Raw genomic sequence first — 57,671 nt, forward strand, 5'->3', positions numbered from 1 at the left:
CGTGATCAAAGTGGCCATGACCAGCGTGTACGTCGACGACGTGGCGAAGGCGCACGCCTTCTACACCGATGTCCTCGGCTTCGAGACCCGGGCCCACATGGACCTGGGCGGCGGCACGCTGTTCGTCACGGTGGGCGCGCGCGAGGGCGCCCAGCGGGACCTGGAGCTCCTGCTGGAGCCGGGCCGGGGCCCCATCGCCGAGCCGTACCGCCGGTCGGTCCGCGAGGCGGGCCTGCCCGCCATCGTGCTGTCGGTGGACGACCTCCGCGCGGAGTACGAGCGTCTCCGCGGGGAGGGCGTCCACTTCGTCCAGGACCCGCGCGAGCAGGGCCCGTTCCTCACCGCCCTGCTGGACGACACGGTCGGCAACCTGATCCAGCTGGCCCAGCCGACGACGGGCTGAGCCTCAGCGCACCGGGTGGCCGGCTCCCCGCAGGGTCTCCTTGACCTGGCCGATGCGCAGGTCGCCGAAGTGGAAGACGGAGGCGGCGAGGACCGCGTCCGCGCCCGCCGCGACCGCGGGCGGGAAGTCGGCGAGTCCGCCCGCGCCGCCCGAGGCGATGACCGGGACGGTGACGTGCTTGCGCACGGCGGTGATCATCTCCAGGTCGTAGCCGTCCTTGGTGCCGTCGGCGTCCATGGAGTTGAGCAGGATCTCGCCCGCGCCCAGCTCCGCGGCCCGGTGCGCCCACTCGACGGCGTCGATGCCGGTGCCGCGACGGCCGCCGTGCGTGGTGACCTCGAAGGAACCGGATTCGGTGCGCCGGGCGTCGACCGAGAGGACGAGGACCTGGCGGCCGAACCGCTCGGCGATCTCGCGGATGAGCTCCGGACGGGCGATGGCGGCGGTGTTCACGCCCACCTTGTCGGCACCGGCCCGCAGCAGCCTGTCCACGTCGTCGGCGGTGCGCACGCCGCCGCCGACCGTCAGCGGGATGAACACCTGCTCGGCGGTGCGGCGCACCACGTCGTAGGTGGTCTCGCGGTTGCCCGACGAGGCGGTGATGTCGAGGAACGTCAGCTCGTCGGCGCCCTCGGCGTCGTACACCTTGGCCATCTCGACGGGGTCGCCCGCGTCGCGCAGGTTCTGGAAGTTGACGCCCTTGACGACCCGGCCGTTGTCCACGTCCAGGCAGGGGATGACTCGGACCGCCAGGGTCATGACTTCACGGCTCCTCTGAATGCTTCCAGTTCCACTGAGACCAGCACGCGCGAGTCGACGAAGCCCTCGACCACCAGCAGGGTGGTGACCGGGCGCACCGAGTCGAACAGCTCCTTGTGGGCCCGGCCGGCCGCGTCGACGTCCCGCGCGTGGGCGAGGTGGATGCGGGTGCGGATCACGGACTCCACGCCGAGCCCGAACTCGCCGATCGCCTCCAGCGCGGTGCCGAAGGCCGCCCTGGCCTGCTCGTAGGGGTCGCCCTCCCCGTGCAGCACGGTGCCCCGGAAGGCGGTGGTCCCCGCCACCAGGACGCGGTCGCCCGCCGCCACGGCGCGTGCGCAGCCGAGGGTCTCCTCCCAGGGGTTTCCGCTCTGCACGCGCCGTACGGCTTCGGACGTCATCGCACTGTGTCCTTTGTCACGATGTGGCCTCCAGGGCCTCTTCCAGGGTGAACGCCTTCGCGTACAGGGCCTTGCCGACGATGGCGCCCTCGACGCCGAGCGGCACGAGCTCCGCGAGGGCGCGCAGGTCGTCCAGCGAGGACACGCCGCCGGAGGCGACCACCGGGCGGTCGGTGGCGGCGCAGACGTTCCTCAGCAGCTCCAGGTTGGGGCCCTCGAGGGTGCCGTCCTTGGCGATGTCGGTGACGACGTAGCGGGCGCAGCCCTCCTTGTTGAGGCGGTCCAGCGTCTCGTAGAGGTCGCCGCCGTCGCGGGTCCAGCCGCGGCCGCGCAGGGTGGTGCCGCGCACGTCGAGACCGACGGCGATCTTGTCGCCGTGCTCGGCGATGACACGGGCGACCCACGCGGGGGTCTCCAGGGCGGCGGTGCCGAGGTTGACGCGGGTGCAGCCGGTGGCGAGGGCGGCGGCGAGGGTGTCGTCGTCCCGGATGCCGCCGGACAGCTCCACCTTGATGTCCATCGCCCCGGCGACCTCGGCGATCAGCTCGCGGTTGTCGCCGGTGCCGAAGGCGGCGTCCAGGTCGACCAGGTGCAGCCACTCGGCGCCGGAGCGCTGCCAGGCGAGGGCGGCATCGAGGGGGGAGCCGTACGACGTCTCCGTCCCGGACTCGCCGTGCACCAGGCGGACGGCGAGTCCGTCACGGACGTCGACGGCGGGGAGCAGTTCGAGCTTGGCCATCTACAGGGTTCCGATCCAGTTGGTGAGGAGCTGGGCACCGGCGTCGCCGGACTTCTCGGGGTGGAACTGGGTCGCCCACAGGGCGCCGTTCTCCACGGCCGCCACGAACGGCTTGCCGTGGGTGGACCAGGTGACGAGCGGGGCGCGCATCGCCGGGTTCGTGGTCTCCAGGCTCCAGTCGTGGACGGCGTAGGAGTGCACGAAGTAGAAGCGGGTGTCCGCGTCCAGTCCGGCGAACAGCTCGGAGCCGTCCGGGGCGTCCACGGTGTTCCAGCCCATGTGGGGCACGACGTCGGCCTGCAGCGGCTCGACCGAGCCGGGCCACTCGTCGAGGCCCTCGGTCTCCACGCCGTGCTCGATGCCGCGCGCGAACAGGATCTGCATGCCGACGCAGATGCCCATCACCGGGCGGCCGCCGGAGAGCCTGCGGTCGACGATCCAGTCGCCGCGCGCCTGCTTCAGGCCCCGCATGCAGGCGGCGAAGGCGCCGACGCCGGGCACCAGCAGCCCGTCGGCGTTCATCGCCCGGTCGAAGTCACGGGTGATCTCGACGTCGGCCCCCGCGCGGGCGAGGGCACGCTCGGCGGAGCGGATGTTGCCGAATCCGTAGTCGAAGACCACGACCTTCTTGGTAGTGCTCACGCGCTCACACCTCCAGCCTCAGGACGCCGGCGACGAGGCACATCGCGGCGCCGATCGAGAGCACCACGATGAGGCTCGTGGGCATCTTCTGCTTGACGAAGGAGACGATGCCGCCGACGAAGAACAGGCCGACGACGATCAGGACGGTGGACAGACCGTTCACGGGTTACAGCGCGCCCTTCGTGGAGGGCAGGATCCCGGCCGCGCGGGGGTCGCGTTCGCAGGCGTAGCGCAGGGCGCGGGCGAGGGCCTTGAACTGGCACTCCACGATGTGGTGCGCGTTGCGCCCGTAGGGCACGTGCACGTGCAGCGCGATCTGCGCCTGGGCGACGAAGGACTCCAGGATGTGCCGGGTCATCGTGGTGTCGTACTCGCCGATCATCGGCGCCATCTTCTCGGGCTCGGTGTGCACGAGGTAGGGGCGGCCGGACAGGTCGACGGTGACCTGGGCGAGGGACTCGTCCAGCGGGACCGTGCAGTTGCCGAAGCGGTAGATGCCCACCTTGTCGCCGAGCGCCTGCCTGAAGGCGGCGCCGAGCGCGAGGGCGGTGTCCTCGATGGTGTGGTGGGAGTCGATGTGCAGGTCGCCCTCGGTCCTCACGGTCAGGTCGAACAGACCGTGCCGGCCGAGCTGGTCGAGCATGTGGTCGTAGAAGCCGACCCCGGTGGCGATCTCGGTCTTCCCGGTGCCGTCGAGGTCGATCTCGACGAGGACGGACGTTTCCTTGGTCGCGCGTTCCACGCGTCCTACGCGGCTCATGAACTCTGCTCCTTCTTCAACTCACGTACCGCGTCGAGGAACGCGTCGTTCTCTTCGGGGGTTCCGGCGGTGACCCGCAGCCGGCCGGGCACGCCGTTGTCCCGGACCAGGACGCCCCGGTCCAGGATCCGCCGCCAGGTGGTGTGGGAGTCCTCGAATCTTCCGAACTGGACGAAGTTGGCGTCGGACTCGGTGACCTCGTAGCCGATGGCGCGCAGCTCGGCGACCAGCCGGTCCCGTTCGGCCTTGAGCTGTTCCACGTAGCCGAGCAGCGTGTCGGTGTGCTCCAGGGCGGCCAGCGCGGTCGCCTGGGTGACGGCCGAGAGGTGGTACGGCAGCCGGACGAGCTGGACGGCGTCGACGACCGCCGGGTGCGCGGCGAGGTAGCCGAGGCGCAGGCCCGCCGCGCCGAACGCCTTCGACATGGTGCGGGAGACGACGAGGTTCGGGCGTCCGTCGAGCAGCCGGAGCAGCGAGTCGCCGTGGCTGAACTCGATGTACGCCTCGTCCACGACCACCATGGACGGCTTGGCCGCCTGGGCGGCCGCGTAGAGGGAGAGGACCGTCTCCGGGGGGACGGCGTTGCCGGTGGGGTTGTTGGGGGTGGTGATGAAGACGACGTCCGGGCGGTGCTCGGCGACGGCCCGCTCGGCGGTGGGGAGGTCGATGGTGAAGTCCTCGTGGCGCGGGCCGGAGATCCAGCCGGTGCCGGTGCCGCGCGCGATCAGGCCGTGCATCGAGTACGACGGCTCGAAGCCGATCGCGGTGCGGCCCGGTCCGCCGAAGGTCTGCAGCAGCTGCTGGATGACCTCGTTGGAGCCGTTGGCGGCCCAGACGTTCCCGACGCCGACCGGGTGGCCGGACGTCTTCGTCAGGTACTCGGCGAGCCGGGTCCGCAGCTCCACCGCGTCCCGGTCCGGGTAGCGGTTGAGGGTGCGGGCCGCCTCGCGCACCCGCTCGGTGATCCGCTCGACCAGCGGCTCGGGCAGCGGGTAGGGGTTCTCGTTGGTGTTCAGCCGTACGGGGACGTCCAGCTGGGGCGCGCCGTAGGGGGACTTGCCGCGCAGCTCGTCCCGTACGGGGAGATCGTCGATGCCGGTCACTTGCTCTCGGGTACCTTCCAGCCGAACCTGGCCTTGATCGCCGCGCCGTGCGCGGGCAGGTCCTCCGCCTCCGCCAGCGTGACCACGTGGTGCGCGACCTCGGCCAGCGCGTCCCGCGTGTAGTCGACGATGTGGATGCCGCGCAGGAAGGACTGGACGGACAGGCCCGAGGAGTGGCAGGCGCAGCCGCCGGTGGGCAGGACGTGGTTGGAGCCGGCCGCGTAGTCGCCGAGCGAGACCGGGGACCAGGGGCCGACGAAGACCGCGCCCGCGTTGCGCACCCGCCCGGCGACCGCGGCGGCGTCGGCGGTCTGGATCTCCAGGTGCTCGGCGCCGTAGGCGTCGACGACGCGCAGGCCTTCGTCCAGGCCGTCGACCAGGACGATGGCGGACTGGCGGCCGGACAGCGCCGGGACGATCCGGTCGTCGATGTGCTTGGTGGCCTCGACCTGCGGCCGGAGCTCCTTCTCCACCGCGTCCGCGAGGTCCGCCGAGTCGGTGACCAGGACGGCGGCGGCCAGCGGGTCGTGCTCGGCCTGGCTGATCAGGTCCGAGGCGACGTGCACGGGGTCGGCGGTGGAGTCCGCGAGGATCGCGATCTCGGTCGGGCCGGCCTCGGCGTCGATGCCGATCCTGCCGGTGAAGTAGCGCTTGGCGGCGGCGACCCAGATGTTGCCGGGGCCGGTGACCATGTTCGCGGGCGGGCAGGACTCGGTGCCGTGGGCGAACATCGCGACGGCGGTGGCCCCGCCGGCCGCGTACACCTCGTCGACGCCGAGCAGCGCGCAGGCGGCGAGGATCGTCGGGTGCGGCAGCCCGCCGAAGTCGGCCTGGGCCGGGGAGGCGAGCGCGATGGACGGGACGCCGGCCTCCTGCGCGGGCACCGCGTTCATGATCACGGAGGACGGGTAGACGGACCGGCCGCCCGGCGCGTACAGGCCCACGCGGTCGACCGGCACCCACTTCTCGGTGACCGTGCCGCCGGGCACGACCTGGGTGGTGTGGGTGCTGCGGCGCTGCTCGCGGTGGACGAGCCGGGCGCGCCGGATGGACTCCTCCAGGGCCGCGCGCACGGCCGGGTCGAGTTCCTCCAGCGCGCGCGTGAGGGCGGCGGCCGGGACCCGCACCCGGTCGAGCCTGACGCCGTCGAACCGCTCGGCGAAGTCGATCAGCGCCGCGTCGCCGCGATGATGCACGTCCTCGCAGATGGGCCGCACCTTCTCGAGGGCGGCCGCGACGTCGAAGTCGGCTCGGGGCAGCAGGTCGCGCAGGGCGGGGCCCTCGGGGAGGGCGTCGCCGCGCAGATCGATTCGGGCCAGGAAGGAATGTTGCAGCACGTGCTCAATTGTCTCAGACCCGCGCGGTGGGCCGTTCTCCCGTTCCAGTGGCTGATATGGACCACGGGCGGTGACGGTCCGCGCACATTCCGCAGATCCTTTTCACTTTCCGTGTTCGACGCGTCACCGGAGCGGGCATGAACGGCTGTACGAAGGGACGAACCGGCGAGTAGCTGGGGAGGAGGGGAACGCCGTGACCGACGGGGTGGGACCGGACGCCGGAGAGCCGCCGGAGGACCTGACCGCGGCGGAGGCCGGCATGTGGCAGGCCTTCCGCAACGGCAGTGAGTACGACCTGAGCAGCGGGGACACGGTCGTCGACGATCCGCACGGGGGACATCCGTGGGGGCCCGAGCGGACGGTCCGGGCCCTCGTCGTGTGCTGGCTCCTGCTGGACGGTCCGCCCGCCCTGGCCGGCCGGGTCCCCTCGCTGAAGCTGGTCGGGGTGCGGATCAGCGGCGCGCTGGACCTCGCCGGGGGCACGGTGGAGCCGTACGTGGAGATGCGGGGCTGCCGCTTCGAGCGGGACGTGCTGCTGCCGGAGGCCCGCTTCACGACCGTGCGGATGGTGGACTGCTCGATACCGCGCCTGGAGGCCGCCCGGCTGCAGACCGAGGGCGATCTGCACCTGCCGCGCTGCCGGTTCCTGGGCGGCATACGGCTCACCGACGCGCGGATCGGCACGGACCTGCTGCTCAACCAAGCGATCGTGCACCGGGACCGCAGCGGCCGCTCGATCGCGGCCGACGGGCTGACGGTCGGCCAGGATCTCCAGGCGGAGATGCTGGAGTCGCACGGCGAACTGAGCCTGCGCAGCGCGACGATCGGCGTCTCGCTGAGCCTGCGCGGCGCCCGGCTGGCCAACCCGTACACCCGGCTCGCGCTGAACGCGCCCCAGCTGACCGTGGAGCGTTCGCTGTACCTGACCCCGGCCGGGGTGGGCGCCCAGGCGCGGAGCGGGATGACCCCGGCGCGCGGGACGCGGATCCAGCGGTTCGAGTGCCAGGGCGGGGTGCGGCTGGACGACGGGCGGTTCGGGGACGCGGTGGACTTCGAGGGGGCCTGGTTCACCCTCACGGATGAGCAGGAGCTGTCGCTGCGCCGGCTGCAGACGCCGGAGCTGCGCTTCCTCGGGGAGCGGCCGGCGCGCGGCAGGGTGGTGCTGTCGGGGGCGCGGGTGGTCAACCTGATGGACCGGGCCGACAGCTGGCCGGGCCCGGGCCGGCTGCACATGGGCGGCTTCGCCTACGAGAACCTGGTGCCGCGCGGGCCGTTCCCGCTGGAGCTGCGGCTGCGCTGGGTGGACGCGGCGAGCGCCGAGTACAACCCGGAACCCTACGAGCGGCTGGCGGCCGTGCTGCGGGCGGGCGGGGAGGACGAGGACGCCCGCGAGGTGCTGCTCGCCAAGCAGCGCCGCCGCCGCGAGAGCCTGCCGCCGGCGGCCAAGCTGTGGGGCTACGCGCAGGACTGGACCGTCGCCTACGGATACCGTCCGGGCCGGGCCGCGGTGTGGATGGCGGTGCTGTGGGCGTGCGGTTCGCTGGCCTTCGCACGCGTGGAGCACCCGCCCCTCGACAGCGGTGAGCAACCGCCGTTCGATCCGGCCCTGTTCGCCCTGGACCTGCTGCTGCCGGTGATCGACCTGGGCCAGGTGGGCTTCTGGCAGCTGCGCGGCGGCTGGCAGTGGCTGGCGGCCGCGTTCATCCTGCTGGGCTGGGTCCTGGCGACGACGGTGGCGGCGGGCGCGACCCGGACGCTGCGCCGTACCTGAGGGGATCGGCCCGCGGCGTTGTCCACCCGGCTCCCAGGCCCCTGGGCCGCTCCCGCTCTTCCCCGGGTGCGCCCCAGGGGCGGCTGCTGCCCGAGGACGCGCACACGGTGGACCTCTCCGCTTTTTACCCCGCCTTGACCGGAGGCCGTACAACCTTTCATGACTTCCGTGTCGACTCTGGCGCCGTCGTGACCTGCGGACTTTCAATGGTGGATACCATGGCTCTGCTGCATGCATTCACCCGCGCCACCCGGCTGCACGGCAGGACGACGGGCGCCCTGCCCCTCGTCCCCGCCGTGCTGCCCGCCGACGACGACGTGCTCCTCGACGCGCCCGACGACATGCTGGGCCCGGCGCTGGTCGGGGCCGCGGGCGGTGATCACGCGCCGGCCGTCGCGCTGCTCGCCGCCACCCGGAGCACGGGGGCCTGGGAGCTCCGTGACCGGTATGTGCGGCGGCTGGCCGCCTTCGCGCGCTCGCGCCCCGAGTGGCTGGACACCTGGCGCGCCCTCGCCCCGCGCGACCCGGACGGGCTGCTGGTGGACGCCCAGCGGGCCGTCGACCGCGCCTGGGACTCACCGGCCCGGGCCGAGCTGCTGCGCGAGGTGAGCCCGCTGATCACGGCCGCCGCCCGGGCGGACGGCCGCGATCCGGTGCCCTGGCGGCTCGCCCTGGATCACGCCCGCGGCGCCCGCGCCGGTCACCGGTACTTCGAGGAGCTGTGGGAGGCGGCGGTCCGCCGCGCCCCGCACCACCACGGCTGCCATGTGGCGGCCCTGCGCTACCTGGCGTCCTCCTGGCACGGCTCGCACCGCGAGTGCTTCGACTTCGCGGACCTGGCCGCCCAGGACGCGCCGGAGGACTCGCTCACGCAGGCCCTGCCGCTGCGCGCCGCGTTCGGCTATCTGACCGACGGCTGCGGCCCCGGGGTGGAGCCCGAGCGGCTCCAGGCGGCGGCCGACCGCGCCGTCGCGCTGTCCGCACGGCTGCCGGCGGGGCACGTGCGGCCGGCCGAGCTGCGCAATCTGCTGACCTGGGTCCTCATCCGGCTCCACCGCTGGCAGGACGCCCTGGAGCAGCTGCGGCTGACCGGCCCGTACGCCACGTCCTTCCCCTGGGACCGGGACGCGGACGACCCGCTCGGCCGGTTCCTGCAGGTGCGTCAGGCCGTGCGCGAGGCGGTCGCGGCGGGCCCCCCGGCGGCCGCGGCGACCGCCCCGGCCCCGGCCCCGGAGGGTCCGAGGGGTGGGCGGAGCGGGCGGCTGTTCCCCGGAGACCATTAGGCTTTTGCGTCGTGACCACCGTCCGGCTCCCGCTCTTCCCCCTGAACACGGTGTTGTTCCCGGGGCTCGTACTCCCGCTCAGCGTCTTCGAGGAGCGCTATCGCGCCATGATGCGCGAGCTGCTCAAGACCCCCGAGGACGAGCCGCGCCGGTTCGCCGTCGTGGCGATCCGCGACGGGCACGAGGTGGCGCCGAGCGCTCCCGGCATGCCCGATCCGACGGCCGTGCCCGCACAGGGCGCCGCGGCCGGCTTCGGCACCGATCCGCTGCGCGCCTTCCACAAGGTGGCCTGCGTGGCCGACGCGGCGACGATCCGGGAGCGGGACGACGGCACCTTCGAGGTACTGGCGACCGGCACGACCCGGGCGCGGCTGCTGTCGGTCGACTCCTCGGGGCCGTATCTGACGGCCGGGCTGGAGCCGGTGGCCGAGGAACCCGGCGAGGAGGCGGGGGCGCTGGCGCAAGGGGTGCTGCGGGCGTTCCGCCAGTACCAGAAGCGGCTGGCGGGAGCGCGGGAGCGGTCGCTGACGACCGGCGCGGACCTCCCGGACGAACCGGGTGTCGTCTCCTATCTGGTCGCCGCCGCGATGATGCTGGACACGCCCACGAAGCAGCGCCTGCTCCAGGCCCCCGACACGGCCTCGCGGCTACGCGACGAACTGCGGCTCCTGCGCTCGGAGACGGCCATCATCCGCAGTCTGCCGTCCCTGCCCGCGGGCGATCTGACGAGGGGGCCGACCAGCCGGAACTGACGCGGGAGCGCTGGGGTGAGCGGGCCGGCGGCACGTGGACCGCGGGCCACCCCTGCTTCCGCGGTCACAAGGGTCCGGTCAGGGTCTGCGGACAGGGGACCTTCGAGCCCCCGGGCGACCTGCTGACCGGGGCCGGCCCTCCCGGTGACACGCTCGGCCGCCTCCGCCGGCCGCCCGTTCCGGAGGAGGCGGCCGCCTCCCGTCGCGGCCCGTCTGGGAGGATGTGGCGGGTGGCGAAGAAGTCGAGGAAACAGCAGCCGGGGGGAACACCGGCGACGGTGGCGCTGACGGCGGCCGGAGTGCCGTTCACCGTCCACTCCTACGACCACGATCCCTCCCACCCGTCGTACGGCGAGGAGGCGGCCGAGGCGATGGGCGTCTCGCCGGACCGGGTCTTCAAGACGCTGGTGGCGGACGTCGACGGCGCCCTGACGGTGGCGGTGGTCCCGGTGGCGGGCCAGCTGGACCTGAAGGCCCTCGCGGCGGCGGCCGGCGGCAAGCGGGCCGCGATGGCGGACCCGGCGCTGGCGGAGCGCACCACGGGGTACGTCCGCGGCGGCATCTCACCGCTCGGCCAGCGCAAGAGGCTGCCGACGGTCGTGGACGAGTCGGCCACGCTGCACGAGACGATCTGCGTCTCGGCCGGCCGCCGCGGCCTGGAGGTCGAACTCTCCCCCGGCGACCTGACCGAGCTGACCTCGGCGACCCTGGCCCCGATCGGACGGGCGTAGCCCCGCGGCACGGCCCTCGCGACGGAAGTGCGTGCCGGACCCCGCCTCCGCGGCGTGATCCGGACGACGGGCCCCGGTTCCGGGCCGGGGCCCGGGCCCTACGCCTTCGTCGCGTCGGGCGCGTACGGCCCCGGGGCGGGGTCCGGGTCCCGGGGGCCGAACAGGCCCGTCAGGCCCAGGTGCGCCACCAGTACCGCGAACGGCCAGACCAGCAGGGCGCCCTTCGCGCTCAGCTTCAGCGGCGCGTCGAAGGTGACGCCCTTGCCGACGCTCCTGGCCTGGGCTATCACGTCCTGAGCGGGCCCGAGCCACACGCCGATCCGCCAGGCCAGCAACGAACCGAGCAGCCCTCCGAAGGCCAGCGCCACCACCAGCGGCACGCCCCCGCGGCGGCGGAGCAGGAACGCCACGAGCGCGCAGAGCGCGCCGAAGCCCGTGGCGAGGAGCGAGAACGTCCCGTCCACCCCGACGGCCTGCTCGCCCTCGGAGTCCTTGAAGTAGACGACCCAGTCGTCGCCGACCACGTCACCCACCAGGGGCACGCGCGGCGCCAGCCACCACCACAGCACCCCGAGCAGCACCCCGGCGAGCGCCGTCGCCAGCGCCGTCACGGCGGCCTCGCGCAGTTCCGTCCTCATCCCGGGGCCGTCCTGGCCGTACCACCCGCCGGGGTGGCCGGTGCTCCCGGAGTCCTGGAACGGGACGGCCGCGGGCCCGTCGGACGGCGGCTGCCACGCGTCCCGCGCGGAATGTTCGTGCGGAGGCGGTGGTGGTGTCAGAGGTGCGCTCACCCCGCCATCGTGCCAGGCCCGGCCGTGCGGCGCGTCACCGGACGGCCGCCCTGCGGTACGCCCAGGTGGCCACGGCCAGCGAGATCACGCCGGCGCCCCCGCACACGGCGAGGTCGGCGAGGACCCGGGCCCAGTCGGGGTGCGGTCCGAAGGTCCGGGCGAAGGCCTCGACGCCGTACGTCGACGGCAGCAGGTCGCGGACGAGGCGCACCGCCTCCGGCATCCGCTCCGGCGGGAGCACGCCCAGCAGCAGTGCCGCCGACATGCCGAGCTGTCCGAGCAGCGTGGCCATCTCCGGCCGGGGGGCGAGCAGGCCGAGGGTCGCTCCGAGTCCGGCGAGCGCGGCACCCGCGAGCGGGATCACCGCGAGGAGGATCCACAGGTGCGCCAGCGGCAGCCCGAACAGCGCGCAGCCGAAGACGGCGGTCACGACGGTCCCCGGCACGGTGAACGAGGCGTAGGCGCCCGCCGCGCCCAGCACCACCGCGGCCGGCGGCACGGGCAGCGTCGCGTAGTGGTCGAGTCCGCCGCTGGCGCGCAGCTGCCCGAAGTACTGGGCGAGGAGGTTCAGCGCGACGAAGGCGACGACCAGGACCGAGGAGCCGGCGACCACGGCCTGCGCCTCACCGCCGCCGGCCACGACGCCCCGCATCAGGACCATGATCCCGACCGACTGGAAGGTCGCCACGAACAGCAGCGGGATCCGCGCCACCCGGGCCCGGGACAGCTGTGCCCGGTAGACGGCCGCCAGCGACGGCCACAGCCGTGCCCGGGGGCCGAGATCTGCCGGTTCCGGCGCGGCCTGCGCCGGGGCCAGGGCGCCGCCCGGCAGGACATCGGCGGGTACGACACTCACGTCGTGCTGCTCCCCTTCGTCAGGATCCACTCCGGCGCTCGCTCCGTTCCGTACGGAGGCGGCGGCCTGCGTGCTCATGGCCCGGGTGCTCACGCCTTCACCAGCCCCTGCCGCACGGCGCCGCCCAGCGCCAGGTAGACGTCCTCCAGACTGGGCGTGGCCAGGGTGAAGTCGTCCAGCGCGGCGAAGGCGGCCCCGCCGGTGACGGTGGCGACGACCGTCCGGGCCTCCTCGGGCGCCAGCCGCAGGATCCAGCGCCGGCCCGACTCGACGACCCGGTCGCGCAGCGCGGCGACCTCGGGCACGTGCAGGGGGGCGGCCTCGCGCCACACCAGGTCGACCCGGACCTCGCCGGCGACCTGTTCCTTGAGGCCGGCCGGGCTGTCGCAGGCGATGACCCGGCCCCGGTCGAGCACGGCGACCCGGTCGAGGACGGTCTCGGCCTCGATGACGTTGTGGGTGACCAGCAGAACGGTCGAGCCGCGCTCGGCGCGGCGCCGGTCGACGGCGGACCACACCGCGCGCCGCGCCACGGGGTCCATGCCGGTGGTGGGTTCGTCGAGCACGAGCAGGGGCCGCTCCCCGACCAGCGCGGCGGCCACGCAGGCCAGCCGGCGCTGACCGCCGGAGAGCTTCTTCAGCGGGCGCCCGGCGATCGGGGCGAGCCCCAGTTCGTCCAGGACGTCGTCCCGCTCGGCCCGCGCCCGCCGGACGTCGAGCCCGCGCAGCCGGCCGGTGGTCTCGGCGGCCAGGGACACGGTCAGCTCGTCGAGGGCGCTGGACTCCTGACCGAGGTAGGCGAGGATGCGCGAGGCCCGCTCCGGGTGGCGCACGATGTCGTGGCCGAGGATCTCCACACTGCCGCGGTCGGGCCGCATCAGCCCGGTCAGCTGGCGCACCAGGGTGGACTTCCCGGCCCCGTTCGGCCCGAGCAGCCCGAAGATCTCGCCGCGCCGGATGTCGAGCCGTACGTCGTCGGTGGCCCGGACCTCGGGGGTGGCCGGTGTCCCGCGCCGGCCGCGCGCCGCCGGATAGGTCTTGGTCAGCCCGCGCACCGCGCACACGACGGCACCACCGTGCCGGTATCCCTGTGCCGCGCGCGTACTCACAAGGAACGAGCCTACGGGGTCCCGCCCCCCGCCCCGCTCCCGGGTCGCCCTCCCGCCCGCAAACCCACCCCTGCAAGCAGCAACTCCCCCAACCACCCCCCACCGCGCCCCCTTCGGCCCGCCGACGGCCCGCCCCCGCCCGTTCCCCGCCCGTTCCCCGCCCGCGGCGGCACGCGCCCGGCATCCGCCACCGCGGCGCCGGCCACCCTCCCGGCCGGGACCTCCCGGCGCGGGTACCCGCCACGCCGCACACCGGCAGGCGGGGTACGCGGTCCAGGCCGGCCGCCGGCCGGGTGCCCACCCCGGGCCCGCGGCCGGGTGCCCACCCCGGGCCCGCGGCCGGCTGCGCCGCCCGGGCCGGCGGCCGGGTGTTCCGGCGGTCGCGGACGGCCGGGGTCCCGGCGCAGCGGCCGGAGCGGGGCGCCGGGACCCCGGTCGGCGGTGGGTCCCGCGCCGGCCGCTCACTCCCCGACGGGAGCCCGCTCCGTGCCGGTGCGCAGGTCCAGCTCCCGCCAGAAGCCCGCCCGGATGGCGTAGCGGTCGCGTTCGTCGATCTGGTCGTCCTTGTGGGCCAGGAGGCCGAAGCGGGCCGCGTAGCGCAGCAGCTCGCCGTCGATGCGGTGCGGGATGCGGGGGTACATGGCGGACAGTTTCTGGATGTGGCTCTGGTCGCCGAGCCGCTCCACCCAGCGCCGGGCGAAGACCTGTCCCACCTCGAAGGAGTCGCCGCCCACGGTGGTGATGTCCTCCTCCCGGTCGGCCCACCGCTGTTCGGCCGTGGTCAGCTGGGCGAGCGTCGGCATGGAGGCGGCGTCCGGCGGCTCGGCGACGGGCCGGTCGACCCAGCCCTTGTCGGAGGACCAGCGCAGGGTGGCGGAGGCGGGCGGCTGGGCCGGCTGCGGGCCGGGGCCGCGCAGTGCGGCCAGGTCCTTCGGGGTGGGTACGCCCTTGGCCGCCGCCGTCCGCTCGGCGGTGCCGTTGTGCGCGTCGGCGGCCGGTCGCCGGGGCTCCCGCGCGGCCCGTTCGGCCGCCTCGGCGAGCGCGGAGTCCGGCAGCGGGGCGGAGAGGATCGCCGCGATCTCCGGCCGTGGCGCGGGCTGCGGCGCGCACACCCCGGTGTGCTCCTTGGCCCGTACCGCCTGGGTGATCCACGCCCGGTCCAGCACCCGGCGTTCGTCGGCCTCGGCGACCAGGTCCTCGGACTGGTTGTAGTCCCCGTCGGCGGCCTGCACGGCCCACAGGTGGACGGCGACCCCGTGCTCCTTCGCGGCCATCATGCCGGGCAGCAGATCGCCGTCCCCGGTGACCAGGACGACGTCGGAACAGGCGCGGTTGCGGGCCAGCTCGGTCAGCTCGGCGTGCATCGCGGCGTCGACGCCCTTCTGCGCCCAGCGGCCGTCGCTGCGGGTCAGCGCGCCGAGCCGGACGGTGACCCGGGACATCACGCGCAGCCTGCGGTGCTCGGGCTGCGGGACGCGGTCGGGAGCGCCGTCGAACCAGTAGATCCGCAGCAGCGGCTGCCGCGTGTCGGACTCGGCGCGGTCGCGCAGTCCCTGGATCAGGGCCGCGTGGTCGACGGTGATACGGGACCGCGAGGGCTCCCCGGCGAGGAGACTGGCGGCGGCCCCCAGCAGATACCCGGCGTCCACCAGGACGATGCAGCGGTCCACGCGATCCACCCTCTTTCCGGGAGGTTTGCTTCGGGCTTGCTTCGAGTCTGCCCGACCACACCGGGGTTAACGGCCCGAACTCGATCTTCGGCGTGGCGTTTCCCCGCTTCCTCCTCCGACCGCCCCGGTCACACAGGGTAATTGCCCGACATGCATGCGTTGTCGGGTTGTGTGAATCTGGTCCCGGCCCTGGCCCCTAGTCCCCCACAGGAGGCATCACCATGGCCAAGAACAAGAACCGTGACCGTAAGCAGCCGCAGGCCGAGCGCGCCCCGCGGACGACGCAGTCGTCCACGATGGAGACGCCGGACGAGCAGCGCACCACGCAGGTCATGCCCGGCGAGGTGGGCCGCGGCAAGGGCCGGCACAAGCGCTTCGGCCACAACTGACATCCGTGTGACGGGCCGTTCGGCCCCGGCACATGAAGGCACATGGAGAGGGGCGCGCCCACGCGGTGCGCCCCTCACGCGCGTCGGCCGGGCGTCGCTAGCCGGCCAGGCAGGACGGCCCGAGGAGGACCTTGAGATCGCCGAACAGGGCCGGGTCCGGCTTGACCCGGTGGCGGTCCAGGCGCAGCACCGTCGTCCTGGTCGGGCCCTGGAGCCTGATGCGGACCTCGCTGTCGCCCTTGTGGTGGGTGAGGATCTCGCCGAGGCGGCTGACCATCGGCGGGGTCACGCGCGTGGCCGGGATGGTGAGGACGACGGGCGCGTTGGTGCCCGCGTTGGACAGGTCGGGGATCATCAGCTCCATCGCGACCAGCCGCGGCACGTCCTCGCGCTTGTCGAGCCGGCCCTTGACGAACACCACGGCGTCCTCGACGAGTTGCGTCGACACCAGCTGGTAGGTCGCCGGGAAGAACATGCACTCGATGGAACCCGCCAGGTCCTCCACGGTGGCGATGGCCCAGGCGTTGCCCTGCTTGGTCATCTTGCGCTGCAGGCCCGAGATGATGCCGCCGATGGTGACCACCGCGCCGTCGCCGAAGTCGCCGCCGGTGAGCTGGGAGATGCCCGCGTCGGCCTTGTCGGACAGCACGTGCTCCAGGCCGAACAGCGGGTGGTCGGAGACGTACAGACCGAGCATCTCCCGCTCCTGGGCGAGCAGGTAGGTCTTGTCCCACTCGTCGTCGGTGAAGGTGACGTCGAGACCGAAGCCGGGCTCGCTGGTCTCCGCCTCGCCCATGCCGCCGAAGAGGTCGAACTGTCCCTCGGCCTCCTTGCGCTTGACCGCGACCACGTTGTCGATCATCGGCTCGTACTGGGCGGTGAGGCCCTTGCGGGTGTGCCCCATGGAGTCGAAGGCACCGGCCTTGATCAGCGACTCCGTGGTGCGCTTGTTGCAGACGACCGCGTCGACCTTGTCGAGGTAGTCCGGGAAGGAGGCGTACTTCCCCTTGGCCTTGCGGCACTTGATGATCGACTCCACGACGTTGGTGCCGACGTTGCGCACCGCGGAGAGGCCGAAGAGGATCACGTCGTCGCCCTGCGCGGCGAAGTTCGACTCGGATTCGTTGACGTTCGGCGGGAGCACCTTGATGCCCATGCGGCGGCACTCGTTGAGGTAGACCGCCGACTTGTCCTTGTCGTCCTTCACCGAGGTGAGCAGCGCGGCCATGTACTCGGCGGGGTGGTTCGCCTTGAGGTAGGCGGTCCAGTACGACACCAGTCCGTACGCGGCGGAGTGCGCCTTGTTGAAGGCGTAGCCGGCGAACGGCACCAGCACGTCCCACAGGGCCTGGATGGCCTCGTCGCTGTAGCCGTTCCCGCGGGCGCCGGCCTGGAAGATGGTGAAGTTCTTCGCCAGTTCCTCGGGCTTCTTCTTGCCCATCACGCGGCGGAGGATGTCGGCCTCGCCGAGCGAGTACCCGGCGATGATCTGGGCGGCCTTCTGCACCTGCTCCTGGTAGACGATCAGGCCGTGGGTGACGTCCAGGACCTCCCTGAGCGGCTCCTCCAGCTCGGGGTGGATGGGCGTGATCTCCTGCTGGCCGTTCTTGCGCAGGGCGTAGTTGGTGTGCGAGTTCATGCCCATCGGGCCCGGCCGGTACAGGGCCGACACGGCGGAGATGTCCTCGAAGTTGTCCGGCTTCATCAGCCGGAGCAGGGAGCGCATCGGGCCGCCGTCGAACTGGAACACGCCGAGGGTGTCGCCGCGCTGGAGCAGGTCGAAGGTCGTGGGGTCGTCCAGGGGCAGCGTCAGCAGGTCGATGTCGGTGCCCTTGTTGGCCTTCACCATCTTGACGGCGTCGTCCATGATGGTCAGGTTGCGCAGGCCCAGGAAGTCCATCTTCAGCAGGCCGAGCGACTCGCAGCTCGGGTAGTCCCACTGCGTGATGGTCACGCCGTCGGTGTGCCTGACCCAGACCGGGACGTGGTCCGTGATGGTCTCGCTGGACATGATCACGCCGGCGGCGTGCACGCCCATCTGCCGGACCAGGCCCTCGACGCCCTTGGCGGTGTCGATGACCTTCTTCACGTCCGGTTCGTTCTCGTACATCCCGCGGATCTCGCCCGCCTCGGAGTACCGGGGGTGGTTCGGGTCCGTGATGCCGGAGAGCGGGATGCCCTTGCCCAGGACGTCGGCCGGCATCGCCTTGGTGAGCCGGTCGCCCATCGCGTACGGGTAGCCCAGCACGCGCGCGGAGTCCTTGATCGCGTTCTTGGCCTTGATGGTGCCGTAGGTGCCGATCATGGCGACCTTGTCGGCGCCGTACTTCTCCGTCACGTACCGGATCACCTCCACGCGCCGGCGCTCGTCGAAGTCGATGTCGACATCGGGCATCGAGATGCGCTCGGGGTTGAGGAACCGCTCGAAGATCAGGCCGTGCGGGATCGGGTCGAGGTCGGTGATGCCGAGGGCGTAGGCGACGATCGAGCCGGCCGCGGAGCCTCGGCCGGGGCCGACCGCGATGCCCTGCTTCTTCGCCCACATGATGAAGTCGGCGACCACGAGGAAGTACCCGGGGAAGCCCATCGAGATGATGGTGTCCATCTCGTACTCGACCTGCTTCATGCGGTCGTCCGGGATGCCGTCCGGGAAGCGGCGGTGCATGCCCCGCAGGGTCTCCTCGCGGAACCAGCTGACCTCGGTGTAGCCCTCCGGGATGTCGAACTTCGGCATCAGGTCGCGCTTGACGAACATGCCCGTGGTGTCGACCATCTCGGCGATCAGCCGGGTGTTGGCGCAGCCCTGCTGCCAGGCGTCCGAGGAGTCGATGGCGTACATCTCGTCGGTGGACTTGAGGTAGTAGCCGGTGCCGTCGAACTTGAAGCGGTCGGGGTCGGAGAGGTTCTTGCCGGTCTGGATGCACAGCAGCGCGTCGTGGGCACCCGCCTCGTGCGCGTACGTGTAGTGCGAGTCGTTGGTGACCAGGGGCGGGATGCCGAGCTTGCGGCCGATCTCCAGCAGGCCGTCGCGGACCCGGTGCTCGATCTCGATGCCGTGGTCCATCAGTTCCAGGAAGTAGCGGTCCTTGCCGAAGATGTCCTGGTAGTCGGCGGCGGCCCTGAGCGCCTCGTCGAACTGGCCGAGGCGCAGCCGGGTCTGGAGCTCGCCGGAGGGGCAGCCGGTGGAGGCGACGATCCCCTCGGACCACTTGGCGATGGTCTCCTTGTCCATCCGGGGCCACTTCTGCAGCCAGCCCTCGGCGTACGCGTCGGAGGAGAGACGGAAGAGGTTGTGCAGTCCGGTGCTGTTCACCGCCCACATCGTCTTGTGGGTGTAACCACCGGAGCCGGAGACGTCGTCCCGCTTCTGGTGCGGCTGGCCCCACTGGATCTTGCGCTTGTTGCGCCGGGACTCGGGGGCGACGTACGCCTCGATCCCGATGATCGGGGTGACCCCGGCCTTCTGCGCGGAGTGGAAGAAGTCGTACGCCCCGTGCAGGTTGCCGTGGTCGGACATGGCGATGTGCGTCATGCCCATCTCGTTGCAGGCGTCGAACATGTCCTTCAGCCGCGCGGCACCGTCCAGCAGCGAGTACTGGGTGTGGACGTGCAGGTGCGTGAACGGCGGCTTTGACACGGTGCGGTCTCCAGGAGCGGATGCTAGGGCGCGAAGCGCCTCGTTCGGAAGTGGTGGCCGGGCGGCGGGCGGGCGCTCGGCGACGGACGGCGGGCGGTCCGCGGACGGCCGGCGGACAGTCCGGGGACCGCCTCGAATTCTATGCCCCGGCACTGACGCTCCAGGGGCATCCCCGCGTACCTTCGGACGGGCGTCACGGGCACTCCCGCGTCCCGCCGCACGTTACCCGGTGGACGGGTCACCCGTCCCGGAACACCCCGCACCAGGAGGCACCCAGCGATGTCGGTCCCGCAGCTCAACGACGAGCACCGCGGCGAGGAGATCCTCGCCGTCCTCGACACCGCCTTCGGCGAACTCCTGGCCGCCGACCCGGCCGCGTTCCGCGTGAAGTTCCGCAAGATGGCGGCGTCGGCCTTCGCGTTCTACCGGGGGACGGCCTGCCTCTTCTACCACGACCTGGACGCGGAGAAGCGGGGCGGACCGTACCTGGACGACCGGACGTCCCGGGTGTGGATCCACGGCGACCTGCACGCGGAGAACTTCGGCACGTACATGGACTCCAACGGCCGCCTGGTCTTCAACGTCAACGACTTCGACGAGGCCTACGTCGGCCCCTTCACCTGGGACCTCAAGCGCTTCGCGGCGTCCGTGGCGCTGATCGGCTACGCGAAGGCGCTCAGCGACGGGCAGATCACCGAGCTGGTGACCGTCTTCGCCGCCGCCTACCGGGAGCGCGTCCACGCGCTGGCCACCGGCGCGAAGAGCGAGGAGGTGCCTCCGTTCACGCTGGACACCGCCCAGGGGCCCCTGCTGGACGCGCTGCGCGACGCCCGCTCGCTGACCCGCTTCGGGCTGCTGGAGTCGATGACCGGGATCCGTGACTTCGAGCGCCGTTTCGCCTCCGGCGGCGGCGCGGTCGAGCTGGACGCCGCCACCCGCTACAAGGTGCTCGCCGCCTTCGACGGTTATCTGGAGACGCTGCCGGACGCCTCGCTGGCCCGTCCGGACTCCTACCGCGTGAAGGACGTCGTGGGCCGCCGCGGCATCGGCATCGGCTCGGCCGGGCTGCCGTCGTACAACATCCTCCTGGAGGGCCACAGCGACGCCCTGGAGAACGATGTCGTGATCTACATCAAGCAGGCCCAGACCCCGGCCGTGTCCCGGCACATCCCCGACCGGTCGATCCGGGAGTACTTCCGGCACGAGGGCCACCGCACGGTGATCTCCCAGCGTGCCCTCCAGGCGCACGCCGACCCGTGGCTGGGCTGGACCGAGCTGGACGGCGCGGGCCAGCTGGTCGCCGAGGTCTCGCCGTACGCCGTGGACCTGGACTGGAGGGACATCGACGAGCCGGAGGAGATCGCCCAGGTCGTCGCCGACCTCGGCCGGGCCACGGCCACCATGCACGCGGCGGCGGACGACACCTCCGGCGAGTCCCTGGTGCCGTTCTCCACCGAGCGCGCCATCGACGCCGCGATCGCGGCCGACGAGGACCTGCTGGTCCCGCTCCTGGTCGACTTCGCGCACGCGTACGGCGCCCGGGCGCGCGCCGACCACCAGATCTTCCTGGACCTGTTCCGCAACGGGAGGATTCCGGGACTGTAGGCCCACGCCCGCCCACAGCAAGACTTTAATCATCCTTTACCGGAGCACGTGACAGACTCTTCCCCGCCATGGACATATCCGGAACCCAGTTCAGAGCCGTCCGCGCGGCGCTGTTCACGGCAGTCGTCGTGACGCTCAGCGCCGCGTCGCACGTGCTGCTGTCCGGGGCTCCGCTGCCGGTGAACACGGTGGCCGCGATCGCCGCCGCCGTGTTCCTCCTGGCGTACGCCCTGGCGGGCCGGGAGCGTTCCTTCGGGCGGATCGCCGCCCTGCTGATCCCGCTGGAGCTGGCCGCCGACACCGTCTTCACCACCGGTCAGCACGTCTGCTACGGCCGGATGGGCGGCCCGGTCGCCGGCCCGCTGCGCTCGTTCGGCTTCGACGTGCTGTGCGGCGACGGCGCCAGTGTGGGCGCACCGCTCGCCCGGGTCACCGGGCCCGCCGCGGAGGGCGGCGACCGGCTGGCGGGGTTGCTCGCCCAGGCCGACCCGGCCACCGCCTGGCTGCTGCTGGGCGCGCACGTCGGGGTCGGCCTGTTCGCCGCCGCGTGGCTGCGCCGCGGGGAGCGGGCGCTGGCCCAGCTGCTGGGCGCGGTGACGGCGACCACCTTCCGGCCGCTGCTGCTCGCGGTCGCCGCGGTGACCGTACGCCGGGTCCCGGAGGCGCACCGCCCGTTCCGCCCGGCGCGCCGCGCCGCCACGGCCCGGACCCTGCTCCTCGTGCACTCCCTGGGACGGCGTGGACCGCCGTGCTCGACCGCCGTCGCCTGAGGCAGCCCCGGCCCGGGCGCCGGCGACCCCCTGAGCGCGGACAGTCCCCATACGTATCCCGCACACGATGTGTGCGTCCCCCGTGGAGAAGATCATCATGAGCAAGCGGAACAGCCAGGCGGCGAAGCAGGCGGCCCGTGAGCGGCTGCGCGTCGAGCGCGAGCGCCAGGCCAAGCGCGACAAGGTGAAGCGGCAGCTGATCGTCGCCGGTTCCCTCGTCGGTGTGCTGGCGATAGCCGGCGGCATCGGCTACGCCGTCGTGCAGGGCAACAAGCCCGACCACTGGGAGGCCGCGGCGGACGACAAGCTCGTCAAGCCGGCCAACACCAGCGGTGAGAACGGCACGACCGTCGTCATCGGCGCGGCCGACGCCAAGAAGACCCTGGAGCTGTACGAGGACCCCCGTTGCCCGGTGTGCGCCTCGTTCGAGCAGACCGTCGGCAAGACGATCGAGAAGGACGTCGAGGACGGCAAGTACAAGCTCCGTTTCATCGGCGCCTCGTTCCTCGACCGCAACCTGACCGGTGAGGGTTCCAAGAACGCGCTGAGCGCGCTGGGCGCCGCGCTGAACGTGAGCCCCGAGGCGTTCACCGCCTACAAGTCCGCGCTCTACTCGGCCGAGTACCACCCCGAGGAGACGGACGACAAGTTCAAGGACGACGCGTACCTGATCGAGATCGCGAACAGCGTCGACGCCCTGAAGGGCAACAAGGAGTTCCAGGCGGACGTGAAGGACGGCACCTACGACAAGTGGGCGCTGGAGATGTCCGAGGTCTTCGACGACAGCGACGCGAGCGGCACCCCGACCCTGATGATGGACGGCAAGAAGGTCACCGGGTCCGACGGCGAGAGCACCCCCATGACGGTGGACGAGTTCAGCGCGGCGATCGACAAGGCGCTCAAGGCCTGAAGCCGGGCCGGCGACCGCACGCCGAAGAGCGGGCGAACTTTCGCGAGTTCGCCCGCTTTCGCGTGTACCTGTCAGTAACGTGATCGGCTGTGACCAGCCGACACAGATCATTCGAGAGCGCCCGCTCCGCCGCCGCGGAGACCGACTCCCTCTCCCCGCGCCGCCGTACGGTCGTCAAGGCGGCCGCCGCCACCGCGGTGCTGGCCGGACCGCTCGCCGCGCCCCTGCCCGCCCGGGCGGCGGCACCGGCCCCCGCCTTCCTGCACGGCGTGGCCTCCGGTGACCCCCTGCCGGACGGCATCCTGCTGTGGACCCGGGTGACCCCGGTGCCGGAGGCGATACCCGGGTCGGGGCTCGGCCCGGACACCGAGGTGAGCTGGACCGTCGCACGCGACAGGGCGTTCACCGACGTCGTCGCCAGGGGGGCCGTCGTCGCCACCGCCGCCTCCGACCACACCGTCAAGGCGGACGTCCGGGGCCTGGCCCCGGCCACCGACTACTGGTTCCGCTTCTCCGCGGGCGGCATCGGCTCCCCCGTCGCCCGCACCCGCACCGCCCCGGCCGCCGACGCCGCCGTGACCGGACTGCGCTTCGGCGTGGTCTCCTGCTCCAACTGGGAGGCCGGCCACTTCTCGGCGTACCGGCACCTCGCGGCCCGGAACGACCTGGACGCCTGGCTGCACCTGGGCGACTACCTCTACGAGTACGGCACCGGCGAGTACGGCACCCGCGGCGGGACCGTCCGCCCCCACACGCCCGCCCACGAGATCGTCACCCTCGCCGACTACCGCGTCCGGCACGGCTCGTACAAGACCGACCCCGACCTCCAGGCCCTGCACCACAGGGCTCCGGTCGTCGCGATCTGGGACGACCACGAGATCGCCAACGACGCATGGTCGGGCGGCGCCGAGAACCACACGGAGGGCGCGGAGGGCACCTGGGCGGCGCGCCGGGCCGCCGCCAAGCAGGCCTACTTCGAGTGGATGCCGGTACGTCCCGCGCTGGCCGGCACCACCTACCGCCGGCTGCGCTTCGGCAAGCTCGCCGACCTCTCCCTGCTGGACCTGCGTTCCTTCCGCTCCCAGCAGGTCTCCGCCGGTGACGGCGACGTGGACGACCCGGGGCGCACGCTCACCGGACGGGCCCAGCTGGACTGGCTCAAGGCGGGCCTGACGGCGTCGGACACCGCCTGGCGGCTGGTCGGCACCTCGGTGATGATCTCGCCGTTCTCGGTCGGTTCCCTCCCCGCGAGCATCCTGAAGCCGCTCGCCGGGCTGCTGGGCCTGCCGCAGGAGGGCCTGGCCGCCAACACCGACCAGTGGGACGGCTACACCGCCGACCGCCGCGAACTCCTCGCCCACCTGCGCGCGAACGCCGTCCGCAACACGGTCTTCCTCACCGGCGACATCCACATGGCGTGGGCCAACGACGTACCGGTGGACGCGGGCACCTACCCGCTGTCGGCCTCCGCGGCCACGGAGTTCGTCGTCACCTCGGTGACCTCCGACAACCTCGACGACATCGTGAAGGTCCCCGAGGGCACCGTCTCCGCACTCGCCGCACCGCTGATCCGGGCCGCCAACCGGCACGTCCACTGGGTCGACACCGACCGCCACGGCTACGGCGTGCTGGACATCACCGCCGAGCGGGCGCAGATGGACTACTACGTGCTCTCCAGCCGTACGGAGGCGGACGCCACGTCGGCGTGGGCCCGCTCGTACCGCACGCGCAGTGGCACGCAGAAGGTCGAGCGCGCCCACGAGCCCGTGTAGCCCGGGAGCGTTTTCCGGCTGCCTCCGGCCGCCTCCGGCCGTCGAGCGGGCCGTTGGGGCCGATTCCCTCGCCACGGCGCGTGGTGTGCGCCGTGAGCCGGATCCGGGCACACCACCCGCCCGAGGGGAGCGCCGCCCACGAGTGCCCCCCGGGTCGCGGCACCCGCACGCGCGAGGCGGGCACCGGCCCGGCCACGCCCTCGCGGACCTCGCGGACCGCGCGTGGCGTGCACCGGTCCACCGCGGACCAGGTGACGCGCGTGCGGGAGGACCGGGCCGCCTACCGCGCCGGCCGGTCCCCTTCCAGCGAGTCGAGGAAGCCCAGCGCCACCCGCCAGGTGGCCTCGGCGGCCTCCTCGTCGTAGTCCGGGAGGCCGGGGTCGGTGTAGAGGTGGCCCGCTCCGGCGTACCGGTACACCTCGACGTCGGCTCCGGCCCGGCCCATCCGCAGGTACCAGGCGGTGAGCCAGTCGTCGGTCTCGAACGGGTCCGGCTCCGCGACGTGCAGCTGCACCGGCAGCTCGTCCACCGCGGCGTTCTCCGCGATGTCGGAGGTGCCGTGCAGGAGCAGCAGTCCGCGCGCCCTCTCGTCGCCGAGGGCCAGCGTCTGCGCGACGGAGGCGCCGAAGGAGAACCCGGCGTACACCAGGCCCCGCTCCGAGTACGGCGCGGCGGCCAGCACCGCCCGCTTCAGCAGTTCGTCCTTGCCGGTCTCCTCCTGGTACGCCATGCCCTCCTCGACCGTGTCGAACGTACGGCCGCCGAAGAGGTCGGGCGTCCACACCTCGTGTCCGGCCGCGCGCAGCCGGTCGGCGGCCCGCCGCACCGCGGGTCCCGGACCGTAGGTCGAGTGAAAGAGCACGATGTTCATGACGCCATGGTGCCAGCACGGTGTGAGGGCCCCGGATCCCGGCACTACCCGCGATCACGCGGAAGTCACATGTTCATGCCCGCACCGGGCCGGTTAGGTTCGGGGACATGGATGACGTGCTCCGCCCACTGATCGTGGTCGGCGGTTCGGTCGTGCTCACGCTGCTGATCGGCTGGGCCACCGACCTGCTGCTGCGCAAGGCCGACGAACGCCACCACGAGACTCCGCTGTGGGGCCTGCTGCGCCGCGCCCGCGTCCCCTACCAGCTGGTGCTCTGTACGGCCCTGCTGAGAGGGTCCTACGACGAGGCCCGGCTGCTGCCGAGTCGCGAGGTCGGTGTCGGCAGGACCCTGTCACTGGTGCTGATCGGGTCGGCGGCCTGGCTGGTGATCCGTATCGCGGCCGCGGTCGTCGAGACCTCTTACACGCGGTACGCCAACGCCCGCCACCACCGCGATCCCGCCCGGGTCCGCCGGGTGCGCACCCAGGTGACGCTGATCCGGCGGGTGGTCTCGGCGATCGTCGGTGTGGTGGCGGTGGCCGCCATGCTGCTGACCTTCCCCGCGATGCGCGCGGCCGGCGCCTCGCTGCTGGCCTCGGCCGGCATCCTCGGCATCGTCGCCGGTGTGGCCGCCCAGTCCACGCTGGCCAACATGTTCGCCGGCCTGCAGATCGCCTTCGGCGACATGGTGCGCATCGGGGACACGGTGGTCGTGGACGGCGAATGGGGCACGGTCGAGGAGATCACGCTGACCTTCCTGACCGTGTGCACCTGGGACGAGCGGCGGATCACCATGCCGGTGTCGTACTTCACGTCCAGGCCGTTCGAGAACTGGTCGCGCGGTACGCCGCAGATGACCGGCATCGTCTACTGGCACCTCGACCACTCGGCCCCGCTGGAGGCGATGCGCGACAAGCTCCGCGACATCCTGCGGGAGTGCCCGGCCTGGGACGGCCGCGCCTACAACCTGAACGTGACGGACAGCACACCCAGCACCATGCAGGTGCGCGCCCTGGTGACGGCCAAGGACGCGGACGACATATGGACGGTGCGGGTCGAGGTCCGCGAGCGGATGATCCGCTGGCTGACCGACAAGCACCCCTACGCACTGCCCCGGGTCAACACGGCGGAAGCGGCGCCGCGGCCGGCTCTCGACGGCCACCGCGCCCCCGGCGGCATACCGGCGGCCCGTCGTGCGCACAGCCACCCCAGGGAGCGCTGACCGGTTCTCAGTGACCGCGCTCGGCGCCGCCGTTGATCTGGACGATCTGCGAGGTGATGTGGGCGGCGCCCGGGGAGGCGAGCCAGTGCAGGGTCGCCGCGACGTCCCCGGGCGTCCCGGCCCGCCCGTTCAGGGTCTCCTCGACCAGCCAGGCCCGCAGGTCCTCGTCGATGCCTTCGCCGAAGAACGCGGTGTCCTCGATGTAGCCGGGCGCGACCACGTTCACGGTGATGCCGTGCGGTCCGAGCCGGCGGGCGAGGTCGTGCGCGTACGGGTGCAGCCCCGCCTTGGCCGCCGCGTACGCCACCTGCCCGTACCCTCGGTAGGCGGCGATGGAGCTGAGGAACAGCACCCGCCCGCCGGGTTCGGCGAGCCGGTCCCGCAGGGCCTCCGTGAGCAGCGCGGCGCTCAGCAGGTTGAGCCGGAAGTTGACCGTCCAGGAGTGGGCGACCGCGTCGAGCGGGTCGTCGCCGCCGGCCGGGGGCTCGAGGAGCCCGTTGCCGCCGGCAGAGTGGATCAGCACGTCCACGGCGCCGAACTCCCGGCCCACGAGTCCGGCCACGCCGCGTACGGCCTCCGGGTCGGCCAGATCCGCGGCGTGGGTCAGGGCGCCCGGCACCTGCGCGCGCTCCAGCACGTCCCCGCGCCGCCCCAGCAGCAGCACCCGGTCACCATCGGCGGCGAAAACCCGCGCGGCGGCCAGGCCGATCCCGGTACCGCCCCCACTGATCACGACATTCCGAGCCATGCTCAGACTTTACGGACACAGGACCGCCGATGCCGCGCTCCGCGCCGTCGGCCCGCGTGCCGCGGCGTCGTCCGGCATCCGGCATCCGGCATCCGGCATCCGGCTGCTACAGCGGGCGCCGCATGGCCCGGTGCGGTATTCCCGCGTCCGGGAACTCCGGGCCGTAGGCCTCGTACCCCAGCCGCTCGTAGAAACCGAGGGCGTGGGTCTGCGCGTGCAGATCGACGGCGGTGAGGCCGCGGGTGCGGGCCGCCTCCTCGATGGCCCGCACCAGCGCCGCCCCGACCCCGAGTCCCCGGGCCGCGCGCGTCACCGCGAGCCGTCCCAGGGACCCGACCGCCGGATCGCCGCCGTTCTTCGCCGCGGCGGCCTCGCCGTGCAGCAGCCGTCCGGTGCCGAGCGGCACGCCGTCCTCCCGGACCGCCAGCACGTGCACGGCGCCGGCGTCGTGGGCGTCGTACTCGATGTCCTCGGGGACGCCCTGCTCGGCGACGAAGACGTCCTGGCGGACCGCGAAGCACGCCTCGCGGTCGGCGGGCTCCTCCGCCACGCGGACGGCGTAGGCGGTGGCACTCATGCGTAGGTCTCCTCGCGGACCTGATCCAGTGCCTGCCGCAGGTCCTCGGGGTAGTCGCAGCCGAACTCCACCCACTGCCCGTCGCCGGGGTGCTCGAAGCCGAGCCGCACCGCGTGCAGCCACTGACGGGTCAGCCGGAGCCGCTTCGCGAGCGTCGGGTCGGCGCCGTAGGTGAGGTCGCCGACGCACGGGTGGCGGTGGGCGGCCATGTGGACCCGGATCTGGTGGGTGCGGCCCGTCTCCAGCTTGACGTCGAGGAGGGAGGCGGCGCGGAAGGCCTCGATGAGGTCGTAGTGCGTCACGGACGGCTTGCCGTCGGCGGTGACCGCCCACTTGTAGTCGTGCTGCGGGTGCCGGCCGATGGGGGCGTCGATGGTGCCGCTGGTCGGGTCGGGGTGGCCCTGGACGAGCGTGTGGTAGCGCTTGTCGACCGTGCGCTCCTTGAACTGGCGCTTCAGCGACGTGTACGCGTACTCCGACTTGGCGACGACCATCAGGCCGGAGGTGCCGACGTCGAGGCGGTGCACGATGCCCTGGCGCTCGGCGGCACCGGAGGTCGAGACGCGGTACCCGGCGGCGGCGAGACCGCCGATCACGGTCGGGCCGGACCAGCCCGGGGAGGGGTGGGCGGCGACGCCGACGGGCTTGACGATCACGACCACGTCGTCGTCGTCGTGCACGATCTCCATGCCCTCGACCGGCTCGGCGACCACCTGCACCGGCGCGGGCGCCTGCGGCATCTCCACCTCGAGCCAGGCACCGCCGCTCACCCGCTCCGACTTGCCGACCACCGATCCGTCGACCATGACCTTCCCCGCGGCGGCGAGCTCGGCCGCCTTGGTACGGGAGAAGCCGAACATGCGGGAGATGGCGGCGTCGACGCGCTCGCCCTCCAGGCCGTCGGGCACGGGCAGGGTGCGGATATCGGGAAGCGTACTCACCCGTCGAGTATGCCGGACGTGCCGGGCAGTCCCGTACGGGAGTCCGCCGGCCCTCAGTCCTTGTGGACCGTGCCGTCCGGGTCGAGGCCGCGGAACGACAGCAGGACGATCAGGATGCCGCCGCACACGATCGCCGAGTCCGCGAGGTTGAACACGGCGAAGTGCTTGGGCGCGATGAAGTCGACGACCGCGCCCTCGAAGACCCCCGGCGAACGGAAGATCCGGTCGGTGAGGTTCCCGAGGGCGCCGCCGAGCAGCATGCCCAGCGCGATCGCCCAGGGCAGGCTGTACAGCTTGCGCGCGAGGCGGATGATCACCACGATCACGGTCGCGGCGATCACCGTGAAGATCACGGTGAAGGCCTCGCCGAAGCCGAAGGCCGCGCCCGCGTTGCGGATCGCCTCGAACCTCAGCCAGTCCCCGACGATCTCGATGGGCTCGTGGTGCTCCAGCTTCGCGACCACGATCATCTTGCTGATCAGATCGAGGGCGTAGGCGAAGGCGGCGACGGTGAACAGCACGGCGACCCGCCGCTTGCCGGGGTGCCGCTCGGTCTCCGCCGCCGTGCCCCCGGTGCCGGCCGCCCCCTGCCCGTCCCGGTCCGCGTCCGGGGTGTCCGGCGTACCGATGATGCGCTCCGCCTCTGCCACGTGAGTCCCTCAACCTAGGTACCTGACTGAGGACGAGGGTACGTCACGGCCTGTGCGGCCGCCGATCAGTACCGGCGCTCCTGTTTCTGCTTACACTCCACGCACAGGGTGGCCCGGGGGAAGGCCTGCATGCGGGCCTTGCCGATGGGGTCGCCGCAGTTCTCGCACAGGCCGTAGGTCCCGGCGTCGAGGCGCTGGAGGGCGCGTTCGAACTGGGTGAGCATCTCGCGCGCGTTGGCGGCGAGCGCGAGTTCGTGCTCGCGGGTGATGTTCTTGGTCCCGGTGTCCGCCTGGTCGTCGCCCGCGCCGTCACCGGAGTCCCGCATCAGACCGGCCAGCGTCCGCTCGGAGGAGGTGAGCTCCTCGTTCAGCCGCAGCACCTCGGACGTCAGTTCGGCCCGTGCCTCCTCGGCCTCTTGCGGGGTCCAGGGTTCCTCCCCCGGACGCACCGCGAGGTCGCCCGGCTCCGCCGCACCGATCCGGGCCTTGGGCACGGCGGTCCCCGCCGCCGTGGCCGCCGTGCCAGGGGTCTTCTTCGCACCCACCGTCGTCGCTCCCGTCTGCGCCGCGGCCTCGGCCGCGCCCGCGTCATCGGCCGCGCTGTGCCCGGCCACATCCTGTGCGGACCCACTGGTCCTGAGGGCGCCCCGCCGCTTCCCGCCGGCGCCACTGCCCGGGCCTTCCGGCCCGGCTTCCCCCGCCCCCGCCGCGCTGGGGGCGCTCCCGCCGGCCGCCTTGTCCGCCGCGGCCTTCCTTCCGGCCACGGGCGCCTTGGCCGACGCCGTCCTTTCCGCCCTCGCCCTCTCCGCCACCGCCTTCGTCGCGGCCGTCTTCTTCCCGACGTTCTCCGCGGTCGTCTTCTTCCCCGCCCGCTTCCCGGCAGACGCCTCCCCGACGGACGCGTCCCCCGGCGCCGCCTTCTTGCCGGACACCTTCTTGCCGGACGGCTTACCCGGCGCCTTTCTCGTCCCGGCCCCCTTCCCGGGCCCCTTCCCGGACGCCTTCCCGGCGGACGGCCCCATCGCGGGTGCCTTCGCGCCGGGTGCCTCGATCGCGGGCGACTCCGCGGCAGCCGCCTTCCTCACGGGCGCCGTGGAAGCGGACGCCCCGGAGGCGGCGGCCTCCTCGCCGGTCGGCACCGCCCCCGGAGCGTCCCTCCCGGCCGTCGCTTCACCGGCCGCCGTCTTCCCCGCCGCGCTCTTGCCCGCCGCGGTCTTCCCCGCCGCCGGCTTCGTGCCCCGCGTCGACGCCGCGGCCGTCGTCCTGGCCGTCGCAGCGGCCCCGGCCGCCTCCGTCCACCGCGTGGACTTCTTCTCATCCGCACCCTCGGCGCCACCGCCGGAAGCGGATGCGGGCCTGCCGGACGGCGCCGACTGCTGTACGGCGGTCTTCTTCGCCACCATGGCCGCGGCCCCTTCACATATTGTGATCTTGCGCGCGCATCGTGCTGGGACGATAAATCGACTTCAGTCCCGCGGCAACGGGGCACACCGCCCGATTCCCCCGCCCCGCGTACGCCGCGCGGCGGACCTGCATGCGTTGTGCCCAGCTCCCCGCCGGGTATGCCACCGGGACAGTCGCCCCGAAAACCGCAGCCGTGCCCCTCACCATTCAGGTCATGACACGGCCCACCCGCCCGGAAGCGGCACCCCTCCTCCGCGCCCCGGAAATCAGGTCGGCCGCCGTCCCCGCCGCGCCGTACACTGGGCGGAGCGAAAAGCGGAGATGGGGACGAGTAGCGGCGTACGCAGCCCAGAGCGACCCGGGGACGGTGTGAGCCCGGGGGCGAGCGCGACGTGAAGATCACCCCGGAGCCGCCGGAAGAAAGCCGCAGCGGGACACCGCCGGCGAGTAGAACCGGCATCGCGACCCCAATGAGGGGGTTCACCGGCGCATACGAAGCACCGGGGGGCCAAGGAGGGTGGTACCGCGGGAGCGCGCCGACGACGGCGTAGAGATCGACACAGCTCTCGTCCCTCCGGACGGAAGGCAGCAAGTCCGCCGGAGGAAGCCCGCTGATGACAACGCCCACGTACCGCCAGGTGCCCGCCCAGGTCGACCTGCCCGCCCTCGAGCACGCGGTGCTCGACTTCTGGCGCGAGCAGAAGATCTTCGCCAAGAGCCTGGAGCAGTCCGAGGGACGCCCCGAGTGGGTGTTCTACGAGGGTCCGCCCACCGCCAACGGCATGCCGGGTGCCCATCACATCGAGGCGCGGGTCTTCAAGGACGTCTTTCCCCGCTTCCGCACCATGCGCGGCTACCACGTGGCCCGCAAGGCCGGCTGGGACTGCCACGGCCTTCCCGTGGAACTGGCTGTGGAGAAGGAGCTCGGCTTCTCCGGCAAGCAGGACATCGAGGCGTACGGCATCGCCGAGTTCAACGCCAGGTGCCGCGAGTCGGTGACCCGCCACACCGACGCCTTCGCCGAGCTGACGACCCGCATGGGCTACTGGGTCGACCTCGACGACGCCTACCGGACGATGGACCCGGAGTACGTCGAGTCCGTCTGGTGGTCGCTGAAGGAGATCTTCGCCAAGGGCCTGCTGGTGCAGGACCACCGCGTCGCCCCCTGGTGCCCGCGCTGCGGCACCGGCCTGTCCGACCACGAGCTGGCGCAGGGCTACGAGACGGTCGTCGACCCGTCCGTCTACGTCCGCTTCCCGCTCACCTCCGGCCCGCTGGCCGGCGAGGCCGCGCTCCTGGTGTGGACGACCACGCCCTGGACGCTGGTCTCCAACACGGCGGTCGCCGCCCACCCGGAGGTCACCTACGTCGTCGCGACGAACGGTGAGGAGAAGGTGGTCGTCGCCGAGCCGCTGGTCGGCAAGGCCCTCGGCGAGGGCTGGGAGACCACCGGCGCGTCCTTCACCGGCGCCGAGATGGAGCGCTGGACGTACCGGCGCCCCTTCGAGCTGGTGGAGTTCTCCGAGCCGGCGCACTACGTGGTCAACGCCGAGTACGTCACCACCGAGGACGGCACGGGTCTGGTCCACCAGTCCCCCGCGTTCGGTGAGGACGACCTCAGGGTCTGCCGCTCCTACGGGCTGCCGGTCGTCAACCCGGTCCGCCCCGACGGCACCTTCGCCGAGGACGTCCCCCTGGTCGGCGGCGTCTTCTTCAAGAAGGCCGACGAGAAGCTCACGGCCGACCTCGACGAGCGCGGCCTGCTCTTCCGGCACCTCCCGTACGAGCACAGCTACCCGCACTGCTGGCGCTGCCACACCGCGCTGCTCTACTACGCGCAGCCGTCGTGGTACATCCGCACCACGGCCGTCAAGGACCGGCTCCTCCAGGAGAACGAGAACACCAACTGGTTCCCGGACACGGTCAAGAACGGCCGGTACGGCGACTGGCTGAACAACAACATCGACTGGGCGCTGTCCCGCAACCGCTACTGGGGCACCCCGCTGCCCATCTGGCGCTGCGAGGACGACCACCTCACGGTCGTCGGCTCCCGCGCGGAGCTGACCGAGCTGACCGGCACCGACCAGTCGGGCCTCGACCCGCACCGCCCGTACATCGACGAGGTCGCCTTCGCCTGCCGCCACGACGGCTGCGGGAAGACGGCCACGCGGGTGCCGGAGGTCATCGACGCCTGGTACGACTCGGGTTCGATGCCGTTCGCGCAGTGGGGCTACCCGTACAAGAACAAGGAGGTGTTCGAGGCCCGCTACCCGGCACAGTTCATCAGCGAGGCCATCGACCAGACCCGCGGCTGGTTCTACACGCTGATGGCCATCGGCACGCTCGTCTTCGACAAGTCGTCCTACGAGAACGTCGTCTGCCTCGGCCACATCCTCGCCGAGGACGGCCGCAAGATGTCCAAGCACCTGGGCAACATCCTCCAGCCGATCCCGCTGATGGACCAGCACGGCGCGGACGCCGTCCGCTGGTTCATGGCGGCCGGCGGTTCCCCCTGGGCAGCCCGCCGGGTGGGCCACGGCACCATCCAGGAGGTCGTCCGCAAGACGCTGCTGACGTACTGGAACACGGTCGCCTTCCAGGCCCTGTACGCCCGTACGTCGAACTGGGCGCCGTCCGGGGCCGACCCGGCCCCGGCCGACCGGCCGGTCCTCGACCGCTGGCTCCTGTCCGAGCTGCACGCGCTCACCGACCAGGTGACCCGGGCGCTGGAGGGCTACGACACCCAGCGCGCCGGCAAGCTGCTCTCCGCCTTCGTCGACGACCTGTCCAACTGGTACGTCCGCCGCTCCCGCCGCCGGTTCTGGCAGGGCGACAAGGCCGCGCTGCGCACCCTGCACGAGGTCGTGGAGACCGTGACCAAGCTCATGGCCCCGCTGACCCCGTTCATCACCGAGCGGGTCTGGCAGGACCTGGTCGTTCCGGTCACCCCGGGCGCCCCGGAGTCGGTGCACCTGTCCTCCTGGCCCGAGGCGGACCCGGCCGCGATCGACCCGGAGCTGTCGAAGCAGATGGTGCTGGTGCGCCGGCTCGTGGAACTGGGCCGGGCCACGCGCGCGGAGTCGGGCGTGAAGACCCGCCAGCCGCTGAGGCGGGCGCTGATCGCGGCCGGCGGCTTCGACGGCCTCGCCCCGGAGCTGCACGCGCAGATCACCGAGGAGCTGAACGTCGAGTCCCTGGCGTCGCTGTCCGAGGTGGGCGGCTCGCTGGTGGACACCACGGCGAAGGCCAACTTCCGCGCGCTGGGCAAGCGGTTCGGCAAGCGCGTCCAGGACGTGGCCAAGGCGATCGCGCACACGGACGCCGCCGCCCTGTCCCTGGCCCTGCGCGAGGGCACGGCCTCGGTGGAGGTCGACGGTGAGACGATCACCCTCGCCCCGGACGAGGTGATCATCACGGAGACCCCGCGCGAGGGCTGGTCGGTGGCCTCCGACGCCGGTGCCACGGTCGCGCTGGACCTGGAGATCACCGAGGAGCTGCGCCGCGCGGGCCTGGCCCGGGACGCGATCCGCCTCATCCAGGAGGCACGCAAGAACAGCGGCCTCGACGTGGCCGACCGGATCGCCCTGCGCTGGACGGCCACGGAGCCCGCGACCGTCGCGGCCCTGACCGACCACTCCGCCCTGATCGCCGACGAGGTGCTCGCCACGGCCTTCCTGAACGAGCACGGTGCCGAGGGCGAGGCGGACGCCGGCTACGGCGACGCGTTCACGGACGAGGGCCTGTCCCTGACGTTCCGCCTGCGCAAGGTGTGACGGGCGGGCCCCCCGCACACGAGGGCCCGGGGCCGCCGGGATGTCCCCGGCGGCCCCGGGCCCTCGGCGTTGCGTACGGCACGCAGTTGCCCCCACCCTCGAACACCCACCGCACGGGCGACGGACCCGCACGGCACAAGGGCGGGGCCCCCGGATCTCCTGGAGATCCGGGGGCCCCGCCCTGAACACTGCCGACTGCTACGCCGTACTCATGGCCACAGGGCCGTCAGTTGTCGTCCTCGTCGATGAGGAAGCCGCGCATCGGCGAGGGGGCCTGGCCCATCGGGGAGGGCCCCTGCGGGCGCACCGGCGCCATCGGCTGGGTCATCGCCGGCTGCATCTGCTGCTGGCCGCCGTAGGACGGGCCGGACTGGCCGCCGGGGCCGCCCATCGGCTGGTTGCCGCCGTAGGACGGCGCACCGGCACCGGCCGGAGCCATGGAGGGCGCCGGGGACGGCGGCAGCGACGGAGCGGCGCTCGCCGCCTGGCGCGGCGGGGCGAGCGAGTCGTCCGCCTGGGTCTCCAGCTGACGCAGCTGGGACTCGAGGTAGGACTTCAGCCGCGTGCGGTACTCGCGCTCGAAGCCGCGCAGGTCCTCGACCTTGCGCTCCAGCGTGGCGCGGGCGGACTCCAGGGAGCCCATCGCGACACGGTGCTTCTCCTGCGCGTCCCGCTCCAGGGCGTCCGCCTTGGCACGGGCGTCCCGCTCCAGACCCTCGGCGCGCGAACGCGCCTCGCCCACGATCTTGTTGGCCTCGGAACGGGCCTCGGCGATCGCCTGGTCGGCGGTCTGCTGGGCCAGCGACAGCACCCGGGCGGCGCTGTCGCCACCGGGGCCTCCCTGACCGGGCATACCGGGGCCGCCCATGGGACCGCCCATCGGGCCGCCGTGGCCCATCTGCCCCTGCATCGGGCCACCCTGGCCCATCGGCCCGGGACCCTGCCCCATGGGGCCGGGCCCCTGCGGGCCGCCCTGTCCGCCGGGGCCGGCGGGCAGCTGAGGAGCACCGCTCGGCAGCTGGGGCGGACCACCCATGGGGCCACCCATCTGCTGCTGCGGCGGGCCCGATATGCCGGCGGGCACCGGAGCGCCGGGACCTCGCATGCCCTGCTGCGGCATCCCCTGCTGGGGCATCCCCTGCTGGGGCATCCCCTGTTGAGGCATGCCCTGCTGGGACATCCCCTGCTGGGACATGCCCTGCGGCGGCCCCTGCTGCTGTTGCTGCTGGTCCTGCTGCTCGGGGGGCTTGCGCATGTTCTGCTGGTTCTGGGCAGCAGCGCGCGTGGCCGCGGCCAGCTTGGCGCGCAGGTCCTCGTTCTCGCGGAGCAGGCGCGTCAGTTCGGCTTCGACCTCATCCAGGAAGGCATCGACCTCGTCCTCGTCATAGCCTTCTCGGAGGCGGACGGTCGTGAACTGCTTGTTCCGCACGTCCTCGGGGGTCAACGGCATCTCTTCACCTCAACGTAGTCATCGGCAGTCGGCAAGCCCGTATCGTCCACAGTCACCTCGCGAGATTGCCCACGATCGAGATCAGGATGTAGACGATGATCATCAGGACGAAGAAGGACAGGTCGAGCGCCACGCCCCCGAGACGCAGCGGCGGGATGAACCGCCGCAGAAGCTTCAGCGGTGGATCGGTGACAGTGTAGGTGGCCTCCAGGACGACCACCATCGCCTTGCCGGGTTGCCACGAGCGGGCGAACTGGAACACGTAGTCCATGACCAGCCGGAAGATGAGCACGATGAGGAACACCATCAGCGCGATGTAGATCACCTGCGCGAACACGCTCATGGTCTGTCTTTCCCTCTCCCCTGTGCACTGCTCGATCCGGTCCTGCGTCTCAGCTCTGGTTGAAGAACCCGCCCTCTGCGATGCGGGCCTTGTCCTCCGCCGTGACATCGACGTTAGCAGGCGACAACAGGAATACCTTCTGTGTCACCCGCTCGATGCTGCCGTGAAGACCAAACACCAAACCGGCCGCAAAGTCGACAAGTCGCTTCGCATCTGTGTCATCCATCTCAGTCAGATTCATGATCACCGGGGTGCCCTCACGGAAGTGTTCCCCGATGGTACGGGCCTCGTTGTAGGTCCGGGGGTGAAGCGTGGTGATCCGGTAAGGCTCTCGTTCCGATACGACCTTGGGCATGATCACCGGTGCGTTCTTCTCCAGGCTGGCGCGTTCTTGTGTGATGGATGCCACGGGCGCGATGCGCGCCGGACGTGGCGATTCAGCGGCGAGCGAAGCGGAACGGGCGACCGGCTCACGCGGCGCGGGAGGGTGTACGACTCGCACCTCTTCGTCCCTTTGGGGCTGATGTGATCCGTGCGACTGGTGAGATGCCTCATGCCGCCGGTGGTCCCGCTCGGGCTCCGGGTCGAGTTCGGGTTCAAAGTCGTCGTCTGGGTCGAATCCGCGGCCGTCGTACCCATCGTCCTCCACGAGGCCGAGGTAGACCGCCATCTTGCGCATCGCGCCGGCCATGCTTCGAGTCCTCCGCTCTGTGGTGGATCTGCTGACGACCGCCAAGTGCCCGCGATCCACTAGGTCTTTGCATCCGCCATTGGGCGGAAATGACCATATTTTCTGCTGTGGTCCGACTTCTTGGCGACGTTACCCGAGCCCGGGGCGGACTCCGAGTACCGCACTGCCGACGCGTACATGTGTCGCTCCGGCGGCCACGGCCTGTTCGAGGTCCGCACTCATGCCTGCCGAGACCATGTTCGCAGCCGGATGGGTCCGGCGCAGGTCGGCCGACAAATCCATCAACCGCCCGAAGGCCGCCTGTTCGCGCCCCGCGTACTCGCCGGTGAGCGGGGCGACCGTCATCAGTCCGGCCAGCCGCAGCCCTTCGGCCCGGGCGACGAGGTCCGCCAACTCCGCGACGGCGCCGGGCGCCACACCTCCGCGCTCCCCCCGGCCGCTCGCGTCGGCGTCGAGGGCGACCTGGACGAGACAGCCCACCTCGCGCCCCGCCCGCACCGCCTCCCTGGAGAGGGCCGTCACCAGCCGGGAACGGTCGACGGAGTGCACGAGGCCGGCGTAACCGACCACGGAACGGACCTTGTTGGTCTGCAGTTGCCCGACGAAATGCCACGTAAGGGGCAGATCCGAGCACTCGGCCGCCTTGGGGGCGGCGTCCTGGTCCCGGTTCTCGGCGACGTGGCGCACCCCGAGTTCCGACAGGATCCGCACGTCGCTCGCGGGGTAGGTCTTGGTGACCACGATCAGGGTCACCTCCTCACGCGGGCGTCCGGCGGCGGCGCACGCGGCGGCGATCCGCTCCTCCACCCCCGCCAGATTGGCGGCGAGTTCGTCCTTACGGTTCGTCATGCCCCATCGCCCAGCCACACGTAGCCCGCGAGCCGCCCGGTGGTGCGGTCGCGGCGGTACGAGAAGTGATCCGCGGACTCCAGGGTGCACACCGGCGACCGCTCCCGGTCGCGCACCCCCAGCCGTTCGAGCTGCGCGAGCACGCCCGCGCCCACGTCGACCGCGGGAGTGCCCCAGCTCGTCCCGGCGTGCGCCGCCGGCTCGACGGCGGCCACCTCGGCGCGCATCGTCTCCGGCACCTCGTAGCACCGGCCGCAGACGGCGGGGCCGGTGCGGGCGACGATCCGCGAGGGTTCGGCGCCCAGTCCGGTCATGGCCCGCACGGCGGCGGGGACCACCCCGGCCACCAGCCCGGGCCGGCCGGCGTGCGCCGCGGCGACGACTCCGGCGACGGGGTCGGCGAGCAGCACCGGCACGCAGTCCGCGGTGAGCACGGCGAGGGCCAGGCCCCGCCGCGCGGTGACGATCGCGTCGACCTCGGGGACCGGGTTCTCGCCCCACGGCTCCTCGACCACGACCGCCTCGGCGCCGTGCACCTGGTTCATCCAGACCACCCGGGCCGGGTCGACGTCGAGGGACTCGGCGGCCAGGTCGCGGTTGGTGCGGACGGACCCGGGGACGTCGCCGACCGCTCCGCCGAGGTTGAGCTCGTCATACGGAGCGGCGCTCACCCCGCCCCACCGGTCGGTGAAGGCGAAGTGCGCGCCGCCCACGCTCTCGCGCCGTCCTATCACTTCAGGAAGTCCGGTACGTCCAGTTCCTCGGCCGCGCTGTCGTAGGTCCGCGACGGCGGGACGGGCGGCTGGACGACCGGGATGTCGCTGACCGGCTCGGGTGCCACCGGCTCCGGGTCCTCCTTCGGCGTGACGCTGCCGAGCGAGCCGAAGGACGGGCGGCTCTCCGGCTGCCGTGCGGGGGCGGGCTCCTCGCGCTTGACCGAGGAGGAACCGAGCACGTTGTCCCGCTTGGCCGGGGGCTGGCCGCCGTCGAAGCCGGCCGCGATCACGGTGACCCGGACCTCGTCGCCGAGGGCGTCGTCGATCACCGCGCCGAAGATGATGTTGGCCTCGGGGTGGGCGGCCTCGCTCACCAGCTGGGCGGCCTCGTTGATCTCGAACAGGCCGAGGTCGCTGCCGCCGGAGATGGAGAGCAGCACGCCGCGGGCGCCGTCGATGGAGGCCTCCAGCAGCGGCGAGGAGATGGCCATCTCGGCGGCGGCCACCGCGCGGTCGTCGCCGCGGGCCGAGCCGATGCCCATGAGGGCCGAACCGGCCTCGGACATGACCGACTTGACGTCGGCGAAGTCGAGGTTGATCAGGCCGGGCGTGGTGATGAGGTCGGTGATGCCCTGCACACCGGAGAGCAGGACCTGGTCCGCCGACTTGAAGGCGTCGAGGACCGACACCTGGCGGTCCGAGATGGACAGCAGCCGGTCGTTCGGAATCACGATGAGGGTGTCGACCTCTTCGCGGAGCTCCGCGATGCCGTCCTCCGCCTGGTTCGCGCGGCGCCGCCCCTCGAAGGTGAACGGGCGCGTGACCACACCGATGGTGAGGGCGCCGAGCGAGCGGGCGATGTTGGCCACGACGGGCGCGCCGCCGGTACCGGTGCCGCCGCCCTCGCCGGCCGTCACGAAGACCATGTCGGCCCCCTTGAGGACCTCCTCGATCTCCTCGCGGTGGTCCTCGGCGGCCTTGCGGCCGACGGCCGGGTTGGCTCCGGCGCCGAGTCCGCGGGTGAGTTCACGGCCGACGTCGAGCTTGACGTCGGCGTCGCTCATCAACAGAGCTTGCGCGTCGGTGTTGATGGCGATGAACTCGACGCCCTTGAGACCGACCTCGATCATCCGGTTGATGGCATTGACACCACCGCCGCCGACACCGATGACTTTGATGACTGCGAGGTAGTTCTGCGGTGCTGCCACGTCGAAGGCCTCTCGCCTCGAGTTACGTGTCGTCGGATCACGGCGACGCAGCTGCGCCTCGCGCTCCGACGACTGATGCCGAATGGGACGGTCCGTAGCGCCGACCCGAACCCTAACGTTGAAGTTTAGGGTTACCAGTATGTCTGTTCCCTGGAGTCTTCTGAACAGGACACTAAGTCGACAAGTGGCGCGCGTTCAACGAACACGCCGAACCTCCCGTTTTTCTTTTCACCCTATGTGATCAGCCATAGCGCTGCCCAACCAGGGTGCTGGCCTGCGCTGATGTGCGTCAACTTCCGGCTGACGCCGGGGCGGTGGGAACGCTGACGTCGAAGTGCCGCGCACCGGGCTCCGCTTTCATCAGCGCGGTGAGAGCGCGGCCCTTCTCGGCGTTCTTCTCACCGCTCCCCCAGCCCACCGTCCGGCCGTCCGCCAGCTCCAGCGAGATGTCGTCGTAGGAACGGACCTTGACGCTCCGGGTCGTCCGCGCCACGGAGGCCGGAAGGGCGCCGGCCACCCGCACCGCCTCCCGCACCAGCCTGTCCTCGCCGAAACGGCGCAGACTCGCCGCCGTGGAACCGCTCCTGGAGACGGCCAGTTCCAGTGCGGGCACGCCTTCGGGCGCCTTGGACACCGTGGCGAACCGGACACCTTCCTCGTCCACTTCGATGAACTCGCCGCCTTTGCGGACGAAGAGAACCGGAGTACGTTCCGTCACTTTCAGCGTGATGTCACTCGGCCAGGAACGAATCACATCTACCGTGTCGATTCGGGGCAATGCCGTGCCGAGCCGTGCCTCGATCGCCTTGGTGTCGACGGAAATCAGCTGTTCCCCGAGGGGGACCTCGGCGGCGTCGCGCACCCGCTCCGGCGTCAGCACACGAGTCCCCGACACCGAGACGCGCTCCACGCGCACCAGGTCCGACCCGTACAGCAGCCAGAACGCCCCGCTGCCGAGGAACACCAGGGCGACGGCCGACACGATGATCCGACGAAGGCCCCGCCGCCCGAACCGCCGCACGAGCGGCGGCGGGCCGGACGGCCCCTGCCGGCGTTCACCGCGCTCGGCGGTGGTCGATCCGGCCACGCTTCTCCTCTCCGGGCCCGGTTCACCTCCGGGGCGCCTCAACCGGTGCCGGGCGACCGACCGTGCTCAGCCCTTCGGGCCTTCGCACGCTCGCCCTCCCGGCACCACCGCGCCCCTTCGGCCCACTCGCCGTTCAGTGGCGCGCACGGGCGGCGATCGCCTCGTACACCATGCCGACGAGCAGGTCGTCGGCGTCCCGGCGGCCGAACTCGGCGGCGGCGCGGGACATCTCGTACAGCCGGTGCGGGTCGGCGAGCACGGGCAGCACGTTCTGCTGCACCCACTCGGGAGTCAGCTCCGCGTCGTCGACCAGCAGTCCGCCGCCGGCCTTGACCACCGGCTGGGCGTTGAGCCGCTGTTCGCCGTTGCCGATGGGCAGCGGGACGTAGGCGGCCGGGAGCCCGACGGCGGAGAGTTCGGCGACGGTCATCGCGCCCGCGCGGCAGAGCATCATGTCGGCCGCGGCGTACGCGAGGTCCATCCGGTCCAGGTAACTTACCGGGATGTAGGGGGGCATCCCCGGCATCTGGTGCACCTGCGGCAGTTCGTTCTTCGGGCCGACCGCGTGCAGGATCTGGATCCCGGCCTGCTGGAGCCAGGGGGCGACCGCCTGGACCACCTCGTTGAGGCGGCGGGCACCCTGCGAGCCGCCGGAGACCAACAGCGTCGGCAGGTTGGGGTCGAGGCCGAACGCGGCGCGGGCCTCGGGGCGCACGGCGGCCCGGTCGAGGGTGGCCACGGAGCGGCGCAGCGGGATGCCGATGTAGCGGGAGTTGCGCAGCTTGCTGTCGGGCGTGGAGACGGCGACCTGGGCGGCGTACCGGGAGCCGATCTTGTTGGCCAGACCGGGCCGGGCGTTGGCCTCGTGGATCACGATCGGCACGCCGAGCCGCTTGGCCGCCAGGTAGCCGGGCAGGGCGACGTAGCCGCCGAAGCCGACCACGGCGTCCGCCCGGGTGCGCTCCAGGATCTGCTCGGTCGCCTTGATGGTGCCGCGCAGCCGGCCCGGGACGGTGATCAGCTCGGGGGTGGGCTTGCGTGGCAGCGGTACGGCGGGGATCAGCGCCAGCTCGTACCCGCGCTCGGGTACGAGACGGGTCTCCAGGCCGCGCTCCGTGCCCAGGGCCGTGATGCCCACGGTCGGATCCTGCCTGCGCAGGGCGTCCGCGAGGGCGAGCGCGGGCTCGATGTGGCCCGCGGTTCCCCCGCCGGCGAGTACGACATGCACCGAAATTCACCGCTCTCCGGACGAACGCGCCACCGGGGCACGCCGTCGCATCGTGTTCCATCTCCGGGGCCGCTGAGAACCCCTGTCCCGCTTTCTACCAAAGCGGGGTTGCCGCATCGCAAGCGCCATCCTCGCAGCGGGGTCCTCACGCACGAAGGCGATCAGCAGCCCGATGGCGAACATGGTCGGCAGCAGGGCGGATCCTCCGTAGGAGAACAGCGGGAGCGGGACTCCGGCGATCGGCAGCAGACCGAGCACCGCACCGATGTTGATCACGGCCTGGGCCGTGATCCAGGTGGTCACGCCTCCCGCGGCATACCTGACGAAGGGGTCCTCCGTGCGTCCGGCCACGCGGATACCCGCATAGCCTAGAGCCGCGAACAGGGCGAGCACCGACAGCGTCCCCGCCAGACCCAGTTCCTCACCGGTGACGGCGAAAATGAAGTCCGTGTGGGCTTCTGGCAGTTGGCCCCATTTCTCCACGCTGGCGCCAAGTCCGGAGCCGAATATCCCGCCGGAGGCGAGGGCGTAGATCCCGTGCACGGCCTGCCAGCAGTCGACCGGGCCCGTCTGGGGTTCGGTGGCACCGAGGCAGGCGAGCCGGGCCATGCGGTTGGGGCTGGTGCCGATGAGGATCGCGCCGAGCAGGGCGGCCACGGAGAGCACCCCGACGAACAGCCGCGTGGGCGCTCCGGCCAGCCACAGCAGGCCGAACAGGATCGCGCCGAGGATGATCGCCGTACCCATGTCGCCGCCGAGCATGATCAGCCCGAGCAGCATGAAGGCGGCCGGCACCAGCGGCACCAGCATGTGCTTCCACTGGGCCAGCAGCCGCTTGTCCTGCTTGCGGGCGAGCAGGTCGGCGCCCCACAGCACCAGCGCCAGCTTGCCGAACTCGCTGGGCTGGATCTGGAACGAGCCGCCGAGGGCGATCCAGTTCTGGTTGCCGTTGACCGCGACCCCGATCCCCGGCACCTGCACCAGCGCCATCAGGAAGACGGCGCCCGCCAGGATGGGGTAGGCCAGCGCCCGGTGCAGCCTGACCGGCATCCGGGAGGCCGCGAGCAGCAGGACGGCGCCGATCACGGCGGCCAGAAGCTGCTTGCGGAAGAAGTACGAACCCGGCAGCGACATCTGCAGCGCCGTGATCTGGGAGGCCGAGTAGACCATCACCAGGCCCAGCACGGTGATCAGCAGACTGCCGCCGAAGATCACGTAGTAGGCGGTCAGGGGCCGGTCCCAGGCCCTGCGCGCCCTGGTGTGCAGGGTGCGCAGGGGGTTCTCGCGCGCGGGTCCGGGTACGACGGGTCCGCGGACGGTCCGCCGCACGGGCGGGCGGCCGGTACGGCTACTGGACATCACGGCCTCCGCTGCACGACGGACGGGTGTAGTACGCCGGACAGGGCCTCGACGGTCCCACGCGTCCCTCCCAAGGTCGCCCGGCGCCAGGCGGCCGGGGTCAGGCGCCGAGCTCGCGCACCGCCTGGGCGAACGCTTCACCGCGCTTGTTGTAGTTGGTGAACATGTCCATCGAGGCGCAGGCCGGTGCCAGCAGCACCGTGTCGCCGGGCCGGGCGAGCCGCCGCGCCTCCTGGACGGCCTGGAGCATCGCCCCAGTGTCGGTCCGGCCGAGGTCGACCACGGGTACTTCCGGGGCGTGTCGCGCGAGGGCTTCGCGGATCAGCGCGCGGTCCCGGCCGATCAGTACGGCACCGCGCAGCCGTTTCGCCGACTCCGCGACCAGTTCGTCGAAGGTGGCGCCCTTGGCGAGGCCGCCGGCGATCCACACGATCGACTCGTACGCCGCCAACGAGGCCGCCGCGGCGTGCGTGTTGGTGGCCTTGGAGTCGTCGACGTACGCCACCCCGTCCACGTCGCCGACGTGCGCGATGCGGTGGGCGTCCGGGGTGAAGGCCCGCAGGCCGTCCCGTACGGCGCCCGCAGGCACCCCGAAGGCGCGGGCGAGGGCGGCGGCCGCGAGGGCGTTGGCGATGTTGTGCGGGGCCGGCGGGTGGACGTCGGAGACCTCGGCGAGCTCCTGGGCGTTCTTGTGCCGGTTCTCGACGAAGGCCCGGTCGACCAGGAGGCCTTCCACGACGCCGAGTTGAGAGGGCCCCGGGGTGCCCAGCGTGAAGCCGACGGCCCGGCAGCCCTCCTCGACGTCGGCCTCGCGGACCAGGTCCTCGGTGGACGGCTTGTCGGTGGCATCCACGTTGTAGACGCAGGCGACGCGGTTGCCCTCGTAGACACGGCCCTTGTCCCTGGCGTACGCCTCCATGGAGCCGTGCCAGTCGAGGTGGTCCGGGGCGAGGTTCAGCACGGCCGCCGAGTGGGCGCGCAGGGAGGGCGCCCAGTGGAGCTGGTAGCTGGACAGCTCCACGGCGAGCACGTCGTACTCCTCCTCGCCGAGCACCGCGTCGAGGAGGGAGACGCCGATGTTGCCGACGGCGGCGGTGCGCAGGCCCGCCGCCGTCAGGATGGCGGCGAGCATCCGGACGGTCGTGGTCTTGCCGTTGGTGCCGGTGACCGCGAGCCAGGGGGCCGCGCCGGGCTTCCTGAGCCGCCAGGCGAGTTCGACGTCGCCCCACACCGGCACCCCGGCCTCGTCCGCCGCCGCGAACAGCGGCTTGTCCGGCTTCCATCCCGGGGCGGTGACGATCAGGTCGGTGCCTTCGGGCAGGGTCGCGCCGTCACCGAGGCGCACGGTGATGCCGAGCGCCTCCAGTTCGGCGGCCTGCTCACGCGCGCGTGCGTCGTCCCCGTCGTTCACGACGGTGACCCTCGCGCCGAGCCCGTGCAGCGCCTTGGCCGCCGGGACGCCGGAGACGCCGAGGCCGGCGACGGTGACGTGCTTCCCCTGCCAGTCGGTCACTTGTCCGCTGCCCATCCCGCGTAGAAGAGGCCGAGTCCGACGATCACGCAGATGCCCTGGATGATCCAGAAGCGGACCACCACAAGGACTTCGGACCAGCCCTTGAGTTCGAAGTGGTGCTGGAGCGGCGCCATTCGGAAGACCCGCTTCCCGGTGAGCCGGAAGGAGCCGACCTGGATGACCACCGACATGGTGATGAGGACGAACAGACCGCCCAGGATGGCCAGCAGCAGCTCGGTGCGGGAGCAGATCGCCAGACCCGCGAGCACACCGCCGAGCGCCAGCGAACCGGTGTCGCCCATGAAGATCTTGGCCGGCGAGGTGTTCCACCACAGGAAGCCCAGGCAGGAACCCATCAGCGCGGAGGCGACGACCGCGAGGTCCAGCGGGTCGCGCACCTCGTAGCAGGCGCCGGGGTTGGTCAGGGTGTCGCCGTTGGCGCAGGCCTCCTGGAACTGCCAGACGCCGATGAAGGTGTAGGCGCCGAAGACCAGGACGGAGGCGCCGGTGGCGAGGCCGTCCAGACCGTCGGTCAGGTTCACGCCGTTCGACATCGCGAGGATCATGAACAGTGCCCAGACGACGAACAGCACCGGTCCGATGGTCCAGCCGAAGTCCGTGATGAAGGACAGCTTGGTGGAGGCCGGGGTCTGCCCGCGGGAGTCCGCGAACTGCAGGGAGAGCACCGCGAAGGCGATGCCGACGATCAGCTGGCCGGCCATCTTCGCCTTGGCCCGCAGGCCCAGCGAACGCCGCTTGACGATCTTGATGTAGTCGTCCAGGAAGCCGACCAGGCCCATGCCGACCATCAGGCCGAGCACCAGCACCCCGGAGTACCTCGGGGATTCGCCGCTGATCACCTTGGACAGGAAGTAGGCGGCGACCGTCGCCAGGATGAAGGCGATGCCGCCCATGGTCGGCGTACCGCGCTTGCTGGCGTGCTCGCGCGGGCCGTCGTCACGGATGTACTGCCCGTAGCCCTTGCGGGCGAGCAGCTTGATCAGCAGCGGAGTGCCGATCAGCGTCAGGAAGAGGCCAATGACTCCTGCGAACAGGACCTGATTCATCATCGGGCGGCGACCTCACCCTCGGCACCGGTCTCGAGCAGCGCCTGCGCCACGCTCTCGAGCCCGACCGAACGGGACGCCTTCACGAGAACGACGTCTCCCGGGCGCAATTCGCTGCGCAACAGGTCGACCGCCGCCTGTGCGTCGGACACGTGCACCGACTCCTCACCCCACGAACCCTCGTTATATGCGCCCAGTTGCAGCCAGGCGGCTTCCCTGCCCCCGACCGCGACGAGCTTGCTGACGTTGAGCCGGACGGCGAGCCGTCCGACCGCGTCGTGCTCGGCGAGCGCCTCGTCCCCGAGCTCGGCCATCTTGCCGAGCACCGCCCACGTACGACGCCCGTTGCCCATGGCTGCCAGGGCGCGCAGGGCGGCCCGCATGGACTCTGGGTTCGCGTTGTAGGCGTCGTTGACGACCGTCACGCCGTCCGGGCGCTCGGTGACCTCCATCCGCCACCGGGAGAGGGAGCCCGCTTCGGAGAGCGCGCGGGCGATCTCGTCTGCGGACATGCCCAACTCGTGGGCGACGGCGGCCGCGGCGAGCGCGTTCGACACGTGATGCTCACCGTACAGGCGCATGGTCACATCGCTTGCACCGGAGGGTGTGTGAAGCCTGAAGGAAGGCTGTCCGCTGTCCGTGAGTCGCACGTTCTCGGCCCGAACGTCCGCTTCGCCGGACTCTCCGAAAAGGATCACTTTCGCCTTCGTACGGGAGGCCATGGCCCGTACCAAGGGGTCGTCCGCGTTGAGGATCGCGGCGCCGCCCTCCTCGGCCGGCGGCAGGGCCTCGACCAGTTCGCCCTTGGCCTGGGCGATCTGTTCCCGGCCGCCGAACTCGCCGATGTGGGCGGAGCCGACGTTCAGCACGAGGCCGACCTTCGGGGGCGTCAGCCCGGTGAGGTAGCGAATATGGCCGATTCCGCGCGCTCCCATCTCCAGCACGAGGAACCTCGTCTCCTCGGTGGCGGTGAGCGCGGTGAGCGGCAGCCCGATCTCGTTGTTGAGGGAGCCGGGGGTGAAGACGGTCGGCGCCTCGCGCCGGAGCACCTGGGCGATGAGGTCCTTGGTGCTGGTCTTGCCGGCCGAGCCGGTGAGCGCGACGAGGGTGGCGCCGAGCCGGGCCACGACGTGCCGGGCGAGGGCGCCGAGGGCCGTCTGGACGTCCTCGACGACGATCGCGGGGACCCCGACGGGCCGGGAGGCGAGCACGGCCGCCGCGCCCGCCTCGACGACCGCGGCCGCGAAGTCGTGTCCGTCCGCGCGTTCGCCGACGAAGGCGGCGAACAGGCTGCCCGGACCCACCTCCCGCGAGTCGCGGACCACCGGTCCGGTGACCTGGACCGAGGGGTCCGGTATGTCGTGCGTCTGCCCGCCGACGACTTCTGCGATCTCGGCGAGGGAGAGGGCGATCACAAGTTCATCCCTGGGTCTTCTTGATGGCTTCGCGAAGCACCTGGCGGTCGTCGAAGGGACGCACCACCCCGGCGATGTCCTGCCCCTGCTCGTGGCCCTTGCCGGCGACCAGCACGGTGTCGCCGGGCCGTGCCCGGGCGACGGTGGCGGCGATCGCGGCGGCCCGGTCCTCGAAGACCTGCACCTCGCCGCGCTCGTGGGCGGGCACGGAGGCCGCGCCCTGGAGCATGGTGGCGAGGATCGCGAGGGGGTCCTCGGAGCGGGGGTTGTCGGAGGTCAGTACGGCGGTGTCGGCCAGTCGCGCGGCGGCGGCGCCCATGGGGGCGCGCTTGGTCCGGTCGCGGTCGCCGCCGCAGCCGAGCACGATGTGCACCTTGCCCTCGGTGACCTTGCGCAGGGCGCGCAGCACCGATTCGACCGCGTCGGTCTTGTGGGCGTAGTCGACCACCGCGAGGTACGGCTGCCCGGCGTCCACGCGCTCCAGCCGGCCCGGTACGCCCGGCACGGCGGCGATGCCGTCGGCGGCGGCCTGCGGGTCGAGTCCGGCGGCGGCCAGCGCGGCGATCGCGGCGAGGGTGTTGGCCACGTTGAAGGGGCCCGGCAGCGGCGACCGGGCGGCGACCCGCTCGTCCTTGGGGCCGACCACGGTGAACGTCGAGTCCATCGGGCCGATCTCGACGTCCTCGGCGCGCCAGTCGGCGTCGGGGCGGCCCTCGGCGGAGTAGGTGACGACCGGGACCTCGGCCTCCCTGGCGAGCCGCCGGCCGTACTCGTCGTCGGTGTTGACGACGCCGAGCCGGCTGCGCTCCGGCGTGAAGAGCCGCGCCTTGGCCCGGAAGTAGTCCTCCATGCCGGAGTGGAACTCCATGTGTTCCGGGCTGAGGTTGGTGAAGACGGCGACGTCGAAGACGCAGCCGTCGACCCGGCCGAGGACCAGGGCGTGGCTGGAGACCTCCATGGCGACCGCGTCGGTGCCGCGTTCGCGCATGACGGCGAGCAGGGCCTGGAGGTCGGTGGCCTCGGGCGTGGTGCGCTCGGACTTGATGCGCTCGTCGCCGATGCGCATCTCGACGGTGCCGATCAGTCCCACCCGTCGCCCGCCACCGCCACCGCCACCGGCCGACGGCGTTCCGCGTCCGCCCTCCTCGTCCGTGCCGCGGACGGCCCTCAGGCCGCCCTCGACGAGGTAGGCGGTGGTGGTCTTGCCCGAGGTGCCGGTGATGCCGATCTGGAGCAGGTCCCGGCCGGGGTGGCCGTAGACGGTGGCGGCCAGTTCGCCCATCCGCGCGCGCGGGTCGTCGACCACGAGCGCCGGCAGTCCGGTCGCGGCGACGCGCTCGGCGCCGGCCGGGTCGGTGAGCACGGCGACCGCGCCGAGGCCGGCGGCCTGGGTGGCGAAGTCGGCGCCGTGCGTGCGGGCGCCCGGGAGGGCGGCGTACAGGTCGCCGGGCCGGACGGCGCGCGAGTCATGGGTGATGCCCGTGACCTCGGCGGTCTTCTCCGGCGCGGGGACACCCAGCTGACCGGCGAGTTCCGCGAGGGAGGTGGCGGAGAGCCGCACCGGACGGGGCGGTCCCGGATATGTCACGGGGTGGCCCTTCTGGGTGGTTTGGGACTGATCGGCGTGTGGCACGGCGGTGAGCGTACCGGGCGCACCGGCCCGGGGGCCAAGCGAGGTGCGGGGGGTGTGCTGGTTCCCGGGGTCGGGGGTGATCGTCGTCACGGGGTGGTTCCTGGTGGCTCGGTGCTCGGTACGGGTCAGGGTGTGAAGGTGACCGGGAGGTCGGCGGGAGCGGCGCCGGTCGGCGGCACCTGGAGGGTCTTCAGGGCGAACTCCATGACCTGCTTGTAGACGGGTCCGCAGATCTGGCCGCCGAAGTAGTTGCCCTCGGTGGCGTTCTGGATGACGCAGTAGACGGTGATCCTGGGCTTGTCGGCGGGGGCGAATCCGGCGAAGGACGAGGTGTAGCCGTGGTACTTGCCGGTGGCCGGATCCACGCGGTTGGCCGTACCCGTCTTCCCCGCGACCCGGTAACCCGGGATGCGCGCCCGGGTGCCGGTGCCCTCCTCGTCGTCCACGACCGACTCCAGCATCCGGGCGAGCGTCTTCGCCGTCTTCTCGCTGACGACCCGTGTCTTCCCGGGCTTCGGGGCCGGGGTGAAGCGTCCGTCGGGCCCCTTGGAGCCGCGCACCAGCGTGGGTTCGATCCGGACGCCGCCGTTGGCGATGGTCGAGTACACGGACGCGGCCTGCATGGCGTTGATGGAGACGCCCTGGCCGAAAGGGATCGTGTACTGCTGCGAGGTGGACCAGGTGTCCGGCGGGGCGAGGATGCCCTTGGTCTCGCCGGGGAAGCCGAGCCCGGTGTCGCCGCCGAAGCCGAACCTGCGCAGGTAGTCGTAGAGGACCCGGTTGGCCTGCGCCTGCGTCTTGCCGAGCTGGCCGGTGGCGAGGATGGTGCCGATGTTGCTGGACTTGGCGAGCACGCCGTTGAGCGTGAGATACCAGGTCGGGTGGTCGATGTCGTCCTTGAACAGCCGGTCGCCGCGGTGCAGCCGGTTGGGCACGACGACGTGGGTCCGCGGGGTGGCGGCGTTCTCCTCGAGGACGGCCGCCATCGAGAGGACCTTGGCGGTGGAGCCGGGTTCGTAGGCGTCCTGGAGGGCGGCGTTGCCGAGCGCCGCCGGGTCCGCCTCGGTCAGGTCGTTGGGGTCGAACCCGGGCGCGTTGGCCATCGCGAGGACCTCGCCGGTGCGGGTGTCCTGGACGATGACGTAGCCGCGGTCGGCCCGGGACTCCTCCACCTGCCGGCTGATCGCGTTCTGCGCGGCCCACTGGATGTCGCGGTCGATGGTGAGCTCGATGTCGCTGCCGGGCACGGCCGGGGTCTCGGTGGAGCCCGCGGTCGGGACCAGACGCCCGCCGGACTGGGCGTAGCGGATCTTGCCGTCCTTGCCGGTCAGCCGCTTGTCCAGCTGGAGCTCGATGCCGCCGCCGCCCTTGCCCTCGGCGTTGACCCAGCCCAGTATCCCGGCGGCGAGCTCGTTGTTGGGGTACACGCGCTTGCTGGTGGGCACGGAGAAGACGCCGGCCAGCACGTTGACGGCGGACGCGTCGGTCTCCGTCTTCTTCGCCAGCGCGGCCTTCAGGTCCTTGATCTGCTTCCAGACCTCCGGGGTCTGGCGGCCGGCCAGCTTGACATAGCGCAGCGCCTCGTTCTCCGGGCGCAGCTTCCCGACGAGGGCGTCCTGGTCCTGGCCGAGGATCGGGGCGAGGAGGGCCGCGGCCTGCTCGGGGCCGTCGGTGACCTCCAGCTCGTCCGGGGCGAACATCGTGGGGTCGGCGGTGATGTCGTAGGCGTCCTCGCTGGTGGCCAGCGCCACGCCGCTCCGGTCGGTGATCTCGCCGCGCTCGGCGGCCAGCACCTGTCCGACGTAGCGGTTCTGCTCGGCCTTGGCGGCGTAGGTGCTCGCGTCGACGGCCTGCACCTGGACCAGCCGTACGACGAAGGCGAGCAGGACGAGGGTCAGGGCGGCGCCGATCAGGCGCAGGCGGGGACGTGGGCTGCCCAGCCGGATGACCTTCGGGGCCCCGGGCCGGGGCCCCGCGGGCCGGCGGGCCGGGCGGGCGCCGGGGCGCGGGCCGGCGCCCGGCCGGGCGGGCCTGGCGGGTCCGGGCACCCGTCGGCGGGGCGGTTCCCTGTCGGACACTTCCGTCACCTGCCGGGATTCGATGTCGACGCGGAGTGCGTGGCGGCGGGGGCCGGGGTGACGGCCGCCGGGCTCGGTGCCGGGACCGTCGCGGTGGCCGGCCCCCCGGGGGCGAGGACCAGCGGGGCCCGGGCGGCGGACGCGGCGCCGGGCACGCCCTTGACCCTGCCGTCGGGGTTCAGGAAAGCGGGGTCGCCGCCGGGCACCATGCCCAGCTCGACGGCGCGGCGCTGCAGGGCGTCGGGGGCGGAGTAGGCGTCGATGTCCCGTTGCAGGGCCTGTTCCTCGTCGGTGAGGTTCTTGGTCTCCCGCTGGAGGTCGTCGAGTTGGAACGCGCCCTCGCTGAGGGCGGAGTTCAGCACCAGGAGGCCGATCAGACCGCTGCCGAGGAGCAGGACGACGAGGAGGACGAAGGGGGTGCGCGCCGCCTGGGCGCGTCCGGTGGGCAGCAGCTGTGCGAGCCGGGCGGCCCGGCCCTTCGGTCCGGGGTGCGCCCGCAGCCCGGCCTTCCCCCTCGGTTCGGGTTTCCTGCTCACTCACGCTCCCCTGGGTTCGCCTGTCCCGCCCGTATGCCCGGCCCGTCACCCGCCTCGTGCGCCGTCATGCGATTCAATCGACGTCCTCCCGGATCCGCTCGGCGCCGCGCAGCCGCGCGGGGGCCGCGCGCCGGTTCTCGGCGATCTCCTCCTCGGTGGGAAGTTCGGCACCGCGCGTGAGCAGCTTGAGCCGGGGCTGGTGGTGCTCGGGTACGACCGGGAGCCCGGGCGGGGCGGTGGTGGCGGCGCCGGCCGCGAGCACCTGCTTGACGAGGCGGTCCTCCAGCGAGTGGTAGGACAGCACGGCGATCCGTCCGCCGACGTCGAGGGCCTTCACCGCCGCCGGGACCGCCCGCTCGAGCACCGAGAGCTCGCCGTTGACCTCGATCCGCAGGGCCTGGAAGGTGCGCTTGGCCGGGTTGCCGCCGGTGCGCTTGGCGGCCTGCGGCAGCGCGTCGCGGATCAGTTCGACCAGCCGCGCGCTGTTCGTGAACGGCTCCTTCTCGCGCTCGCGCACGATCGCCGAGACGATGCGCTTGGCCTGCTTCTCCTCGCCGTAGGCGCGCAGGATGCGCACGAGTTCGCCGGGCGGGTAGGTGTTGAGGACCTCGGCGGCGCCGATCCCGGTGGTCTGGTCCATCCGCATGTCGAGCGGGGCGTCCTGGGCGTAGGCGAAGCCCCGGTCGGCCTCGTCGAGCTGCATGGAGGAGACGCCGAGGTCGAACAGGACCCCCCGCGCGCGCGGGACGCCGAGCCGGGCGAGGACGTCGGGGAGCTCGTCGTAGACGGCGTGCACCAGGGTGGCCCGCTCGCCGAAGGGCGCGAGCCGCTCGCCGGAGAGGCGCAGGGCCTCCTTGTCGCGGTCCAGGGCGACCAGCCGCGCCTCGGGGAACCGGCGGAGCAGGGCCTCGCTGTGGCCGCCGAGGCCGAGGGTGCAGTCGACCACCACCGCTCCCGGCCGCTCCAGGGCGGGCGCCAACAGGTCCAGGCACCGCTGGAGCATCACCGGGACGTGTCGACTCTGGCTCAAGTGGCCCTCTCAAATCCGGCACGGCCGTCACGCACCGCCGGGTTCCCGCCCCTCCCCCGGTGAAGGGGCGGCCGGCCGGCGCCGGGAGCGTCGGCCGGCCGGCGTCGTCAGGAGGCCGAGCCGTGCGTACGCGCCGCGCACGCGGGGAGATCCCCGGGTCGTCGCCGGGTTCTCCGGGAAGATCAGTACGGCGGGCGGTCTCGCCTCCCGCTTCGCGTCACTTTAGTCCACGGTGTCGCCCGGTCAATCAACCGGCCTGCGCGTTGCGGACCACGCGGTGAGTCAAGACGTACAGCGGGCCGATCACCCGCGGGAGGGAGCTCACACCACCCCTGTGGGTTACCTCACACCAAGAACAGCTGACGTTCTTTGTCCCCTCTCACAGCGGGCCTGATCCCCTCGTGACCAGTAACGTCATGGCTATGACGACTTCTGCACCGGTTCCCGCCGACTCCGGAAACGCCACGATCCGCCCCGGCACGGTCACCGACCGTCTGGTCGAGGCCAACCAGCAGTACGCCGCCGCCTTCACCGATCCCGGGATGGACGCCCGCCCCGTACTGCACGTGGCCGTGGTGGCCTGCATGGACGCGCGTCTCGACCTGCACGGCGCGCTCGGCCTCTCGCTCGGCGACTGCCACACCATCCGCAACGCGGGCGGCGTCGTCACCGACGACGTGATCCGCTCGCTGACCATCAGCCAGCGGGCCCTGGGCACCCGCAGCGTGGTCCTCATCCACCACACCGGCTGCGGCCTGGAGTCCCTCACCGAGGAGTTCCGGCACGAGCTGGAGATGGAGGTGGGCCAGCGGCCGTCCTGGGCCGTGGAGGCCTTCCGGGACGTCGACCAGGACGTGCGGCAGTCGATGCGGCGCGTGCGCACCTCGCCGTTCCTGCCGCACACCGACGACGTGCGCGGTTTCGTCTTCGACGTGAAGACGGGCCTGCTGCGCGAGATCGACCCCGCCTGACCTCGGGGACGTTCCGGCCGCCCACCCCGGGGCACCTGCCTCCGAAATCCGTCGGACATCGTGAAAACCCGACATGTCACCGCCGGTTGTCCACAGGCGAGTGACACGAATCGGTAACGGCGGCGAGAATGCGGGAGTGGTGTCACGCGGAACTTTTCCCGCGTGGTGTCCGTGATTGGGGTGGGCCGGTCCGACAGCAAGGTGCCGGCCCGGGACATTTGGGGTCCCCGTTCCTTCCCGGGGCGCGGGGAAAGGCCGAGGAGGGCCGGGTGACGACCTATGACGATCGAGCGAGCCTCACTGATCTGACCGCCGTGGTGGAACGCGTGCGGGGTTCGGTGGAAGGCGTGATCGAGGGGAAGCCCGAGGTCGTACGGCTCTCGCTGACCGTCTTGCTCGCCGAGGGACATCTGCTCATCGAGGACGTCCCGGGAGTCGGCAAGACGATGCTGGCCAAGGCACTGGCGCGGTCCATCGACTGCTCGGTGCGGCGGATCCAGTTCACACCGGACCTGCTGCCCTCGGACATCACCGGCGTGTCCATCTGGGACCAGCAGCGCCGCGACTTCGAGTTCAAGCCGGGCGCCATCTTCGCGCAGGTCGTGATCGGCGACGAGATCAACCGCGCCTCGCCGAAGACCCAGTCCGCGCTGCTGGAGTCGATGGAGGAGCGCCAGGTCACCATCGACGGCAAGACCTATGAACTGCCCAGCCCCTTCATGGTCGTCGCGACCCAGAACCCGGTCGAGATGGAGGGCACCTACCCGCTGCCGGAGGCCCAGCGCGACCGCTTCATGGCCCGGGTCTCGGTCGGCTATCCGAGCGCGGAGGCCGAACTGCGGATGCTGGACGTGCACGGCGGCGTCTCCCCCCTGGAGGACCTCCAGCCGGTGGCGCACGCGCACGAGATCGTGAAGCTGATCGAGGCGGTGCGCGGCGTGCACGTGGCCGAGCCGGTCCGCCGGTACGCGGTGGACCTGGTCTCCGCGACCCGCACGCACCCCGACCTCAGACTCGGCGCCTCGCCGCGCGCGACGCTGCACCTGCTGCGTGCGGCGAAGGCATCCGCGGCCCTCGGCGGCCGGGAGTACGCGCTGCCGGACGACGTGCAGGCGCTCGCCGTGGCCGTGCTCGCCCACCGGCTGCTGCCCACCGCCCAGGCCCAGCTGAACCGCCGCACCGCCGAGCAGGTGGTGCAGGAGATCCTGCAGCGCACGCCGGTCCCGGCGGCGGCCGCGCCGCAGAGCGCTCTCGGGCCGGGCCACGGCGCCCCGGGCTACGGCCAGCAGCCGCCCCGGAGGCTGTGATGACCACCGCGGGCGCCGTCCACGCCGAGGGCGGCAGGGACGACCGCAACGGTGTCCGGACGGCCCTGGCGGGGCTCACCACCCGGGGACGCTCCTTCCTCGCCGCCGGTGTGGCGGCCGCGGTCTGCGCGTACGTGCTCGGGCAGAGCGACCTGCTGCGGGTCGGGCTGCTGCTGGCGGTGCTGCCGCTGCTGTGCGCGACCGTGCTCTACCGCACCCGCTACCGGGTCGCCGGCAGCCGCCGGCTCTCCCCCGGGCGGGTGCCGGCCGGCTCCGAGGCACGGGTGCACCTGCGGATGGAGAACGTCTCGCGGATGCCGACGGGCCTGCTGATGCTCCAGGACCGGGTGCCGTACGTGCTCGGTCCGCGTCCCCGGTTCGTGCTGGACCGGGTGGAGGCGGGCGGGCGCCGCGAGGTGTCCTACCGGGTCCGCTCCGACCTGCGCGGCCGCTATCCGCTGGGCCCGCTGCAGCTGCGGCTGAGCGATCCGTTCGGGATGTGCGAGCTGACCCGGTCCTTCTCGACGTACGACACGCTGACGGTGATCCCCCGCGTGGAACCGCTGCCGCCGGTGCGGCTGAGCGGCGAGGCGAAGGGGTACGGCGACGGGCGGCAGCGTTCGCTGGCGCTGGCCGGCGAGGACGACGTGATCCCGCGCGGATACCGCTACGGCGACGATCTGCGCCGGGTGCACTGGCGCTCCACCGCGCGCTACGGCGAGCTGATGGTGCGCCGCGAGGAACAGCCGCAGCGCGCCCGGTGCACGGTGCTGCTGGACACCCGGGCCGTCGCCTACCCGGGCGCCGGTCCCCACTCGGCGTTCGAGTGGGCGGTGTCGGGCGCGGCCTCCGTGCTGGTGCACATGCTGGAGCGGGGCTTCTCGGTGCGGCTGCTCACCGACACCGGCAGTTCGGTGCCGGGCGAGGGGGCCGACGGGTTCGCGGGCGCGAGCCAGGAGTCGGCGGACGCGGCCGGGCTGATGATGGACACCCTCGCCGTGGTGGACCACTCCGACGAGGCCGGCCTGTCCCGCGCCTACGACGTGCTGCGCGGCGGGAGCGAGGGGCTGCTGGTGGCCTTCCTCGGCGACCTCGACGAGGAGCAGGCCGCGGTGCTCGCCCGGATGCGGCAGCGCAGCGGAGGCGCCCTCGCCTTCGTGCTGCAGGGCGGGTCCTGGCTGCGGGAGCCGGTCGAGGCGCCCGGTCCGTCGGACGAGGGCGGGGAGAGACTGCGGATGCTGCGCGAGGCGGGCTGGACGGCCCTGGCAGTGCCGCGGGGCGCCTCGCTGGAGGGGCTGTGGCGGCAGGCCGACCGGGAGCGCCCGGGCCTGGCCGCCGCGAGCGGTGGGGTGGGACCGTGATCAGCGGGCGGGCGAGGCTGGCGCTGTGCGCGTGGGCGGCCACGCTGATGACGGCGTGCGCCCTGCTGCCGCTGGTCGAACCGGCGTCCTGGATGCTCCAGGCGGCGCTGCTGCTGGCCGCGCAGTCGGGGGTGGGCGCGGCGGTCCGGCGGCTTCCGTCGGCGCGTCCGGTGACGGTGGCGGCGCAGGCTCTCGTGACCCTGCTGCTGCTGACCCTGGTCTTCGCGCGTGAGCACGCCTTCGCCGGGCTGATACCCGGTCCGGACGCCGTCCGTTTCTTCGCCGAGCTGCTGGAGCAGGGCGGCAGGGACGTCAGCCGGTACGCCATCCCGGCGCCGCTGTCCGACGGCATCCGGCTGATGCTGGTCGGCGGTGTCCTGGTGATAGGGCTGCTGGTGGACACCCTCGCGGTGACCTTCCGCAGCGCGGCCCCGGCCGGGCTGCCGCTGCTCGCCCTGTACTCGGTGGCCGCGGGTCTGTCCGACGACGGCGTCGACTGGCTGTGGTTCCTGCTGGCGGCGGGCGGCTATCTGATGCTGCTGCTCGCCGAGGGGCGCGACCGGCTCTCCCAGTGGGGCCGGGTCTTCGGCGGGGTGGCCCCCGGGCCCGGCGGCCGTCCGCCCGGCCCGGGGGCACCGGTGCGCACGGGCCGGCGGATCGGTGTGGTCGCGCTGGGCATCGCCCTGGTGGTGCCGCTGGGCCTGCCCGCGATGAGCGGCGGCCTGCTGGACGCCGCCGGTGCGGGCGTCGGCTCGGGCGGCGGCGGGGGCGGCACCATCTCCGCGGTGAACCCGCTGGTGTCGCTGCGCGACTCGCTGAACGTGGACGAGGACCGTCAGGTCATGTCGGTGCGCTCCGAGCTGGCCGACGTGTCCGGCCTGTACCTGCGGATCGTGTCCCTGGACGATTTCGACGGCACCACGTGGAAGCCGTCGAAGCGGTCCATCACCACCGTGCCCGACGGCCCGTTCCCCACCCCGCCGGGCCTCGGCCCCGGCACGGGGCGCACGGAGGCCGGCACCACGATCTCGACCGCCGACTGGTACGCCCAGGACTGGCTGCCGATGCCGTACCCGCCGAGCGGGGTGAGCATCGAGGGCAACTGGCGCTACGAGCCGGTCGGCATGACCCTGGTCGGCGACCACGGCCAGAACACCCGCGGTCTGACCTACGAGGTGCGCAGCCTCGACGTGCGGCCCACGCCGGAGCAGCTGGCCGACGCGCCCCGGCCGCGGCTCGCCATGGAACGCGATTACACCGAGCTGCCGGACTCGCTGCCGGCCGCGGTGTCCCGGACCGCCCGCGAGGTCACCGGGGACGCGGACAACGCCTACGAACAGGCGGTGGCGCTCCAGGAGTACTTCACGCTGAACGGCGGCTTCGAGTACGACACCGAGGTGGACGTCGGCAGCGGCTCGCAGGCGATCGCCCGTTTCCTGCGGGACAAACAGG

51 protein-coding genes (1 of these 51 cut by a window edge) are annotated in these 57,671 nt (G+C 72.3%); 16 read left to right on the forward strand and 35 right to left on the reverse strand.

The window, feature by feature from the left end; all coding sequences use genetic code 11:
- The first annotated feature begins 1 nt into the window (after position 1).
- Entirely contained in the window at positions 2–403 is a 402-nt protein-coding gene (locus ACF07S_RS12585) for a VOC family protein (RefSeq protein ID WP_391965111.1), read from the forward strand.
- A 3-nt stretch (positions 404–406) separates the two neighbouring features.
- On the opposite strand, the gene hisF is transcribed toward ACF07S_RS12585, so the two are convergent.
- Genes hisF through hisD form a run of 8 tightly spaced genes read right to left on the reverse strand, consistent with a single transcriptional unit; the run spans position 407 to position 6,144 of the window.
- Positions 407–1,162 carry an imidazole glycerol phosphate synthase subunit HisF gene (gene hisF / locus ACF07S_RS12590; protein WP_391965112.1) on the reverse strand — a complete coding sequence of 252 codons (756 nt, stop codon included), beginning with the start codon at positions 1,160–1,162 and terminating at the stop codon, positions 407–409.
- The gene (locus ACF07S_RS12595; RefSeq protein ID WP_391965113.1) at positions 1,159–1,563 is read right to left on the reverse strand and encodes a Rid family hydrolase; all 405 of its coding nucleotides are present in this window, start codon (positions 1,561–1,563) and stop codon (positions 1,159–1,161) included. The genes hisF and ACF07S_RS12595 overlap by 4 nt, the downstream gene beginning before the upstream one ends.
- A gap of 16 nt (positions 1,564–1,579) precedes the next feature.
- Positions 1,580–2,302 (reverse strand): bifunctional 1-(5-phosphoribosyl)-5-((5-phosphoribosylamino)methylideneamino)imidazole-4-carboxamide isomerase/phosphoribosylanthranilate isomerase PriA, encoded by a 723-nt coding sequence (gene priA, locus ACF07S_RS12600; RefSeq protein ID WP_391965114.1) that lies wholly within the window; start codon positions 2,300–2,302, stop codon positions 1,580–1,582.
- On the reverse strand, positions 2,303–2,944 hold the full coding sequence (hisH, locus tag ACF07S_RS12605) for an imidazole glycerol phosphate synthase subunit HisH (RefSeq protein ID WP_391965115.1): 642 nt from the start codon (positions 2,942–2,944) through the stop codon (positions 2,303–2,305). It abuts the gene before it with no gap.
- A gap of 4 nt (positions 2,945–2,948) precedes the next feature.
- Positions 2,949–3,107 (reverse strand): hypothetical protein, encoded by a 159-nt coding sequence (locus tag ACF07S_RS12610; protein WP_391965116.1) that lies wholly within the window; start codon positions 3,105–3,107, stop codon positions 2,949–2,951.
- Between the two features lie 3 nt (positions 3,108–3,110).
- Positions 3,111–3,704, reverse strand: coding sequence for an imidazoleglycerol-phosphate dehydratase HisB (gene hisB, locus ACF07S_RS12615; protein WP_391965117.1), 594 nt, complete (start codon positions 3,702–3,704; stop codon positions 3,111–3,113).
- Positions 3,701–4,807 carry a histidinol-phosphate transaminase gene (locus tag ACF07S_RS12620; RefSeq protein WP_391974156.1) on the reverse strand — a complete coding sequence of 369 codons (1,107 nt, stop codon included), beginning with the start codon at positions 4,805–4,807 and terminating at the stop codon, positions 3,701–3,703. Before ACF07S_RS12620 ends, hisB begins: the two co-directional genes overlap by 4 nt.
- Complete coding sequence (gene hisD, locus ACF07S_RS12625) at positions 4,804–6,144, reverse strand: histidinol dehydrogenase (RefSeq protein ID WP_391965119.1); 1,341 nt, start codon at positions 6,142–6,144, stop codon at positions 4,804–4,806. Before hisD ends, ACF07S_RS12620 begins: the two co-directional genes overlap by 4 nt.
- Positions 6,145–6,337: 193 nt before the next feature.
- Here hisD and ACF07S_RS12630 point away from each other — a divergent pair, with 193 nt between their 5' ends.
- From ACF07S_RS12630 to ybaK, 4 genes are all read left to right on the forward strand, one after another.
- Positions 6,338–7,915: an oxidoreductase gene (locus tag ACF07S_RS12630; RefSeq protein WP_391974157.1), complete on the forward strand. Its 1,578-nt coding sequence runs from the start codon at positions 6,338–6,340 to the stop codon at positions 7,913–7,915.
- A gap of 206 nt (positions 7,916–8,121) precedes the next feature.
- Positions 8,122–9,198 carry a hypothetical protein gene (locus ACF07S_RS12635; RefSeq protein WP_391974158.1) on the forward strand — a complete coding sequence of 359 codons (1,077 nt, stop codon included), beginning with the start codon at positions 8,122–8,124 and terminating at the stop codon, positions 9,196–9,198.
- 11 nt (positions 9,199–9,209) lie between these two features.
- Entirely contained in the window at positions 9,210–9,950 is a 741-nt protein-coding gene (locus ACF07S_RS12640) for an LON peptidase substrate-binding domain-containing protein (protein WP_391965122.1), read from the forward strand.
- A gap of 230 nt (positions 9,951–10,180) precedes the next feature.
- A complete protein-coding gene (gene ybaK, locus ACF07S_RS12645; protein ID WP_391965123.1) occupies positions 10,181–10,681 on the forward strand; it encodes a Cys-tRNA(Pro) deacylase in 501 nt (166 codons plus the stop codon).
- A 98-nt stretch (positions 10,682–10,779) separates the two neighbouring features.
- On the opposite strand, the gene ACF07S_RS12650 is transcribed toward ybaK, so the two are convergent.
- The 4 genes from ACF07S_RS12650 to ACF07S_RS12665 all read right to left on the reverse strand — a co-directional run bounded on the left by ACF07S_RS12650 (position 10,780) and on the right by ACF07S_RS12665 (position 15,107).
- Positions 10,780–11,472, reverse strand: a complete 693-nt coding sequence (locus ACF07S_RS12650; protein ID WP_391974159.1) for an AAA family ATPase — start codon at positions 11,470–11,472, stop codon at positions 10,780–10,782.
- Between the two features lie 34 nt (positions 11,473–11,506).
- Positions 11,507–12,328 (reverse strand): ABC transporter permease, encoded by an 822-nt coding sequence (locus tag ACF07S_RS12655; protein ID WP_391965125.1) that lies wholly within the window; start codon positions 12,326–12,328, stop codon positions 11,507–11,509.
- A gap of 89 nt (positions 12,329–12,417) precedes the next feature.
- The gene (locus tag ACF07S_RS12660; protein ID WP_391965337.1) at positions 12,418–13,392 is read right to left on the reverse strand and encodes an ABC transporter ATP-binding protein; all 975 of its coding nucleotides are present in this window, start codon (positions 13,390–13,392) and stop codon (positions 12,418–12,420) included.
- Positions 13,393–13,898: 506 nt separating this feature from the next.
- Positions 13,899–15,107, reverse strand: a complete 1,209-nt coding sequence (locus ACF07S_RS12665) for an NYN domain-containing protein (protein ID WP_391974160.1) — start codon at positions 15,105–15,107, stop codon at positions 13,899–13,901.
- 221 nt (positions 15,108–15,328) lie between these two features.
- On the opposite strand from ACF07S_RS12665, the gene ACF07S_RS12670 reads away from it, so the two are divergent.
- Complete coding sequence (locus ACF07S_RS12670; RefSeq protein WP_391965127.1) at positions 15,329–15,496, forward strand: hypothetical protein; 168 nt, start codon at positions 15,329–15,331, stop codon at positions 15,494–15,496.
- A 97-nt stretch (positions 15,497–15,593) separates the two neighbouring features.
- Here the strand turns inward: ACF07S_RS12670 and dnaE are convergent, their stop codons facing one another.
- Positions 15,594–19,133 (reverse strand): DNA polymerase III subunit alpha, encoded by a 3,540-nt coding sequence (dnaE, locus tag ACF07S_RS12675; RefSeq protein WP_391965128.1) that lies wholly within the window; start codon positions 19,131–19,133, stop codon positions 15,594–15,596.
- Positions 19,134–19,412: 279 nt separating this feature from the next.
- On the opposite strand from dnaE, the gene ACF07S_RS12680 reads away from it, so the two are divergent.
- The 4 genes from ACF07S_RS12680 to ACF07S_RS12695 all read left to right on the forward strand — a co-directional run bounded on the left by ACF07S_RS12680 (position 19,413) and on the right by ACF07S_RS12695 (position 24,190).
- Positions 19,413–20,738 carry a DUF2252 domain-containing protein gene (locus ACF07S_RS12680; protein WP_391974161.1) on the forward strand — a complete coding sequence of 442 codons (1,326 nt, stop codon included), beginning with the start codon at positions 19,413–19,415 and terminating at the stop codon, positions 20,736–20,738.
- 68 nt (positions 20,739–20,806) lie between these two features.
- Positions 20,807–21,508 (forward strand): hypothetical protein, encoded by a 702-nt coding sequence (locus ACF07S_RS12685; RefSeq protein WP_391965130.1) that lies wholly within the window; start codon positions 20,807–20,809, stop codon positions 21,506–21,508.
- Between the two features lie 97 nt (positions 21,509–21,605).
- Positions 21,606–22,418, forward strand: a complete 813-nt coding sequence (locus ACF07S_RS12690) for a DsbA family protein (protein ID WP_391974162.1) — start codon at positions 21,606–21,608, stop codon at positions 22,416–22,418.
- Between the two features lie 89 nt (positions 22,419–22,507).
- Positions 22,508–24,190, forward strand: a complete 1,683-nt coding sequence (locus ACF07S_RS12695) for an alkaline phosphatase D family protein (protein WP_391974163.1) — start codon at positions 22,508–22,510, stop codon at positions 24,188–24,190.
- A 280-nt stretch (positions 24,191–24,470) separates the two neighbouring features.
- Here ACF07S_RS12695 and ACF07S_RS12700 read toward each other — a convergent pair whose 3' ends face one another.
- Positions 24,471–25,061: a dienelactone hydrolase family protein gene (locus tag ACF07S_RS12700; protein ID WP_391974164.1), complete on the reverse strand. Its 591-nt coding sequence runs from the start codon at positions 25,059–25,061 to the stop codon at positions 24,471–24,473.
- Positions 25,062–25,168: 107 nt separating this feature from the next.
- Between ACF07S_RS12700 and ACF07S_RS12705 the strand changes: the two genes are divergently transcribed.
- A complete protein-coding gene (locus tag ACF07S_RS12705) occupies positions 25,169–26,284 on the forward strand; it encodes a mechanosensitive ion channel family protein (protein WP_391965134.1) in 1,116 nt (371 codons plus the stop codon).
- Positions 26,285–26,291: 7 nt separating this feature from the next.
- Here the strand turns inward: ACF07S_RS12705 and ACF07S_RS12710 are convergent, their stop codons facing one another.
- From ACF07S_RS12710 to ACF07S_RS12730, 5 genes are all read right to left on the reverse strand, one after another.
- Complete coding sequence (locus tag ACF07S_RS12710) at positions 26,292–27,032, reverse strand: SDR family NAD(P)-dependent oxidoreductase (RefSeq protein ID WP_391965135.1); 741 nt, start codon at positions 27,030–27,032, stop codon at positions 26,292–26,294.
- Positions 27,033–27,138: 106 nt separating this feature from the next.
- The gene (locus ACF07S_RS12715; RefSeq protein WP_391965136.1) at positions 27,139–27,609 is read right to left on the reverse strand and encodes a GNAT family N-acetyltransferase; all 471 of its coding nucleotides are present in this window, start codon (positions 27,607–27,609) and stop codon (positions 27,139–27,141) included.
- A complete protein-coding gene (locus tag ACF07S_RS12720; protein ID WP_391974165.1) occupies positions 27,606–28,550 on the reverse strand; it encodes an RluA family pseudouridine synthase in 945 nt (314 codons plus the stop codon). The genes ACF07S_RS12715 and ACF07S_RS12720 overlap by 4 nt, the downstream gene beginning before the upstream one ends.
- A gap of 53 nt (positions 28,551–28,603) precedes the next feature.
- The gene (lspA, locus tag ACF07S_RS12725; protein WP_391965138.1) at positions 28,604–29,200 is read right to left on the reverse strand and encodes a signal peptidase II; all 597 of its coding nucleotides are present in this window, start codon (positions 29,198–29,200) and stop codon (positions 28,604–28,606) included.
- Positions 29,201–29,265: 65 nt separating this feature from the next.
- Positions 29,266–30,603: a TraR/DksA C4-type zinc finger protein gene (locus ACF07S_RS12730; RefSeq protein WP_391974166.1), complete on the reverse strand. Its 1,338-nt coding sequence runs from the start codon at positions 30,601–30,603 to the stop codon at positions 29,266–29,268.
- Between the two features lie 615 nt (positions 30,604–31,218).
- On the opposite strand from ACF07S_RS12730, the gene ileS reads away from it, so the two are divergent.
- On the forward strand, positions 31,219–34,377 hold the full coding sequence (ileS, locus tag ACF07S_RS12735) for an isoleucine--tRNA ligase (RefSeq protein ID WP_391974167.1): 3,159 nt from the start codon (positions 31,219–31,221) through the stop codon (positions 34,375–34,377).
- Positions 34,378–34,603: 226 nt separating this feature from the next.
- Here ileS and ACF07S_RS12740 read toward each other — a convergent pair whose 3' ends face one another.
- The 16 genes from ACF07S_RS12740 to rsmH form a co-directional block, all read right to left on the reverse strand.
- Positions 34,604–35,827: a DivIVA domain-containing protein gene (locus ACF07S_RS12740; protein WP_391965141.1), complete on the reverse strand. Its 1,224-nt coding sequence runs from the start codon at positions 35,825–35,827 to the stop codon at positions 34,604–34,606.
- Between the two features lie 52 nt (positions 35,828–35,879).
- Positions 35,880–36,170, reverse strand: coding sequence for a YggT family protein (locus tag ACF07S_RS12745; protein ID WP_004932337.1), 291 nt, complete (start codon positions 36,168–36,170; stop codon positions 35,880–35,882).
- 49 nt (positions 36,171–36,219) lie between these two features.
- On the reverse strand, positions 36,220–36,861 hold the full coding sequence (locus ACF07S_RS12750; protein WP_391965142.1) for a cell division protein SepF: 642 nt from the start codon (positions 36,859–36,861) through the stop codon (positions 36,220–36,222).
- 129 nt (positions 36,862–36,990) lie between these two features.
- Positions 36,991–37,710: a YggS family pyridoxal phosphate-dependent enzyme gene (locus tag ACF07S_RS12755; protein WP_391965143.1), complete on the reverse strand. Its 720-nt coding sequence runs from the start codon at positions 37,708–37,710 to the stop codon at positions 36,991–36,993.
- Positions 37,707–38,444 carry a peptidoglycan editing factor PgeF gene (gene pgeF / locus ACF07S_RS12760; RefSeq protein ID WP_391974168.1) on the reverse strand — a complete coding sequence of 246 codons (738 nt, stop codon included), beginning with the start codon at positions 38,442–38,444 and terminating at the stop codon, positions 37,707–37,709. The genes ACF07S_RS12755 and pgeF overlap by 4 nt, the downstream gene beginning before the upstream one ends.
- The gene (gene ftsZ, locus ACF07S_RS12765; protein ID WP_391965145.1) at positions 38,441–39,634 is read right to left on the reverse strand and encodes a cell division protein FtsZ; all 1,194 of its coding nucleotides are present in this window, start codon (positions 39,632–39,634) and stop codon (positions 38,441–38,443) included. Before ftsZ ends, pgeF begins: the two co-directional genes overlap by 4 nt.
- A 289-nt stretch (positions 39,635–39,923) precedes the next feature.
- The gene (locus ACF07S_RS12770; protein ID WP_391965146.1) at positions 39,924–40,721 is read right to left on the reverse strand and encodes a cell division protein FtsQ/DivIB; all 798 of its coding nucleotides are present in this window, start codon (positions 40,719–40,721) and stop codon (positions 39,924–39,926) included.
- Between the two features lie 133 nt (positions 40,722–40,854).
- Positions 40,855–41,949 (reverse strand): undecaprenyldiphospho-muramoylpentapeptide beta-N-acetylglucosaminyltransferase, encoded by a 1,095-nt coding sequence (gene murG / locus ACF07S_RS12775; RefSeq protein ID WP_391965147.1) that lies wholly within the window; start codon positions 41,947–41,949, stop codon positions 40,855–40,857.
- Between the two features lie 6 nt (positions 41,950–41,955).
- On the reverse strand, positions 41,956–43,308 hold the full coding sequence (gene ftsW / locus ACF07S_RS12780; protein WP_391965148.1) for a putative lipid II flippase FtsW: 1,353 nt from the start codon (positions 43,306–43,308) through the stop codon (positions 41,956–41,958).
- Positions 43,309–43,408: 100 nt separating this feature from the next.
- Entirely contained in the window at positions 43,409–44,836 is a 1,428-nt protein-coding gene (gene murD, locus ACF07S_RS12785) for a UDP-N-acetylmuramoyl-L-alanine--D-glutamate ligase (RefSeq protein ID WP_391965149.1), read from the reverse strand.
- Positions 44,818–45,888: a phospho-N-acetylmuramoyl-pentapeptide-transferase gene (gene mraY / locus ACF07S_RS12790; protein ID WP_391965338.1), complete on the reverse strand. Its 1,071-nt coding sequence runs from the start codon at positions 45,886–45,888 to the stop codon at positions 44,818–44,820. Before mraY ends, murD begins: the two co-directional genes overlap by 19 nt.
- Entirely contained in the window at positions 45,888–47,303 is a 1,416-nt protein-coding gene (gene murF, locus ACF07S_RS12795) for a UDP-N-acetylmuramoyl-tripeptide--D-alanyl-D-alanine ligase (protein ID WP_391965150.1), read from the reverse strand. Before murF ends, mraY begins: the two co-directional genes overlap by 1 nt.
- 4 nt (positions 47,304–47,307) lie before the next feature.
- Complete coding sequence (locus ACF07S_RS12800; RefSeq protein WP_391965151.1) at positions 47,308–48,891, reverse strand: UDP-N-acetylmuramoyl-L-alanyl-D-glutamate--2,6-diaminopimelate ligase; 1,584 nt, start codon at positions 48,889–48,891, stop codon at positions 47,308–47,310.
- Positions 48,892–49,061: 170 nt separating this feature from the next.
- Positions 49,062–51,014: a penicillin-binding transpeptidase domain-containing protein gene (locus ACF07S_RS12805; RefSeq protein ID WP_391965152.1), complete on the reverse strand. Its 1,953-nt coding sequence runs from the start codon at positions 51,012–51,014 to the stop codon at positions 49,062–49,064.
- A 5-nt stretch (positions 51,015–51,019) separates the two neighbouring features.
- Entirely contained in the window at positions 51,020–51,550 is a 531-nt protein-coding gene (locus tag ACF07S_RS12810; RefSeq protein WP_391965153.1) for a hypothetical protein, read from the reverse strand.
- A gap of 73 nt (positions 51,551–51,623) precedes the next feature.
- Positions 51,624–52,580 carry a 16S rRNA (cytosine(1402)-N(4))-methyltransferase RsmH gene (rsmH, locus tag ACF07S_RS12815; RefSeq protein WP_391965154.1) on the reverse strand — a complete coding sequence of 319 codons (957 nt, stop codon included), beginning with the start codon at positions 52,578–52,580 and terminating at the stop codon, positions 51,624–51,626.
- A 422-nt stretch (positions 52,581–53,002) separates the two neighbouring features.
- On the opposite strand from rsmH, the gene ACF07S_RS12820 reads away from it, so the two are divergent.
- From ACF07S_RS12820 to ACF07S_RS12835, 4 genes are all read left to right on the forward strand, one after another.
- Positions 53,003–53,551 (forward strand): beta-class carbonic anhydrase, encoded by a 549-nt coding sequence (locus tag ACF07S_RS12820; RefSeq protein ID WP_391974169.1) that lies wholly within the window; start codon positions 53,003–53,005, stop codon positions 53,549–53,551.
- A gap of 269 nt (positions 53,552–53,820) precedes the next feature.
- On the forward strand, positions 53,821–54,858 hold the full coding sequence (locus ACF07S_RS12825) for an AAA family ATPase (RefSeq protein WP_391974170.1): 1,038 nt from the start codon (positions 53,821–53,823) through the stop codon (positions 54,856–54,858).
- Positions 54,858–56,219, forward strand: a complete 1,362-nt coding sequence (locus tag ACF07S_RS12830) for a DUF58 domain-containing protein (RefSeq protein ID WP_391974171.1) — start codon at positions 54,858–54,860, stop codon at positions 56,217–56,219. The genes ACF07S_RS12825 and ACF07S_RS12830 overlap by 1 nt, the downstream gene beginning before the upstream one ends.
- A 47-nt stretch (positions 56,220–56,266) precedes the next feature.
- On the forward strand, positions 56,267–57,671 hold the 5' portion of the coding sequence (locus ACF07S_RS12835; protein ID WP_391974244.1) for a DUF3488 and DUF4129 domain-containing transglutaminase family protein. 935 nt of this gene lie beyond the right edge of the window; 1,405 of the gene's 2,340 nt are visible here — the first part of the coding sequence; the start codon lies at positions 56,267–56,269; its stop codon lies beyond the right edge, outside the window.

It is taken from the genome of Streptomyces sp. NPDC016640 (assembly GCF_043076215.1).
In the GTDB taxonomy this organism is placed as follows: domain Bacteria; phylum Actinomycetota; class Actinomycetes; order Streptomycetales; family Streptomycetaceae; genus Streptomyces.

Bases quoted from the DNA above. Each gene is read 5' to 3' on its own strand.
- ACF07S_RS12750 (WP_391965142.1), bottom strand. From the start codon at position 36,861: ATGGCCGGCGCGATGCGCAAGATGGCGGTCTACCTCGGCCTCGTGGAG.
- hisF (WP_391965112.1), bottom strand. From the start codon at position 1,162: ATGACCCTGGCGGTCCGAGTCATCCCCTGCCTGGACGTGGACAACGGC.
- ACF07S_RS12685 (WP_391965130.1), top strand. From the start codon at position 20,807: ATGGACATATCCGGAACCCAGTTCAGAGCCGTCCGCGCGGCGCTGTTC.
- ACF07S_RS12705 (WP_391965134.1), top strand. From the start codon at position 25,169: ATGGATGACGTGCTCCGCCCACTGATCGTGGTCGGCGGTTCGGTCGTG.
- ACF07S_RS12715 (WP_391965136.1), bottom strand. From the start codon at position 27,609: ATGAGTGCCACCGCCTACGCCGTCCGCGTGGCGGAGGAGCCCGCCGAC.
- ftsW (WP_391965148.1), bottom strand. From the start codon at position 43,308: ATGTCCAGTAGCCGTACCGGCCGCCCGCCCGTGCGGCGGACCGTCCGC.
- ACF07S_RS12730 (WP_391974166.1), bottom strand. From the start codon at position 30,603: ATGGTGGCGAAGAAGACCGCCGTACAGCAGTCGGCGCCGTCCGGCAGG.
- ileS (WP_391974167.1), top strand. From the start codon at position 31,219: ATGACAACGCCCACGTACCGCCAGGTGCCCGCCCAGGTCGACCTGCCC.
- ACF07S_RS12595 (WP_391965113.1), bottom strand. From the start codon at position 1,563: ATGACGTCCGAAGCCGTACGGCGCGTGCAGAGCGGAAACCCCTGGGAG.
- ACF07S_RS12820 (WP_391974169.1), top strand. From the start codon at position 53,003: ATGACGACTTCTGCACCGGTTCCCGCCGACTCCGGAAACGCCACGATC.
- ACF07S_RS12635 (WP_391974158.1), top strand. From the start codon at position 8,122: ATGGTGGATACCATGGCTCTGCTGCATGCATTCACCCGCGCCACCCGG.
- ACF07S_RS12745 (WP_004932337.1), bottom strand. From the start codon at position 36,170: ATGAGCGTGTTCGCGCAGGTGATCTACATCGCGCTGATGGTGTTCCTC.
- ACF07S_RS12755 (WP_391965143.1), bottom strand. From the start codon at position 37,710: ATGACGAACCGTAAGGACGAACTCGCCGCCAATCTGGCGGGGGTGGAG.
- ACF07S_RS12680 (WP_391974161.1), top strand. From the start codon at position 19,413: ATGTCGGTCCCGCAGCTCAACGACGAGCACCGCGGCGAGGAGATCCTC.
- murD (WP_391965149.1), bottom strand. From the start codon at position 44,836: ATGGGCAGCGGACAAGTGACCGACTGGCAGGGGAAGCACGTCACCGTC.
- ACF07S_RS12830 (WP_391974171.1), top strand. From the start codon at position 54,858: ATGACCACCGCGGGCGCCGTCCACGCCGAGGGCGGCAGGGACGACCGC.
- priA (WP_391965114.1), bottom strand. From the start codon at position 2,302: ATGGCCAAGCTCGAACTGCTCCCCGCCGTCGACGTCCGTGACGGACTC.
- ACF07S_RS12700 (WP_391974164.1), bottom strand. From the start codon at position 25,061: ATGAACATCGTGCTCTTTCACTCGACCTACGGTCCGGGACCCGCGGTG.
- ACF07S_RS12710 (WP_391965135.1), bottom strand. From the start codon at position 27,032: ATGGCTCGGAATGTCGTGATCAGTGGGGGCGGTACCGGGATCGGCCTG.
- ACF07S_RS12740 (WP_391965141.1), bottom strand. From the start codon at position 35,827: ATGCCGTTGACCCCCGAGGACGTGCGGAACAAGCAGTTCACGACCGTC.
- ACF07S_RS12670 (WP_391965127.1), top strand. From the start codon at position 15,329: ATGGCCAAGAACAAGAACCGTGACCGTAAGCAGCCGCAGGCCGAGCGC.
- hisB (WP_391965117.1), bottom strand. From the start codon at position 3,704: ATGAGCCGCGTAGGACGCGTGGAACGCGCGACCAAGGAAACGTCCGTC.
- ACF07S_RS12690 (WP_391974162.1), top strand. From the start codon at position 21,606: ATGAGCAAGCGGAACAGCCAGGCGGCGAAGCAGGCGGCCCGTGAGCGG.
- mraY (WP_391965338.1), bottom strand. From the start codon at position 45,888: ATGAATCAGGTCCTGTTCGCAGGAGTCATTGGCCTCTTCCTGACGCTG.